Raw genomic sequence first — 47499 nt, 5'->3', positions numbered from 1 at the left:
AAAACCTCATGTCCATCAATCATAAGAACATCAGAGACCTGTATCCACAGAACTATAAGAAACTAATTGAGGCTGGCAAGCTGTAGTTCGTCGGGCGGACACTCTGTACCTGGGTTTTCAACGATTATCTTTCTCCAGAGTTGCCAGCCTTCGTCTATACCTGATCTTAGAAAAACGTCATTTCCATTACCGAAAGCAAGTTCATGCGCTTTTCCACCTGTGTTATCACCCCACCCTCTAAAGCCCAATACTGTATAATATTCTGAACCTCCTTCTGGTATGCCCAAAGTTGAAAGGTTTCTAAAAGAGCGTTTGAAATGTCTGTTGTAGTGAGAGGGAGCGCTGGCAACGCTTCTGATATCCTCAATTTCGATTGCACTCTGCGCCTGAACAGAGGTGAAAAAACCGGAGAACATTAAAATAAGGCAGATGAATTTTAGAATCTCGAATGACTTAGACATGATAAAGAAGTTTAAATATTTACGCTACCGACGAAGTACGTGATTCTTACTGCAATTAGATTGCAGTGTAGTTTCATTTTAGGATAAGCCGAGTGTTAGCAAGTGATATATTTCGATTTGAATAGATAGGAAGAAAAAAAGTTTCACAAGAATGAGACTGCATTCTGGCTGCAGTTTGGAAATATATCTTCGGCAATTAATAATGGCTTCTTATACAGAGGTACCTAAGTAGGGTAATCGAGGAGCGGTTTTAGCATATCAAAAAAAAAATGGAAAAAAGATTAGAAATTATTGTCAGGTCAATACTGGTCTTCGTGCTGCTATTTGGTTTCTCTGCAATCGCGCAGGTTAACCCCGTAGGTCAAAAGCTTGATGAAAGTAAATTACATCTAACTGCCGGGAGTTCCCTTGTCGATGACCAAACTGCCGATGGCGGGAAAGCTGTACTTCGGCCAGCTAATTCGCCAGGGGAAACTGTATGGTTTGGCCCGTACATTAAATATCAAGCCGGCAACTACGTTGTGCAATTTCGAATGAAGGTGTCATCTAATCAATCATCAAATTCTCTCTGCATTCTTGATATTGTAAGTTTCAGTGGTGGGCTCATCTCAAACTCGATTAACTTGAAGCCGACTATGTTCAGAAATCAGCAGGAATGGGAAATTATAAGTATCCCTGTTGTTATTGCGGAGAACGTTGATAATATCGAAATTAGGGGGGTTAACTTTACTCCAGGGATAACAGATCTTTATCTTGATTACATCAATATTGTTCCTGCTGATATACGTGGATTTTACTCTAACGAATTTACAATTACACCGGGAGGCAGTGTAGGTATAGGGACAATTAATCCGACAGCGAAACTTACTGTGGCCGGTAACATTCAGTCCCGGGAAGTCAGGGTCTCGGTTGACGCCGGAGCGGATTATGTTTTTAAAGAAGGATATCCCCTGCAGCCCCTCTCGGAGCTGGAAGCCTTTATAAAACAAAATCAACGTCTTCCCGAGATCGCTTCTGCGATGGAAATGGAAAAGGAGGGGGTGAACCTTAGTGAGATGAATATAAAGTTGCTGAAAAAGATTGAAGAGCTAACGCTTTATATGATTGATATGAAGAAAGAGAATGAGCAACTGAAGGCGCGCGTAACAAAAATTGAGAGTAGAGACGAGCTGTAGCTTAACTGACATACTGCAGTCTGGCTGCAGTGGAGCGTTTTATCTTTGTTCTCAACTAGATTTTTTAGCACTATGAGAATACGGAAATTTCGAAAAGATGCATGGAAGCATATCATGTCCATAATATGCTCGGTCCTTTTGTTCCAGATTGTCTCCGCGCAATCGGTTACAGGTCCGGACGGATATAAAGTGGTCGCTTTAGGTAGTAACAACTCTGGGGACCATACACGTTCTCTGATACTTCTTCATGAAATTTGCCGAGGTCAACCCTTAGCGTTTAACAATACAGTCGGAACAATCACAGCATTTCGAGGAAATCAATTTGCTTTCAATCGAGCGGCTATTGTGCAAGTAAATACATCATCCGCCTATTATGAAGTTTATGGGGCTATTCAGTCTTTGTCTTCAGATGATGTCTGGAAGCTGAAAACTTGCGTTTACAATGGGAAGACATATATAGCGCTTGAGGTACCCTATTCAGGGGCTTATCATAACCATGGATTCCAGTTTGCCGGGTGGGCGAATTCGAGTGGAGAAAGTTTGAAATGCGTTAATTACATGGTGAATAATCAGCCGGTAAATCAAAATCTGATTAGTGATATACAAGACTTTCAGTCAAATATGACGGGAACATATGACGTTGGCCACATGAACATTAGTGGAAAAGTAAGCATTGGGACGGGAGTTGCTGACCCTAATTATCAACTACAAGTCAAGGGGAAAATTAGAACTCAAGAGATTAAAGTGGAAAATCAAAACTGGCCAGATTATGTTTTTGATCCGTCCTACGAGCTTCAAAATCTTAAAGCAACAGAACGATTCATTAAAGAAAACAAGCATCTTCCAGGTATGCCTTCGGCGAAGGAGGTCGCCGTGACTGGGCTTGACGTTGGAGAAATGAATGGCAGACTGTTGCAAAAAATTGAAGAGCTAACATTACACATTATTGAACAGAATAAACGGATTGAGAGGCTGGAGGCCAGTAAGTAAACGTTTTGACCTATCGCTTTGAAACTATATGAAACTCGTAAAAATCAACCTTTCTTTTCTGCTCTCTTTTTAGGGTTACAATCGAAGGCTCCAAACAAATTTCTTTCCCTCGGTCGGAAATGTCGGAGTTGGGACAGGGAGTCCTACGGATAAACTTCATGTTTATACCAGTGCGCAAACGGGTGAAATTCGCATTGGAGGTAGTAACGACAATGGGAATGGACGGATTTTTATCAAAGCAGATTTTAAGAACAATCGTAGCTATATAGATGCTTTTGGAGATAATACCTTTAAGCGGCTTAATATAGAAGCGTCTCCTTTGATCTTAAATGAATCGAGCACAGGTGGTGTTGGAATCGGAACTGCGGATACCCGGGGATATAAGCTTACAGTGGCGGGTGGTGTTATTGCCGAATCCGTAAAAGTGGCTCTTCAAAGTAATTGGCCCGACTACGTGTTCAAGCCGGAACATACCATACTTTCTTTACCAGATGTCGCAAAGTTTGTGAAGGAAAACAACCATCTGCCTGGTGTTCCCTCGGCAGTCGAAGTGCAACTTAAGGGAATTGACCTGGGACAGATGGATGCTAAACTCCTGGAGAAAATAGAGGAGCTGACTTTATACATGATCGAACAGGATAAAAAGTCTTCTGAATTGCGCTCAGCACTGGATGTCCAGAGTCAAATGACGAGGGATCAGAACGAGAAAATTAAAAGGTTGGAGAGCCGATTGAACCAGCTGGGTGCATCTCGAGAAAGCGAAGTAAGCAGACGATGATGGAGCAAATTCCAATTCTACCTCTCTTTTTTGTTCTTGGCATGTTCTGCCTCCAGGTTGGCCAGTCTCGCGCTTTGTGCTTCATGTTTCCGTTCCTATTCAATCATATACATTGATTTAATTAAGCTGTGATAAAATGTTATTCTGAACCGTCTAATTATGCAGTGTTGACTTCGCTGGAAATTTAAAGAGTTTCACTGCAGTGTGGTTGCAGTGAGGGTTTTTAAATTAGCCGTCATCTGGGAGATGTAAAGAGTCCCAGACTCAAAAGATATGAAGTATGTATTTACGTTAATTCTAACTGGGATTTGTTTTTATTCTATGGGTCAGGCTATAACCAATATGCCCGTCAATGCTCCTGCAATAGGAGTTGCTGCATCTTATGATCAATTTACCTACGATAACAAACAAGTTGGGCATTATGGGATAGGGTGGTATATTGATTCTTGGCAACCGGGCGGAGCCTCGGCGTATTTGTCCGGCTATGGGGGCGTTAGGTTCTTCACTATGGGAAGACCTGTTATGTCTTTAAGCTTTGGTGGAAATGTTGGTATTGGAACAGAGGCTCCGTCCGAAAAGCTTCATGTTCTTGGCGGAGTTTACTCGAACTATCTAAGAGTGGATAATTTTTATAGTAATCGAATAAAAAATTTTTTCGGCTCCGCAAATAATCGAAGTGGCTTGGTAATTGAATCCAGTGGAGCTATAAACTATGGAATGACTGGAGCACGGTTGACCAACTTTTCTTTCAGGTGGCTGGCGCGGGATAATGGAGATATTGATTACGGGACCAATACTCATGAATTGATGCGACTGAATAGTTCCGGGAATTTAGGTATCGGCACGGCGAACCCTACGTCTAAATTAACCGTCGCAGGAAATATTGAAGCAAGGGAGGTGAAGGTTGCTGTCAATGCCGGAGCGGATTATGTATTTAGCGATGATTACGATTTAAAGTCATTAACTGAACTTGAATCTTTCGTGAAGTTAAATAAGCACCTCCCTGATATTGCACCGGCGAAACAGATGGAGAAAGATGGTATCAATCTGGCTGAAATGAACATAAGGTTACTTCAGAAGGTTGAGGAATTGACCTTGTATTTGATCGAGCAAAATAAAGTAATACAAGCCCAATCGAAAAATTTAAGGGAGCAAGGAGAGCGCATTGAAAGCCTTGAAAGGAAGTAGACTGTAATTGGCCGGGTAGTTAGTGCTATTTTTTAAAACTTGCTTACTGCAAGCTGGTTGCAGTGTGGTTTAATACATTGGTGGAATATTGTTGATTAAAGTCATAAGGTTACCAACGTGATATGAACAAGCTTCTATTTTTTCTTTTTTTTCTTTTTGTCGCCAGCGGTTTTGCCCAAGAGAATAATTTTCCAACAAACGGTACAATAGGTATGACAGGAGCGGTGGTGCCGAATACGCTGAACTTTCTAACAACCGAATCACCTTCTTGGGTAAAAGTTGGGACGCTTAATTTAGGGCAACACGGAAATAATACCAGTATTAAGTTCTATGGTGGAGATGGATATAATGCTTCGGTTTACCAGCAGGGATATACGGAAGTGCTTATTAGGACAAGTAACGCCAATTCGTTGTCTCCCGGGGGATATCCGCTTTCAGCGGTTGGAACGCGCTTTGGAAGAAGTGCATTTCCTGCCCTTGTACGAATTATCCCTACAACATCGTCCGCTAATGCGAATACTTTTGTTGTTTTCGCTTATCTGTTTAATTACTCCGGAAAGTCCTTTTATACTGTAACATCATCGGAAGGAAGCTGGACGCCCGCAAATTCGATTTCTGGAGACCCTGGACCAGGATACGACGTAACTTTTGAACAAGTTATTCGCGATAATCAATATGTACTGGGTAGTACAGGCATAGGCACAACCGATACACAGGGATATAAGCTGGCAGTACCGGGCTCCGTGATCGCCGAATCGGTAAAGGTAAAGCTTCAAAATACCTGGCCTGACTATGTTTTTGATTGTGGTCATCAACTACTTCCCCTTTCAGAGCTCGAAACTTATGTCTCGAAGAATAAGCATTTACCGGATGTGCCTTCTGCTGACCAGGTTGCAAAGGATGGGATAGATCTGGCTGATATGAATGGTACGTTGCTAAAAAAGATCGAAGAGCTGACCCTTTACATTATTCAACTTAAGAATGATAGTGACAGGCAGCAGGCTGAAATTAATAGACTTAAAAATACAAAACGATGAGAATGTTCCACAAGCTTAGCATACTTATTTGTGCATTAGGGATACCTTTACAATTAGGCGCCCAGACAACCTGGGGAGTACTAAACAGTCGGACGGATGTTCGAACAGACGCATCCTTATCTGGTGCTCAAGGCGCGGTTTCCGGGTTCTTTGAAGCAAGTGAACCTGTAAACTATCCGGCTGGGGCTTCGAGTTGGTGGCACCTGTTAGATGTTCGGCACAGCAATTCGGCAAACAACTTCGCAATGCAGTTTGCAGGTAGCTTTTTCGATCAAAGCTTGTATTTCAGGAAAACAGCAGATAATGGTTCTCGCCCTTGGTCGAGAGTTGTTCTAGAGGCTGAAGGAAAAGTTGGTATTAATACGACAACGCCGTCAGCTAGTCTCGATGTTCAGAGCAAATATGATGAAAGCAATTCCACAGGCTTAAAGATGTTCTATACAGGAACTTGGGGGTCATCGCAGTATGCATCGACATTCCGTTTCCTTGATATTTCTAGTACTGAAGGTGGTAAAATTTTGCAGGCCAATGGCTATGGTGTGGGAGTGGGCGTAGATCCGCCACTGTACGCATCGTCTGACAAGCTATACGTAAATGGAAATGTAGGTATCGGTACGAATAACACACAAGGATATAAATTAGCAGTTGCAGGAAGCATCATTGCCGAATCCATTAAAGTCAAAGTGCAAAGCGCCTGGCCTGATTATGTCTTCAGCCCACAAGCAAATCTTCCATCATTAAAGTATGTAGAAGGTTTTATATCAGAGAATCGACATCTTCCAGAGATTCCGAGTGCCGGTCTGGTTCAAAGTGAGGGTATAGATGTTGGCGAGATGAATATAAAATTACTAAAGAAGATTGAAGAACTGACATTGTATCTGATTAAACAGAACAAGGATATTCAACATCTGAAATCTTCTAATCAAAGGCTGACCGAAGATGTTAAAATGCTGAAGCAGCATGCAAATAGCAAATAGATTCCCGTGTATACTTATTGAACCATATTGAAATGAAGAGGAGATTCTTATTATTTGTTTTTTATATGCCATTTCTCGCAAGCATGGCTCAGACTAATATTTACGAGTCGAATGGGAAGGTAGGAATTGGAACCAGTCAACCGTTGAATATGCTCGATGTTAATGGTAATATTGGTTTGGCGACTGCCCTTATTCCAATGAGCATTAATTCGGAAAATGCAGGAAGCTACGCACCATTGTTGAACTTTAGTTTGAATTTTAGGGAATCAAATCTCAATCCCTCATATGTTGGGGCGGCATTTCGATTAGATTCTCGATCTAACTTTCCGTTGTATCAATGGCTTATACGTCCTCCCGGTCAAGCCTTTGAGCAGGAGGTCGTGGCTATGGCACTCACTCGAGATGGTAATTTAGGTATTGGTACGGGAACACCCCAAGAGCGGTTGTCCGTTAACGGAATGATCAGAGCGAAAGAGGTCAAAATTGAGGTTAGTAACTGGCCTGATTATGTTTTTGAACAAGCATATTCCCTCCCAACTCTCGCCGAATTGAAGGCCTATGTCTATCACAATAAGCGCCTACCAGAGGTTCCTTCTGCTAGCGAGGTTGCTGAGAAAGGAATAGACATTGGAGCGATGAACGCCAGGTTGCTTAAAAAAATTGAAGAGCTGACTTTGTATCTGTTCGAAAAGGATGAGGAAATAAGGCGAAGTAATGAGAGGATAGAAGCAATTGAAAAAAAACTTAACAAGACTAACAGCAATTGAAATGAAACAGGTTTTGCTAATTATTTTAACCTTGTGTTTTTCGGCAACATTTGGGCAGAACTTACCAAACGTACAACCACAAGCTCCAGCGATAGGTGTAAACGCCCTTGGAGATTATTTTTTCCACGATCCCCATCATCCAGGACATTATTCTCTTGGTTGGTACCTTGACTCTTGGAATCCAGGAGGCCTTACTGGATATCTTTCCGGTTTCTCAGGACTTAAGTTTTTCACTTTAGGCAGGTTAGCGATGTCTATACATGCTAATGGGAACGTAGGTATCGGGACAGCCAACCCGGTATCGATGTTATCTGTTGCAGGCGATATAACGGCCCGGGAGATCAAGGTTACGGTTAATGCTGGTGCTGACTATGTATTTGACAAGGATTATCGTCTAAGATCGCTCTCAGAAGTGGAGTCGTTTATCGCCGTTAATAAGCATCTGCCTGAGATTGAGCCAGCCAGCAAGATGGAGAGTGAGGGGATTGGTGTCTCAGAGATGAACATCAAATTACTTCAGAAAATTGAAGAACTGACACTTTATCTGATTGACCAGAAGAAGGACATTGAGCGTTTGAAAGAGTCAAATGCAAAACTTGCACAAGTTATTGAAAAGAGATTATGATTGCAATGAAAAAGTCATTGTTATGCACCCTTATTTTTTGTACTGCATATACATTAAAGGCGCAAGAGACTCTCCAGTCAGTAACAGATCGGGGAGCAACTACATCGAAAGAAATAATGAGTGATGCCGGATTTTTTTTTCGCGATCGGTGGGCTAAAGATAAGGGTTGGGCGCTATACGCAGAAGGTGGTATGGGATATCTATGGACCACAGGATTTGGCAGGTTGATGTCATTTAATTATTCTACTGGATATCTTGGCCTGGGAACATCTAATCCTGGAGAGCTAATGCATATTCGTTCCGCATCTCCCCAGATACAATTAGAAAAAGCCGGGCTACTCAACTGGTTTATTGGAAACAGGTCGGGAAATGACTTCTCTATAGGAACTGATGCGAATGGTCACTATCACGCGCTAAGGATTGATGCCAACGGAACAGTTTCTGTAAGCGGGAAGATACGTGCTCAGGAAATCAAGGTTGAGGGGGCTGGTAACTGGCCTGACTATGTATTTGAACCATCGTATCGTCCTACCGCTCTATCAGATATTGAGAGTTACATCACAACGAATAAACACCTTCCAGACATTCCGTCTGCTAAAGAAGTCGAAGCGTCCGGAGTTAACTTAGGAGAGATGAATGTGATGCTTTTGAAGAAAATCGAAGAGCTGACTCTACATCTGATACAAAAGGAAAAAGAACTGAACAAGGAGAAAGTGATCAATGAGTTGCAATCAGAGCGCCTTGATTCTATGCAGCAGCAGATTGATAAGATCGCAGGGAAATAAAAATATGCGTGTTAAAGAATAAGAGCCTTTCTTATTCTTTTTTTTGTCATGATTCATCAATTTAAAGTGAATCGCAATGCAGAAACAAAATACACCATTGATTGAAAACTTGAACCAACAATAATATGAAATATTTATATACCATTTTACTTACAGGAGTATCTTATTGTGTTATGGGGCAGGCGATTACCAATATGCCTCTTAACGAACCCTCTATAGGATATTTCGCAGCTAATAATCTATTTAACTACGATAGTAAGTCTGTAGCTCATTATGGACTGGGTTGGTATACGGATACTTGGCATACCGGTGGCCCGACAGCGTTTTTATCCGGATGGGGCGGCATCAAGTTTTTTACTGTTGGAAGATCAGTGATGTCCTTAAACGCAAATGGACAAGTTGGAATAGGAACCGAAAATCCTGCAGGGAGGTTACACATTGATGGTCCGTTGGATGGCAGCCTGGCAACAATTCGAATTGGAAGCTCTGTGCCTGGGAACATACATGTGCCTGTTGGATCTTCTACCGGGGGATATGATATTGATTTTCACACTTGGAGAGATGTTCGTCCGGAACTAATTGGAGCGCGTATAAGAGCAGAGCGGATCAATAATCTACAAAACAATAATGCATTGGTGCAGTCTATGGACTTGGCTTTTTACACCAGCGAGGGATGGGAGCAGGAGCAATTGACGGAAAAGCTGCGAATTAAAAGCAACGGAGATATTGGCATTGGCACTTCTGACCCAAAAGGATATAAACTAGCTGTTGCGGGTAGCGTTATAGCGGAGTCTGTTAAAGTGAGTCTTAAATCGGCTTGGCCTGACTATGTTTTCGGACAAGCATACGCTCTGTCCCCACTTTCAGAGTTGAAATCTTACATTACTCTTAATCAACACCTTCCGGAGATACCTTCCGCGCTCGAAGTTGCCAGGGAGGGGATAGATCTCGGAGAAATGAACGGGAAGTTGCTTAAGAAACTGGAAGAACTGACTTTATATCTCATAGAAAAGGACGAGCAAATCAAAGAAAGTAATGAGAAAATGCAGATTATGGAAGAAAAGTTAAACCGGATAATTCTTACCCTTAAATAAGAAACTCGTGTTGGCTGCCCCAAAGCTGGTCTGCTATTGGCCTGAATACGATGGTAGATACCTCAGGATAGGAGCATTACTAAGGATTTATTTGGTTTTCTAGCTGTTTAATTCTTTTATTTTGCTCAATCAAGTAGAGAGTTAACTCTTCAATTTTCTTCACTAACACTTTATTCATTTCGCCAAGTTTAATTCCATTTTTGATGACCTCTTTTTCGGAAGGCATATCTGGAAGATGCTGATTGATGTGGATAAATGACTCCACATCTTCAATGCTTTGAAGAGAATAAGCCGGATTAAAAACATGGTCAGCCCAACCTTTCATATCCACCTTTACTTCTTGGGTATGGATAGCGCCTTTTACGGAAAGCAAAGCGTCGGGTGATGACGTTCCTATACCTACGCGCCCTGCTCCGTCGATTACAATATCATCCCCGTAGTTCCACGTTTCGCCTGTGCCTGTATGCTTATCGAACTTTCTTCTTGTTCCTAAGATCAGTTTACCTGTAGCGTTGTTTGTGTTGGTGTTACCAGCAACGGTGATAATTCTTGCCTGTCCCCACATGTTGGTCCCGTCAGTATCTGCGGGAATAGCGAATTCAAGTGCGGCACCGATCGTGCTGCTTCTACCAGGGGAGTTACCTTGAATAACCATATCCCCAGAAAGTCCGTCAACAGTGTTAATGGAGGAGCCATTTCCAACCAAATGTAATTTAGCACGTGGATCGGTATTGCCAATTCCAAGATTTCCCTTAATGAAACTTTTGCCCCCAACAATTGCTGATAGACCAATATTAGGGTTGGAACTATTATGGACTGAGAAGAGAAATACATCTGCGGTATTGGAGATGCGAGCGGCACTTTCATTGTTCCACCACATGATGCTTGCATCATGCCGTATTCCACCGTTTGCGTCACTCCCTATAACAATGTCAGCAGCATATGGGTATGATGTATTTAATACGTTATTACCAGTGGTAATGATTTGTGTTTGAGAGTACGAATAGGAGCATGCAAATATTCCAATAAGTAAGAGGATGAGATTTCTTCTCATGATCAATGGTGTTTTATAGTTTATGCGAAAGTAAAAATGTACACTGCAGTCTGGTTGCAGTGTACATTTTTACTTTCGTGTAATACCAATACATATTTCATTGAAGTGTATGAAGAAACTATATATAAGCTTGCTTTTTGTCATGACCGCAAGTTTGTGCTATTCGCAGAATACTAATACCTGGCCAGCGAGCGGCAATGTGGGGATTGGAACCACAAATCCACTAGCTCCCTTAGATGTATCAGGTAATATTATCTTAAGGAACTATCAAAATGTACCAGGCGGTGGGGCGTCAATCTTGTTCACACCCTTTGGCGATGATTATACACATGGTCCGAGGATCAGGTCGTACCTGGACTATGCAGCGTATAATGATTCAAAGGCCCGATTAATACTGAGTTCTTATTGGCAAGGTCATAAAGATGAATTAACGATAATGGATGGAAAAGTTGGGATTAATACTCCCTTCCCATCAGCAGCGCTCAACGTAGATCCCAAAGGAGCTGGGGGTATTGTAGTGGGAAACGCAAACACCGCTAATGGAGGCCATACGTCGCTTATTCTCAGTATATCATCTGCACAGGACGGATATGCGTTGATTCAAGGTGTGAAAAGTTCCGGTAGCGCTCACGGCACGGTTTCGATTAATCCAGATGGGGGAAATGTCGGTATCGGTACTTCTTCACCGACGGCCAAATTGTCTGTAAAGGGAAATATACGAGCTCAAGAGATTAAGGTTGATGTTGCCAATTGGCCTGATTATGTTTTTGAGTCGGACTACACATTGAAGTCACTTGCCGACGTGGGGGACTTCATTAAAATGAATAAACACTTGCCAGGGTTGCCATCAGCTCAAGATGTAGAGCAGGAGGGAATAAATCTAGGCGACATGAATGCTCGCCTACTCAAAAAGATAGAGGAGCTAACGCTTCATTTGATTGAGAAGGATAAGGAAATCAAAGTTCTTCAAAAAGAAGGAGCAATCCACCGAAATCAGCAAGAGCAGATTGACCAACTCAAAGAGCAAATGGCTGAGCTGATAAACCGCAAGAGATAATACAATGGATATGAAAAATATTATTTTTTTAGCCGTTGTTCTGCTGATGGCGATTAGTAGCGGAGGTCAGACTCTTCAGACCGTTACACAAGCTGGAAATACGACATCGCTTCCGATTTTGCTTACTGGAGGCGATGTGCTTGGACCTGTAAATCAGATACAGTTTAAAATAAATGCAGGAATCTTGTCGGAAATTGGAGCATATCGTGTAGGTGCGTCAGGTCAATTGACAGACTTGTATTTCTCTACTGGCAGCTCATCTGTGCTATCCGAAAGGTTAAGAATAACACATGCCGGAGATGTCGGTATAGGTACTTCTAATCCGCAACAAAAGCTAGACGTTGGCGGGAATCTGTTGCTTCGTAACCAAGTTCATCAAGCGGGGGCTGGCGCCTGTATTTTCTTTTCATCGTATAAGGCTTCCCATGCAGGCCCGAGAATTAGAAGTTATCTGGACTATGCCGGTGGTTCTGAATCTTCATCCCGGTTGATTTTGAGTTCCTATAATAATGGTTATGAAGATGAGTTGACGCTGATGCAGGGTAAAGTTGGGATAGGTATGCTTAATCCAACCGAAAAGCTTTGGGTTAATGGCAACATACGGGCAAAGGAAATAAAAGTGGAAAATGGTAATTGGCCGGACTATGTATTTGATCCTGGCCATGTTTCAATGCCCCTGCTGTATGTTGAGCAATTTATTCAAAAGAACAAACATTTACCTGAGATACCATCTGCGAAGGAAGTTAGAGAGAATGGAGTAACTCTCGGTGAAATGAATTCTAAGCTTCTCAAGAAGATCGAAGAGATGACGCTTTATATGATTGAGCAACATAAAAGGCTTGACAAGCTTCAGTCAGAAGTTGATGAACTAAGAAAAGGAAACCGAAGTTTTATATTATAGAGTATTCTGCATTTAAAATTAATCACATATAATGAAGTCAACCTTAATCATCTTTGTAACACTATTAACCTTTACGGCGCAGGCTCAAAATATTGATATATTTACAACTACAGTCACATTTCCTTCAAATTATGTAGTGGGAGATTATGTGGAATTTTCGCAAGCATCTCCGGTAGCAGCTGCGGCTTCCGGCTATTACGAAATATCAATTGCGTATACGAGGGGGAATATTGCGGCAGCTGCAACACATATAGCTTCAGCATCTCATGCTAATCCTGACGTTTGGAGGGAAGCGGGCCGAACTAATAATAATGTCTACACGTCCAGTAATGAATTTTACAACTTTACTATAGATGTTAATCCTGCGGTACACAAATTCAGAATAAGGGCGGTTAATACGCTCGGAATAGATACACCCTTGCCTGTAGAAATCAAAATCAGGTCAATTAACTTTTCATCAGGTTTCACTGCCCTCAGTTATCGCGGTAATTCAACCTCTACAACCGGGTATTTGCCAATGACAAATGATTGGGATCTGATAGTCGGTAATCTATGGAATTCTGCTAACGGAGTCCAAGCGATAAGAGCCCTGTCAAACGGTTACGTAGGTATCAATACTAGGAATCCGACTACGCACTTGGATGTTAACGGGAAGATCAGGGCAAAAGAAATAAAAGTTGAAGCAGAGAACTGGCCTGATTATGTTTTTGATTCATCCTATGAACTTCCGAGTCTCGAGCACACAGATCGCTTTATAAAAGCTAATAGACATCTACCTGGAATACCATCTGCGGCAGAAGTTTCAGCTGGTGGAATTGAATTGGGTCAGATGAACAGTAAGCTTCTGCAAAAAATTGAAGAACTGACTTTACATCTTATTGATCAGGCTAAAGAGATTACAGTGCTCAAGAAAATAGTCAACGAACAGTTGAGTAAATAATTATTTAATCAAAGAATAAAATATGAGAAAGTTTTTACAGTGTGCTTTGTTGGTCCTTCTTCCTTATGCTGGATTTTGCCAGACAGGCGTTCCGCAATCATTTGATGTTCAGGGGATAATTAAGGCATATAATAGAGAAAGTTCATGGGCAACATGGGACAATATCCAAATCTGGGCTGACGGAGAGCATAGTTATATTCAGTCAGAAGGCGACGAGTACGGTCTGGTACTCAAATCAGGTCTAGGTGACAAAATCTTGTTGATGAGTAAGGTTGGAGTTGGAACCCTGACACCGCAGGAAGCCTTATCCGTGAACGGGAAGATTCGAGCACATGAGATCAAGGTTGAGGTAGCTAACTGGCCTGATTATGTCTTTGATGCCGCTTACCGTCCTTCTACTTTATCTGAAATTGAGAGCTTTGTCAGAATGAATAAACACCTCCCAGAGGTTCCTTCTGCAAAAGAAGTTGAGAAAAATGGAATAGACCTTGGGAGGATGAATGGGAAGCTTCTGAAAAAAATCGAAGAATTAACACTTCATTTGATAGAAAAGGAAAAACAGCTAAACGTAGAAAAGGCTATTAATCATGACCAAAGCAGACGGCTCGAGATTATAGAGGATCAGGTTGAGGACTTGGTGAATAGAAGTAATGGAATCCACCGACGCTATTAAAACTTGCTGAATAAGGCCAGCAACAGGTGAAATTGGAGGATCAAACACCGTTTTCTGGTAGTCAAAATCTAGATTATAAGAGAATAGCATAAGTATAATCAGAAAATAAAATGAAAAATCTTTTTTTAATTAGTAATCTGTTCGCGTTATTTTTTTCTCTTGGAGCTTATTGCCAAACCAACGAGTTTTATTTTAATGGAGGAGCGGATGTGATCCTTCGACATCCCCCGAGGGGAAGCGGTGGCAGGGCACTGGTGCATGATGAGCATAATCAATTAAGTCTAAATTATGGAGGTGACTTTACAGGCGGAGTAAGGATGGGCGACTGGTTTTGGGTCAAAAATAACGGAGCTTTAGGTATCGGTGTCTTTGAGCCTTCTGAGAAAATTGAGATAGTAAATGGATTTCTTAAGAGCGGAAACGCATCGTTTGGTTTTAATCAGGAGACTAACAGTGGTCCTGCCAATTACATGACACTTGGAACTGACAATCACTCCTCCATATTATTAGGTTCAAACTTATATATTTCTTCCAATAGTCACACACAGTTAAAGATCTCAAAGACTCATTCGTCCATGAGCGGTGCGGGTATTTTGATTCCCGGAAATAGTCAGTCATACCAAGGGAGTATAATTTTTCATACAGCCGTCCCTGCCTCAGTAGAAGCAGGGACGGTTTATTCCAATCCACAGGTTATCATCAACAATCTCGGAAATATGGGTTTAGGCACAATGGATCCTCAAGAAAAACTATCGGTGAACGGTAAGATCAGAGCGAAGGAGATTAAAGTGGAAATGGATAACTGGCCCGATTATGTCTTTTCCCCAGAGTATGTGTTACCAACCTTAACTGATATCAAAGGTTTTATCCAGCAGAATAAACATCTGCCCGGTATCCCATCAGCTGATGAAGTTGCTGATAATGGGATAGATGTAGGGGAAATGAACGCGAGATTGCTGAAAAAGATTGAGGAGTTGACTCTATACTTGATCAACCAAAACGACAGGCTTGATAAACAGCAAAAAGAAATAGATCTTTTGAAAAAAAGAAAGTAGAAATAATAGCGATCATTTCATGTTTGAAATCAATCATAATTACGAGCTTAAACAGTATTCTTTAATCTGGAGAACATTCATCAAATTCTGCTTCGTCTTCGTTACTGCGATATTTTTCTCGACGCTGTTGTGTGCTCAATCAAATACCCTCCCGGCATCGGGCAACTTAGGAATAGGCACCTCACCAACCACAAGTTAAATCACTATCGGTGCTGGGGAGAGCAACAAGTCAATTGAAATCAAGGGCGGTAATTACTTCGGTAGTAATGAAACCTACAAATTCCCTGCGTTGAGTTTTTTCTCCACACTAGATGCTGTAAAATCATCGACTGCTAGTGCAGAGATTGTTTTTACAGATAGGCCAGGTACATTCACATGGGCCGCCAATGTGAGGGCTTCTGATATTCATTTCTATACCGCTCACCAATATATTTCTCAGTTTGGAAATTATCAGGATTTAACAATGGTGATTAAGTCTACTCAGGAAGGAGGCAATGTAGGTATTGGTACTTCGAATCCATCTGAGCGATTATCGGTAAACGGAAGGATCAGGGCCCGAGAAGTCAAGGTCGACAATCAGAACTGGCCTGACTATGTGTTTGATAAGACGTACGAACTTAAATCGCTTAAAGAGATCCAGCAATTCATTAAGGAAAAGAAGCATTTACCTGGAGTCCCCTCTGCAAAGGAAGTGCACGAACAGGGGGTGTCATTGGGTGAGATGAATGCGATTTTACTCCGCAAGATTGAGGAACTAACTCTTCATGTTATTGCTTTGAAGAAAGAGAATGAAAAGATTCAAGAGGAAAATGAAAGACAACAGTTAGCTATTAAACAAATCCTTGAAAAGTGATTTTTCATCCCTGATCTGTATGAATTGATATAAATGATTTTTTCTTTAAGTTTTTCCTGGCGAATATTACCTCAATAAATTTCAGTCATTCTTTATAGAAAGATATTGGAAATAAAATATGAAATGACTCTCGACCTAAACACTTTCATATGTTATCTGAGCTTTTAGACCGTCTGGAAAGACTAGATCACTTGATCAGGCATAAGTCCACTGGTACGCCTAATCAACTTGCTGTGCGATTGAATATTTCAGAAAGAACACTCTATGGCTTTCTTAGTGAAATGCGGGAGCTGGGAGCGCCGATTAAATATTCAAGATCAAAGCAGACTTATTATTATGGCACGAAGGGGCAATTTCAGCTACGTTTCTACGAAAATTAGGAAGATTTTCCACTAGCAATTATCGAGTCATCGTCTGTTCCTATAGATTTAAATTGTTTTCCCTTTTTCCATTCGGCAAACTGTTTCTTGTAGGTTGGGCCAATCGGAATCCGGTTTTTTTCATTATAATTTAAGATCAGAAAATCATTTCCTTCTATAGATGTGATCTTATTTAGGTTGATAATGAAAGATTTATTTACCCTTTCGAAGTCACCAGATAACTCGTTTTCCATGCTTTTGAGAGTCATGTATGACCGATGATGTCTGTTACCGTCTAGATGAATGTCCAGATAATTTTTGACTGATTCGACGTATATGATTTCATCTAACTTAATTAGAACTTCAATTCCGCCGTATAAGCCCTTTGAGTTTGTCTTGATAATTATCGTAATCGGGTAAGTAGGATGATCATCTTTGTTAGGACGTTTGGCTGAAAGCGCTATTCCCGCTTCTTCAAGCATCTGCACTACCTCAGGTTGAACGCCAGCAGGTGATTTAAGTACCTTTTTAGAGTTTTGCACTTCTGCTTCGTGCTTTATACCTGTGGTAAACAGCACTGGCGATATCTGCCTTAATAGGATAATTTCGAAGGGATCAGCATTAACACGTTCAATATCGACGAAGATAAAATCGGGTTTGTTTAAGACGATGTCCTTGAATGCTGTTCTGAAATCTAAAGACGATCCCAAGTAAAAAATTGGGGATAAAGTTGGGATGAAATTGTTAATCAACTGCTTGGTTGAATCATCTCCAAAGATGTAGCATTTAATCATAGGTTAGGTTATAATAAGTTGATAAGGTGAGCATTAAAGCTATACAAAAGTAGAAATTATTGCTCATTATTTCTCGCAAGGTGAAAAAATAAAAATCAATATAAAAACAAATATGCTCTGTTTTTCAGATATCATGATTATCGACTCTTTCGTCCCGCAAACTCCTTGTTTGGTGTAAATAGTTTTAGTAAATGCACTCTCTCCGTTAGATTTAACGCTGTATCATAGAAATTATGAAAAAGGGAAAATTGTTTGAAAAGAGACTTAAAGCATACACACTAACCGAAATTCTAATTGTATTGGTCATTATAGGCATTCTCGTGCTGCTCGCACTACCAAATTTGATGCCATTAATAACAAAAGCCAAAAGTACAGAGGCCAAATTGCAATTAGAGCATATGCATACCTTGGAAAAGAACTTCTTTTTTGAGAAGTCAAAGTACACAACGGACCTGAATGAACTTGGTTTTATACAGGAGAAATTGAGTTCAGACGGTAAAGATGGAAGAGCCAATTACCGAATTGAGATTGTGCAGGCGAGCTCAAACACGTTTGTTGCTCGTGCAACCGCAGTAGCAGACTTTAATGGTAATGGAACGTTTAATGTTTGGGAGATTGATCAGGATAAGAATCTTAAGGAAATAACGCCAGACTAATGTTGACCAAGATAGTACTTATTGTATGGCTGCTACTATTATTTGCACAGGACATGCGCTGGCGTGCGGTTTACTGGTGGATGTATCCTGTGCTTACAATATTATTAATTCTTGACCGATTGTCTGGCGTGGATGCCTTTGCCATTATGGTAGATACGAGCTGGAACTTAGTCTTCCTATCTGTTCAGTTTCTGTTATTATCACTATACTTCCGCATTAAATATAAAACTTGGACTAACCTGACACGTGAACATATTGGGTGGGGAGATATTCTGTTTCTGCTCTGTCTTGGCTGTTATCTTCCTCCAATAAATTATTTGTTTTTTTACATGCTAAGCTTGGGAGTAATATTGCTGTTTTCTCTGTTGGTAATTGCTCTAAAGAGAAGAAGTTTGAACATTCCATTAGCAGGCTTGCAAGCGATGATATTTGCTGTTGTCCTGATGGCGGATCTGCGGGCGAAAGGTTGGGATGTTGGTGAAACGGAGTGGTTTTTTTCTTATTTGGAGAAGTGATGAGTGCTCAAGGGATTATCTTATCGAGCGAGAATTTACATCTGCTAAGCCGGGAACAAGCTTGGCACTACAGGATTCTGCCTTCCTCAGACTCGGAGGATACTTGTGATCTATTTTGTGGACAGGATGCTGATTTGTACCAGCTTTCTGCTGAACTTGAAATCATGCTGGGTAAAAGAATTCATCTGGAGCCGCTAGCAGAGGAAGAAGTTACGCGTCTATTATCAACTTATTATTTCAGAGAGCAAGGAAGGTCTGATAAAAAAGCAGCATCGTTCAGTACCTCAGGTACGGATTTTCTAGACGGCTTAATTAGTGAAGCCAGAGGCCTTAAGAGCAGCGATATTCACGTGGAAGCTTATGAAAATAAGTGCAGAGTTCGGGTAAGAATTGATGGAATGATGGTAGAGCGGTATCTGCTTGAAAAGACCGAGTATCCGGCACTTGTTAATAAGGTGAAGATTATGGCTAACCTTGATATTGCGGAGAAAAGGTTACCTCAGGACGGCCGTATTCATTACCGACATAAAGACGAGGACTTCGATATACGGGTATCTGTTCTGCCTACTCTGCATGGAGAAAAGGTAGTACTTAGACTTTTAAATAATAGCGCCACTGATATAGACTTGAATAGTCTAGGCCTCTCGTCTTTTGATCTTCAAAACTATTTGCAGGGAATAAAGCGACCAAATGGCATTTTGCTCATTAGCGGCCCGACGGGATCGGGAAAGACTACTACATTATATGCGACGCTGAAGCTGCTTAATAAAGAGACAAGGAACATTCTGACTATAGAGGATCCTGTAGAGTATACGCTGGAGGGAATCAATCAAGTGCCTTTGAAGGAGAGTATCGGTTTGACATTTGCCTCTGCTCTCCGTACTTTCCTACGACAGGATCCGGACGTCATCATGGTGGGGGAGATCCGAGATCCCGAAACGGCCAATATGGCGATCCGAGCGGCTTTAACGGGGCATCTTGTTTTGTCGACCATTCATACCAATTCAGCTTGGGGTACTGTATCCAGGCTTATGGATATGGGCATACCGGGGTTTTTAGTTGCGAATACGTTAAATACAACCGTAGCTCAAAGACTTGTACGCATTCTTTGTCCGCTTTGTAAGGAAAAGGTGCCGGTGACGCCGGAAATCTTTCCACGTCAGTTTAAACCGTTTTTTCCGGTTGAGCATCATTATGTGGCAAAGGGATGTCCTGAGTGCTATTATACGGGCTACAGGGGGCGAAAGGCGGTATATGAAGTTGTGCCTGTTGATCAGGAATTGGCCGCGAATATTAAGAATGGAAATATGAATGTAGATGAGTTGTTAAGGGAGCGATGTATCAGAACGCTGGCTGAGAATGCATTTGAATTGTTTGCTGCGGGAGAGACGTCTGTGGATGAAATTTATCCATTGTTATTTAATTATTGAGGAGAATATTTGCATGAGACGCAGGGGAAGAATAATCTGTTTTCAGTTAGTGTTGTTACTGGGCTTTTTGCAAGGGGCTATCGGACAACAACCTCAGGCAGAGGAGCGACTTAGGGTCGTTGATGAACGACTGCGAAGTCTTGCGGTTACATTGCCAGGCTTGAACCAGAAAGTTCAGCTCTCTATGTCCGGGGCATCTGCTCAGGAATTTTTACGTGCGTTGGCCCAATCCAATAATCTGAATATCAACGTTGATCCGCAACTGGATTTTAAAATATATAACAACTTTACCAATGAAACGGCGCTAAACGTACTGTTATTCCTCGCGCGGGAGTATCAGCTGGATATTAATCTGACCGGATCTATTATGTCGGTCAGTAAAGTGTTGCAGCCACGTCCTGTCATTCCTAAACGGGAGATAAAGGCCCGGTATAATGCGTCCGCTAACACCCTGAGTCTCGAACTTAATAGTGATACCCTTGGTAACGTTGCGAGAAAGATAACTCAGTTAAGTGGCAAAAATGTAGTTGTACCGGTGCCGTTACTGAATAACTCTGTTACTGCTTTTTTTTCTGATGCTCCTTTTGATGTTGCGCTAGAAAAACTGGCCTATGCGAATAATCTAAAACTGACCAGAACAGCGGATGATGTATATATTTTTCAGGCTCTGGAGGATAGTGAGCAATTGTTTATCAATGGCGATCGAAATACTGCGGTTCGCAGGGTGCCCCGTCCGATTAATAATATGAATTCCGGTCCTGGAACAGGAGCAGCAGGAGGTTCAGGAGGGCCGTTCGCCATAAACAGCAAGACATCTCCAGCAGGAAAGCTATTGAGTGTAGATGCTACGGGGTCGTCTATCCTTGACCTGGTGAAGGCTTCTTGTCAGGAGGCCGGAATTAACTATTTTATTTACTCAGACATGAAAGGTGCAATCACTATCAAGGTGCAGGATATAACCTTTAATGGATTCATGAGTGCACTGTTACAGGGTACGGATTATACCTATCGAGTTGATAACGGTATTTATCTGATCGGCGAGCGCAAACTCGAGGGACTCAGGACGAACAAAGTGGTTCAGCTTCAGTACCGGTCGGTCGATACCGTTCAGGCTATGATCCCTGCGGAATGGAGAAGGGGAGTTGAAATCAAGGAATTCAGGGAGCAAAACACATTATTACTCTCCGGTTCTTCGCCCCAGATTGCTGAGATTGAGAGCTATATTAAGCAGATCGACCGTTTGGTGCCTATGGTTCTGATTGAAGTTACGTTGATGGATATCCGGAAAGGTAAAACAGTGAGCACCGGTATTAAAGCCGGATTGTCTGACAGTGCGAAAACTGGCGGGACGGTTTTTCCAGGCCTGGACTATACGTTCGGAGCAGCATCTATTAATGATTTTCTCTCACGTTTAAGCAGCAGTACCTCCATTAATTTAGGGAAGGTAACACCTAAGTTCTATGTGACATTGAGTGCTTTGGAAGCCAATAGTAATGCGGAGGTGAGGCAGGTGCCTAAATTATCTACCCTCAACGGGCACACGGCTTCTCTTAGCATAGGCAGTAGCCGGTATTTCAGTACTAAGACACAAAATGTGATTCCTTCCCTAACAAGTCAGACGGTAGTCACGGAACAGTTTACGGAAGTGAATGCAGATCTGAAAATCAATATTCGTCCTATTGTATCCGGCGATGATCAGGTTACCCTCAATATAACGGTAGACATTTCTGATTTCATTGGCAATCCGCCTCTAAATGCACCTCCTCCTAAGTCAACTAGTAAGTTTGAGTCCATTATAAGGGCCCGGAACGAGGATATGATTGTGTTGGGTGGAATGGAGCGGACTGAAAATAGTGATTCAGGCTCGGGTGTGCCGTTTTTGTCCCGGATACCCGTTTTGAAATGGTTGTTCAGCAGTAGAGAGAAGACGACGAACAAGGTCGTTACGGTGATTTTCATTAAGCCGACAATAACCTATTAGTAGATAAATAGCAATAAGACGTGATAAGATCCAGTATTCAAAAGGCACAGTGGCTATCATCCAGTATGGGGGTGGAAATTGCTATGGAGATGGATGGAACGGTGACGTGCACGATGTGCACATTGACGCTGGAAAAGAATTCGCTAACCATCGGAGAAAAGAAAGATTGCAAGGGATCTCTTGACGAGGTGCTCGCCACTATTCCCGTTAGCACTCCTATTGCGTTTAGCTTAACCGGTAAGGGGATTTTAACAAAAAAAATTGAAGCGATTGGTGAGCTGAATGCGCAGCAGCTATCAGAGGTTTTTCCAAACTTTAAATCTGAATCCTTCTATGTGCAACAATTTTCGGGAGATGAAAATGTCTTCATTAGTATTATCCGAAAGGAACAGATCGACGACTTGCTTGAAGCTTTTAAGTTTACAAAGCATAAGGTACTCAGCTTGACATTAGGGCCCTTTGCCGTCAGTCAAGTGCTCTCTCAGATTAATACGTATGGGCAAGAGCTTTGCTTTTCAGGCCACCGAATAAATTATACTGAAGATTTTAAATGGCGCGATTATAAGTCAAGCCCCGGAGCTATGGCGGAATTTCCGATAAAGGTTGAGCAGGAGAAGCTAAGTGAAGAATATCTTATTGCTTACGCAACCGCTTTCCAATTGATTTTATATCCGAGGCTGATTACAATTGAACTTCCCGTTTCTGAGATATCTGATCGATTGGAGGACTTTACACAGAAGCAGCAATTTCGTTTCAGACTCGTCGCGATATTAGGGTTTTTCTTTGTGCTGTTACTAGCCAATTTTATCGTTTTTAGTACCTATCGTGCAGAAAACGAGTCGTTGAATAGGCGCGTAAACCTCCAAAGTAGCAGTGCAGAAAACCTGCAAATGCTTGAAAAAAAGACAGCACAGCAGCAAGAGCGTTTGACGGTGCTAGGTTGGTACCTGGGCCTTCCTTATGGTTGGCTCGCAGATCAGGTGAGCAGTGATATGCCTGCTGCAATAGAACTTACTGAGCTTAGCGTTAGTCCGGTTAAACAAGCGGAAGGTAATGCCGAACGAAAAGAGATATACCAGTCTGGAAAGATTATTATCAAAGGGCTTACCGGTGATCCAATCGCAGTTAACGAGTGGATTTATAAGCTAAAGGGGCGTGAATGGGTACAACAAATACAAATGCAACGGTTTTCACCGGCTGAAGAAGAAGGAATTCAGGAATTTGAAATGTCGTTAAGGTATTAGATGAGAGGTGCGGGAATATCATATAAGGTTCGTAACCGGCTGCTTCTGATAGTTTCGGGGTTGGTCATGTTGCTGAGCTGGCCTCTTGCTTTGAAAAAGACCTGGCAGGAGATTGGTTTGAATAAGGAGTTGAAAGGCAAAGGTGAAGAGGCCTTGCTGAGCTATAATCCAAATCATTTGAGAGAGAAAGAGAAGGTTCTTGGCAGTTTGCTGACGCGCTATACATTGGACTCCGTTCAATGGAGGAATGAATTCTGGATCAAGGTGTCTGGAGCAGCGTCTCGCTCACGGGTTTCGGTTAACTACAATCCGGATTTGGGAAGCTTGACGTCTACTGCGGATTCAGCCTTGATGAACCAGCGGATATCGTTTGAAGGCGACTACAGGAATTTGGTTTTGCTGATGGATACATTGGAGAAGACACAAGGGGTGGGTTTTTTGCGATCAGCTTCTTTTAAAAAGGTAAAAAGCAGGAGTGCTGAAGTAAAGGATAAGTTGTATTTGAACCTGGTGTTTGGGGCTTTAAAAAAGATCAATTAGTATAATATGAAAAATAGAGGTTTTTTGCTCGTCTTAGTTTTTTTCGCCATAACTATTTCTGCAACAGCGCAAACATCCCTGGGAATAAATGAAGCAACGAAAGTTAAGGTGCTTGAATATTACAATCATGCGATTGAGCAGGAGTGGATAAAAATCTTTAGAATCTACAATCACAATCCTGCAATGGGCTTTTGGAAGAAAGGCGGAGTTTCCGGTACTGTATACTTTGTCAGCTATGATGGAGAGGGTGGAAGTTATGTGGATTTCTCGTTTCCTCAACATATTTCTGAACAGCAAAGGCCTGTGCTGCAAATGAGCGGAAACTCTGCAAATAATTTTACGTGGCATGCTCAGAAGTCGTCTGATGGTCCGGGACAGGAATATTATGAGGTTTTCATCAAAACTCCTCCTGCCCACGTAGGATTCACATTCATGTTTAGAGGGGCCGATTACGAAATCTACGGAACGAAGACTGAAGCTCCTCAGAACAATGTTATCTGGTCCTCGACCACGCACCCGCAGTCTATCGCCTTCTACGTAGGTAATGGAAATATAGGTCTTGGTACGTTGGATCCTAGTGAGAAATTATCTGTAAATGGGAATATAAGAGCCCAGGAAATAAAAGTTGAAGCAAGTAACTGGCCAGATTATGTGTTCTCACCCTCTCATGAGAAACTTTCTTTAAAAGACCTTGAAGTTTATATCAATGATAATAGGCATTTGCCTGAAATTCCGTCAGCCAAACAAGTTGAAGATAAAGGGCTGAGCTTGGGTGAAATGAATGGTTTGCTCTTAAAAAAGATTGAAGAACTGACCTTATACCTGATAGAGCAGGAAAAAAGATCAGAGAAGCAGGAAAGCCGTATTAGAGAACTTGAACGACTTATAAAACCTTGATTATGAGATTGGATTTTTTGGTAATTCTGCTGTTTTTATCGTTGATTACGATGAATTCGTTTAGCCAAACTAGGGGAAGTATCACAGTTCACGGTGATATTGATAAATACTACCCGGTCACCTGGCTGGATGGAAATTGGTATAGAAACGAACCGACAACGCTTAAAATTGTACGTCCAGATGTTCACGAAAACAGCTCATGGCGAGGTACACTATTATCTGAATTTATCTTTCACACATCTCAGTGGGGACACCTATCAAACTTCATTAACACGCATATTACTTGCGCTTATGGCGAATTTGTAGCCGGCTGGAGAGATATAACACTTAACAACGACAAACTTCGTATCATAATTTGGCTTAGGGGCGGTGGAACTACTTATCACTATACCGCAGATACAGATGTAAATCCTATTGTTTATGACAATGTCCAGAACCCGCTACCGTATAACGAAGTAAACGAGCCGGCTCATAGTCTGAAGACTAGCATAGACTCTTATGTCAATTCCTTCGGAGAATCTAATACCCTTAATGCCTACTTCAACGGTGAAGGAACAAGTCACTTCAAAGGCAGTCTGGGCATTGGCACTACCGATACCAAGGGTCACAAACTAGCGGTGGCGGGATCCATAGTGGCGGAATCCGTGAAAGTAAACCTGCGAAGTTCCTGGCCTGATTATGTTTTTGATGAGAATTTTGGATTAATGCCGCTGGCCGAAACCGGTGAATTTATCCAGAAACACGGGCATCTGCCTGAGATCCCATCAGCTGCTGAGGTTAAAAAGAACGGTATAGACATTGGTGAAATAAATGTCAAACTCCTGAAAAAGATCGAGGAGTTGACATTGCATCTGATCGCCCTAAGGAAAGAGGTGGATGAATTGAAAGCTAACAAATAAGCAGATGAGCGATTTTGGAATGATATTAAAGATATTGCCTTTTGCGGGTCTATTGTTTCTGGTTTCATGTAAGGACTTTATAGAGCCTTCTATAGAAGATGAGAAGGTCTTCATAAATGCGCCAGCAGATAGCACTCAAACGAGCACCTACCTGCAGACATTCTGGTGGGATGAAGTTGAGGACGCTCTTTCTTACCGGGTACAGATCGTGACCCCCGGGTTTTCGGATGCATCCCGTCTAATTATGGATACGCTGGTAACTAACAATAAATTCATTTATACCTTAGATCCTGGTATTTACGAATGGCGCATCCGGGGTGAGAATGGTAGCAGCAGCACTTTGTACACGACGCAGAGATTGACCGTATATGAGTCGAATATAGGCTCGCAGGTTGTGCAAGTTAGAGCTCCCTCAAACGGACTCCTGACTAACTTGTCGGACACCGAGTTCTCCTGGAATAATCTATATGGAGCTAAAGTCTATCGCTTACAGGTAGATACAAATAATTTCAGAGATGAAAAGGTGTTGTTTTTTGATCAAACAACTACAGCTCTTGATTTAAGAGTTCGTTTTTCAAAAGATAACACCTATCAATGGCGAGTCAGGGCAGAACAGGATTCTGCTGTTTCGAAGTGGTCAACCATTTCTGAGATTCGATATGATAAGACGCCGCCTTCAATTGTTTCTCTAGTCGGTCCCTCAAAAGGTGCATCGGCGGCAAGTCCTGTTTCCTTGCAATGGAAGGCTTTGGAAGATGCAAGCAGCTATCAACTGTACGTGTATAGAAGTGATACGACTACTCTTTACAATCCGTCGTTTCCTATGACGCTTAAGGAAACTAATTATTCCTTCAAGGATGGTACTTTCGGAGAGGTGGTGTACTGGAAAGTTCGCGCAGCAGATGTGGCCGGGAACTGGGGCGCTTTCAGCGAGTTAAGAAGCTTTACTATTCAATAATACATGAAGAATAAGACGATGACAATTGTGCTGATTGTTTCCGTCATGGCGGTTTGGGGGATCGTTTTTTACCGGATTTTTCAAGCGTCTGGTGAAGAGAGTTCGTTTATCACCGCAGCGGGCGCGAAGAAAAGTACCTACGAGTCGTTGGATGAGTACAGGATGAAAGACACACTCGTGTTAGCGTTGAACTACCGAAATCCGTTTTCTGGGAGACAGATGCAAGTGGCAATCCCTCCAGCTGTTCCGGAGGCAACAGATCAACCGGTGACGTCGATGTCAAACTATGCTACTCCAGAGCCAGAAGTGAATTGGAGTGTGATAAAGTACACCGGGTATATTGTGAACCCTGAATTTAAAAGAATTGTAGCTCTTATGACAATTCAGGGTAAGGAGTTTATGCTTACTGAGGGCCAACAAGCAGGGGGCGTGAAGATTTTGAAGAATAACAGAGATTCGGTTAAAGTGTCTTATTTAGGCAAAACGAAGTTTTTAAAAGTGCAATAATATGAGAAGATGGGTTTGTATGATAAGCGTAATGCAGGGCTTATTTTTTAGCGTGGGTGCTCAGGATATTTTGAAGGAACAAACGAGTAAGGTCACGACGGTAGAAGCGGATCGTAGTATAACAGCATATGTTTTGCCTGTAAGGAGAGAACCGACCATCGACTCTGACGTAACTTACTATTGGTTTAAGGCAGGAAAGATATATCATACTCAGGGAGGATATAGTGGGAGGTTGCTAAATGGACATTTTTCCTCATTTTATCTGACTAAGAATTTGAAAGAGGAGGGCGATTTCAAGAAAGGAATTAAGAGTGGACTTTGGCGGAGCTGGCGGGAAAGTGGCATTCTGGAAAAAGCTGCTTATTATCGGAAAGGCCAAGAGAATGGGAGGTTCTTTACGTACGATGATTCAGGTGTTGTGAAGCAGATCGGGCGAATGAAGGGAGGAAAGTTTCATGGTAATGTTAAGACCTATGTTAGCCAGGACAGTGTCACCGATGTGTATTATAGAAATGGTGCTGTGGCGGCAAAAAAGAAGTGGTTGCCTAGAATTGGTTTCGTTAAGCCACCAAAGTTTTTTCTGCAAAGGGGAAAGGATAGTCAGGATCTTAATAGAAACAAATGATGAAGCATTTGCAAAGGTTGAGGAGTTGACCCTTTATATCATATCATACATCTTGAAAGCAAAATGCAAACTTTAGATACCAGAATTACTAGTTTGACTAATAAATAACCTAAACCATTAATATGAACCTTAAATTAACATTTCTGATTCTCAGTTTTTTGCTTATTAAGATGTTCAATCCAGAGTCCTTTGGACAGTGGACTACTACTGCTCAAAATATTCACTTCTCTCATACCGGGAACGTTGGAATAGGCAACAATAATCCATGGGCTAAGCTTCATCTTGTCGGTACGTTCTTAAGTAGCGGGCAAACAGCCAATTTGGATCCTGCCTATACTGGTAATAATCTCAGTTTTTTGGCTAATTCGGGCCAATTGCTGATGGGATGGAATAGAACGGGCGGAGATGGAGAAACGGACTTCATAGCAAACAGAGGTCCGGGTCGGTCTGGAGGTTTTGCATTTTATAATTACTCAAATGATAACCAACTCGCGCAGTTGATGTGGATCAAAGGTGATGGAAACGTAGGCATCGGAACTAGAGAGACGTCTTCCAAACTTACTGTAGCAGGCAACATCGCTGCAAGGGAGGTGAAAGTAACTGTCAATGCAGGTGCTGATTTTGTGTTCCATGATGATTATAACCTTTGGCCACTCCAGGAGCTTGAATCTTTTATCAAAACGAATAATCACTTGCCAGAGATCGCTTCCGCAAAAGAGATGGAGCGCGAAGGGATGAACCTCTCAGAGATGAATATAAAGCTTTTGCAAAAGATTGAGGAACTGACGCTCTATGTGATTGAACAGCAAAAGCAGTTAACAGAACAAGGGAAGCGAATCACGATACTCGAATCCGGACTATAAGACCGATCAGTCCATAAAATAATATTATGAGAGCAATTATATCTACAGCAATTTGTCTATTATCAATAAGCTGCTTTGCGCAAAGCAATATTTTTCCGCAAACAGGATCGGTAGGGATAGGAACAACCGCGCCGAGGGCTATGCTTGACGTTGCTGCGTTTGTTAATGGAGGTTCATTAGGAAGTGTTTTCGCAAGACAAGTGGAAGGTGATCACGAAGGCGCCGGTACGTTTGTTGGTGTGAGAGCTCATGGAACACAGTTCGAAGTTGGCAGTAAGAGTTTTTCCATCGAGCATAGCTTCTATGGACAGGCAAATAGCGCAATAAACTTTCACAGGGGGAATGACAGGGTTGGAGGGGAAATTAGCTTTAGTACATCTTCTAACATAGAACAAATGCGAATAACAGAGAGTGGTAATGTTGGAATTGGAACATCCAATCCAACTTATAAGCTCACCGTCGCGGGGAATATAGCTGTAAGGGAAGTTAAAGTAACGGTTAATGCTGGTGCTGACTTCGTCTTTCATGATAATTACAATCTAAAGCCTCTTCCGGAGCTTGAATCTTTTATCAAAAAGAATAATCACTTACCAGAAATAGCTTCGGCGAAGGAGATGGAGAGCGAGGGAATGAACCTTTCAGAAATGAATATTAAGCTGCTCCAAAAGATAGAAGAGCTGACGCTTTATGTCATTAAGCAGCAAAAAGACATTGAAGAATTGCGAACCGAGCTAAGGTCCAAAAAATAATGCTAAAAGCGTCTGCATTATATCTGGTAGTCGTGATTGCGTTAATTATTGCGGTGTTTTGTGCCTCACTGATTACGGTAGCTGCTTTTTATCGGCAAGAACATCAAAAAAGTTTGCGATACGCGAAGTTGTCGGTTAATCTTGAGTCTGGACGGGCACTTCTATTATCATCGAACTATCAGTTATATGATCAGGAAGACAGATTGGATTTGTTTGAAGAGGAAAATGATAGCGTTCTTTTGCGGAAAGAGCATTGGGGACTTTTTGATTTGGGGACGGTTAGTGCATTTTCACAAAAAGACACGTTAAGCCAATCGTTTTTAATAGGGCTGGATGCGTCCGGAGACAAGTCAGCTATTTATCTCGCTGATGAAGACAGACCCCTTTCTGTGAGTGGAAAGACGCAAATCGTAGGTGTTGCAGAACTTCCTAAAGCTGGGATTAGGCAAGCTTACGTTGACGGCCGAGCCTACGAAGGTAAGGAGCTTGTTAAAGGTGCTTTACGTGAGAGCGGACGCTCCTTACCTAAATTAAACAAAACATTAATCCTCCAGTTGCAGGAGACTTTACAAGATAGCAGTGAAAGCGATCCGATAAGTGCTGATTCTGCTAGCCGTTCATTTTTCCGTAATGTTAAAAAAATCAGGATATCTCCTAAGAATCCGATAGTGGGGGGCTCTTACTCTGGGAAGATCGTGTTACTATGTGATACCGTTTTGACGATTAAAAAAGAGGCAAGGCTGAGTAATGTCCTGGTTTTTGCTCCTGGAATTATAGTTGAAAATGGATTTCGCGGGAGCTGTCAGCTTTTTGCGGTTGATTCAGTTGTAACGAATGGTCCGGTGTCGTTCGATTATCCCTCGGCAATCGGGGTGCTTTCGAAGGGTAAAGGTGGCAATCAACCGAAAATAACACTCGGCGAAGGGAGTATACTTTCTGGTATTCTTTTTACTCATGAAGAAGAGCGCAGTGACCTGCAGACGCAGATCAGCTTGGGGAAGAATAGTAAGGTTATGGGCGAGATATATGCAAGTGGGTTCATCAAATTTGAAAAGCCTGTAATAATAGAGGGAAAGGTATCCTGCAATCGCTTTATCATTCAGACGCCAAGCACGCTCTATGAGAACTACCTGATTGATATTACACTTAACCGACCCAAGCGCAGCCTTTATTATCTTACATCTTCATTGTTCAATTCGACGAGCAAGAATCAACGCGTGTTGACATGGCTAAAATAGCTACTGCAAAAGTTTCCGGATCAACATTGATCGAGGTCGTAATAGCTACGGTTATTATACTGGTGGTTTTTACGTTGGCAATAGGGATATTTACTAAGGTGACACAATCTGGGTATTCTGTTAGCCGGACGTTGGCCCATCAGCAGATGGAGTCTATTATTGACCAAAGCATCCGGAATCAAGACTATGAGGATGAAGTTTTAGAAGCAGACAGTATTAATTATGAGAAAATAGTAGTTCTCTATTCAGGGTACGATGATTTGCTGTTGTTGCAGGTAGAAGCCAGCCAAGGTACAACCAAGATAGGTAAACTGCGGAAAATTGTCAGGAGGGAGGAACAATGAGAGCAGGTTATCGAGTTGCTGCCTACACCATTCTTGAAATGACGATTGCGATGTTACTCGCAGCCATAACAATTGGGATTACCTACACTGCTTTTTCTATGATCGTGCAATCTTATAGGAGGTTTGATAAAGATAATGAAGAGCATGCATCGTTTGTGCTTGTCGACAAGCTACTTCAAAAGGATATACAGGCGGCGGTATTAGTATCCAGCACTTTCGAAGGAATTGACATCAAAGATAGTGAAGGAAGTATCAGGTACATATTTACAGCTGATTATATTCTCAGAGACCAGTATGAGGTAAGCCAGGATACTTTTTACATACCTAATCGTGATTTAAGAGCACTTTTTGAAAACGAAGAAGCAACGACTGAAGGGAGACCGGTCGATCATATTGCTTTTTTCGCAACTCTTAAATCTCAAGAGTTTCCTCTGGTTTATAGTAAGCATTATAGTTCTAGTGAACTAATTCAATTACAACAGTTAATCAAACCTCTCTAGCATATGCCACCAATTGATCTTTCCGGTTACAAAGTTGTAAAGAAGCAAGTGTCCAAAACAAAGCCTGTGAGCTCAGGTCTTTCGGAGCTGCTGAATAGAGATATTTCCTTTGGAAAAGCTAAGGTCAGTGATAGAAAGAAAGAGGCCTTTTATATGGAATTAAGTACGCTGCTTCTTTCTGGGATAGATTTGCGGACCGCTTTGGATCTGATTTTGGTTGATCAAGATAAAGCGAAAGACAAGAGCTTGTTTGAAGGAATTCGGGAGGATGTATTGCAAGGAAAGCCCTTGTCTGGCGCACTTAATACAACTGGAAAGTTTAGTGATTACGAATATTACAGTATTCGGATTGGCGAGGAAACGGGTAGGATGGGTGAGATTCTTACTGATATGGCTAGGTTCTTTAAGAATAAGATCAGTCAGCGGCGCAAGATTATCAGTGCGGTAACTTATCCTTTAATTGTGCTGATGACATCGCTGGGAGCGGTTTTCTTCATGCTCAAGTTTGTCGTTCCGATGTTCGCTGATGTTTTTCAACGCTTTGGTGGAGAGCTTCCCTGGATAACGTCCATTATTATCCGATGCTCAGCTTTTCTGGATCGTTATTTTTTGATGTTCGCTATGGTAGTCGTTGGGTTCGTAGTCTTTCTGGTATTGAGTAAGGAAAAAATTTGGTTTCGTAGAGGGGTTTCTTCACTTGTTCTTAAAGTTCCATTGGTAGGAGACATCGTGAGTAAGATCTACCTTGCCCGATTCGCTAACACGATGCGGTTGCTGGTTAGTACGGACACGCCATTGTTGCGATCGATCGTTTTGGTGAGGCAGATGATCGGGTTTTATCCGATTGAGACGTCACTTGAGGAAGTTGAAAAAGCAATTATGGGAGGTGATTCTTTGCACAACAGTTTGGCTAGGTTTCCCTTTTATCCGGCAAAGTTGGTGCAGTTGATTAAAGTGGGGGAAGAGGTTAACAGGCTGGATTATTTTTTTGGTAAGATATCGGATCAATATACGGAGGAGGTTGAATATAAGACTGGAACGATTAGTAGCCTGCTTGAACCGTTGATTATCATTTTTTTGGGACTGGTGGTTGGTCTGGTGTTGATTGCTATGTATTTGCCGATGTTTCAGATGAGTAATAGTTTTTGAGATGACTTGATCTGAGAGTTCATTCGCACTAAAACGATTTTCATAAAATATTTTCTATTAAAAGCTTCCCTGCAGAATAGTTGCAGGGAAGCTTCTTACTATTGTGGATAAGTAAAAACAAATAATGTTGATCGAAAGATGTGAAAGCACTCGGTTAATAACTAGGATAACACAGAAGTAGTCATGTTTTTATGTTCGTTAGCAAGTCTTTACCCAGGTTGGAGCTCAAAACTTCCCCCATTAGTAGAGGCAGCATCGCTTGCAAAGGATGCGTCAGCAAACGCGTCGGAAAAAGTAGGAAAAGAACTATAACGGAGGAACCACACAATATAAACTAAACAAGAGCTATATGAAAGTATTTTTATACCTGCAGGTCCTGGTTTTTGTCTTTGCTTTTAGCCGTGTTTTGGGGCAGCCGCCTCAGGAGCACGAGGAGCTAAGCAGCTATAGCAGTTCACGCTCTACGGTTACAGCCAGCGGGAGCATCACGTTGTTGCCGGGGTTTACGGTTCCGCTGGGCAGCAGCTTCCATGCCTACATCGTAAGCGGCCCTTCGGTCCTCTGTGTTCCGCTGGCCTCAGCCATGAGTCAAAATCAGAATTACATCGTGACGCTGACTCCTCGCGAGGCTTTTGACGATAGGGCCAACTTGCTGGATAAGAGTACTTGTGAGGTGATGCAGAGTGTGCAGTATTTTGACGGGCTGGGTCGCCCCCTGCAAACGGTTCAGGTAAAGGGCAGCCCGAATGCAGATAAGGATATCGTCGTTCCAGTGGCTTACGATGCCTTTGGGCGTGAGGTGAAAAAATATCTCCCTTATGCCAGCGTCAGTAATAACGGCAGTTATAAGACCAACGCCTTAACCGATCAGCAGGGCTATTACGCAGCTCCGCCATCCGGAGTCACAGCGATCCCGAATCCATTTTTAGAGACACTGTTTGAGTCGTCACCACTGAACCGGGTGCTGGATCAGGGAGCGCCGGGCGCAGCCTGGCAGATCGGTGGGGGGCATACGGTCCGCACCGAATACAGTACCAATAATGCAGATCCGTTCAATAGCGGAAACACGACAGGCAGCCGGCGTGTGGCCTTGTATACGGCGACGGTAGGAGCCAACAACACCCGGGCCTTATCAAGGGCCAATAACAACGCGGTATATGCGGGCAGCCAGCTTTATCTGACCATCATTAGGGACGAGAACTGGCGGCCGGAAGACGGCTGCCTGGGAACCAATGAAGAATATAAAGACAAACAAGGGCAGGTTGTGCTGAAGCGGACATACAACAAGAAAGGAAGTGCAACGGAGATGCTCTCCACCTATTACGTTTACGATGATTACGGCAACCTGAGCTTTGTCTTGCCACCGGCTTCCAATCCTGATGCAAATGCGGCGATCAGCACCGCTACTCTGAACGACCTATGTTATCAGTACCGCTATGACGGACGCAACCAGATGACGGGCAAGAAGGTTCCCGGTAAAGGCTGGGAGCTGATGATCTACAACCCGCTGGACCAGCTGGTGCTGAGCCAGGACGCCGAGCAGCGTGCTAAGTCGCCTCAGGAGTGGAGTTTTACCAAATACAATGCTTTTGGACAGGTCGTGATGACCGGGCTATATACAGATGCCAGCGGTGCGGCCGATGCGGGAGTGTTGCCTAACGACGCGCGCAGAACCGCTCTTCAGACCCAGGTAAGCAATCAACCAAACATCCTATGGGAGAGCCGTCTGGCTACAGCATCCGCAGCAGAAACCGGTTACACCAATATCACCTTTCCGACAACAGTCGCCCTGTATCTGTCGATCAACTATTACGATGACTATGCCTTCCCGGGAGGCAACCCCTATCTAAACAATTACAGCCAGATGTGCAAAGGGCTACTGACCGGCAGCCGTATAAAAGTGCTGAAAGAGGCCATAGCAGCGGGAACGACCGATATGCTCTGGAATATCAATTACTACGATGATAGAGGGCGTGTTGTGCATAGTTACAATCAGCACTATAAGGGAGGGAGTATCGCTGTTGAAAATTACGATGAGACACTCAACAGCTATAACTTCACGGACGAAGTAGTGGTCAGTACCCGGCTACATCGGGCCTCAGGTGCGGCGATGGTGAAGGTGATCACCGAATATGAATACGACCACATGGGGCGAAAGAAGCGGACCTATCAGCAGATCGGGGACAATGCAGGCGACCGTGTGGAGCTGGCGTCACTGCGCTATAACGAAGTGGGGCAACTCAAAGACAAGGCGCTACATAATAACCTGCAGAGTACGTCTTACAGCTACAATCCGCGGGGTTGGCTCAAGACGAGTATCTCCCCGCAGTTTGGCATGACCCTGAAGTACGAAGATGGTGCGAGTCCACAATGGAACGGCAACATCTCGGCGCAGGAATGGAGCGGGGGCAGCTACGCTTACAATTATGATAAGCTCAATAGGTTGGTATCGGGAATAGCAGCAGACGGGCGAAGTGAGAAGAGCATCGATTATGACTTGAACGGCAACATCATGGGTCTTCAGCGGTATACATCTGCCAGTGCCCAAGAAGACGGGCTACGGTACTACTATAACGGCAGTAATCGCTTGCAGTCGGTCTTCGACAGCGTTACCACGTACGCTAGTAACCAGTATCAGCAGCCGGGAACGACTGGTTACAATTATGACCTGAACGGTAACATGACGGCAAGGACCCATTCAGTAAACAGCCAAAATAGTATTAACGAAATAAAATACAATGTGCTGAACCTGCCCCGGCAGGTAACGCTGGGTAACGGAACCGTGATCCAGTATGTCTATGATGCATCCGGAAGGAAGTTACGCAAATTAGTAGGCGCGGCAGCAACTGAATACATCAGTGGTATCCAGTACACGGGCACTACGCTGGACTTCATCCAGACGGAAGAGGGCAGGATAGTAAACAACGGAGGCAGTTATAAATATGAGTACAACCTGAGTGATCATCTGGGGAATGTGCGTTACAGCTTTGACAGCTATAATGCATCGGTCCGGCAGCTGCAGAGAGACGATTATTATCCGTTTGGATTACGTATCGCACGTGTGGCAGGAACGGTAGCAAATAAGTATCTTTACAATGGAAAGGAGATTCAGGATGAGTTAAATCAGTATGATTACGGTTGGCGTTTCTATGATCCTGTAATTGCTCGCTGGAATACCGTAGACCCACTTGCGGACGAGTATGAAGAATATTCTCCTTATAACTACACGCTAAATAATCCTGTAAATGCGATAGACCCCGACGGCCAATGGGTTCAGCCAGCAATCAGGATAGCACAAGCTGTTTTAAGGAATCCGGTAGTCCAAAGAGAGCTATCGAAACTGGCAGTAGCAGCAGGCGCTTATATTGGAGGGCGGGCAGTTATTACACATGCAAGAAATAATATTGCGAATCGTGATGCTACTAATGTAGTTACCAATACCAGTCCAACTAGCCAGGCGGTTACTCCGTCTAAAGCTCAGATAGCCAAGATGAAGGCTAAACTGGAGAGCTCAAGTAGTGATGGTGCTCAAAAGCAAGAAGGTTCAATTTATAAAGTTCCAGGAAGTGCTACTAAAAGCGGCAAACCTTATGTAGGAAGACATAATAAACTTACGCCTCAAGAAACCAGGAAATCCGATGACGGTAGAGACAGGACTCAAGCAGAAGTGATTGATACCTATGACCCAAGTAATCGTGAAGAAGGTCAATACAAAGAGCAAAAAGCGATGGATAATAATGGCGGGGTGGAAAATCTTGATAATAAACGCCGGGAAGTCAGTGAGAAAAGAATGAAGGATTTAGAGAAAAAACAAAATGGAAATTAAGGCTTTAAGTCCTAATAGGATTATAAATTTTTGGGAATGGTTCTCTACTAATTATAAGAATTTCGGAGAGAGCTTTGAAAATGAAGAGCTACTTGGGGAGTTAGATCGACTAATTACTGGTTTAGGGAACTTCGCTTGGGAGCTAGGGCCAGGTATACAAGCGGCTAATATGCTAATTGTATCTCCTGGCGGTCAAATAGAACTGCTGTCTCAGACTAAAGAAATAGTATCCTATGCTCCCAATATTGAAGATTGGGAGTTTCATTATGCAAAACCACAAAAGCAGTGGGATGATTTTATCTTTGATATTTATAGGGATAATGGAGAGAAAGTTGAGATTAATGCATCTTCTTGGAGGTACGCACTGTTAAAATACAACGATGGAATGTTTGGAATAATCATTAAAGCTGACTTAACAGAACTTACTACTGAAGAACAGATAACTGCTGCTGAAATACTTTTAGACGGTGTTTTAGGAGAGGAAAAAAGAATCTTAACTATTGCTGAAATAGAAGTAGTGACAGAGTTTGAAGAGCAGTATGTCAATAAAGGGAATGATATTAAAACCTTAGCAGAACATATTACTAAACTTAATAATCATAATTAGCTAAGACTTAATTTATAGAAGTAAAACGCCTGGTTCTTAAATTAGCCAGGCGTTTTTGTTGTTTAATGTGCGAAAGCTTTTTTAGTTTTATTGTAAGCCAGAGCCATATGACTTCTTAAACTTCCTGGAAGAAAACGGCTGCAACACTACCAGCGAAATACAGGAAAAGCACATCAGGGAATACCTGGGTTACCTGTCCATGCGCCCTAACCTGAAATGGGGAGGCGGTTTGAGCCTGAACTATATCCGGAAACATTGTAATGTGGTCGATGTTTTCCAAGTCGTATTTGCTGATGTTCCCTAACGGTTTCTAAATATGCCATCTGTCACGCAATTAATAAAATTCAAAAGTTTTTAAGGATATAATAAAAATTTGTTTACTGCATTCTGGTTGCAGTGGAGCGCAGTATCTTGGCCCTGATCTTTAGTAAACCGAAGACCTTGATAAAAAGAGTAGTTAACCCCCGTTATTTATTGTTGTTTTATTTAACAACTATCATCCAAGTGTGCGTCGCACAGTTTTTACCTGAATTGCCCGTTGTCGTCGAAGCTTCCCCACAATCAAAAGCATTTACTCGTTATGGGGAATATCCAATGAACGGAAATACGGGATTAGTGGACATTTCAATTCCGCTTTATCAAATTAAAACAAAGAAGCTGAATTTACCGATCTCTATGAGCTTTCATGCCTCCGGTCGTAAAGCAAATGAAACCAATGGTATATTAGGAATGAGGTGGACGCTCAATTGCGGTGGGTTGGTGACAAGAACTATGAAAGGCAGACCAGATGAATGGGATAGACTGACCAACTTCAGTGCAAATCCTGATGAGGCCCCATCGTTCGAAACTCTTTATAATTCATGTACAGAGGGTTACAGATATCAAGATTACAGTCACGCAACTAAATACGACAGCGAGTTTGATATTTTCAACTACTCCCTTCCTAACGGGAAAAGTGGAAAATTTATATTAAAAAAAGAGAATGGAGTGTTAGTGCCTTTTCTTATCCCTTTTGAGCCACTAAGAATTAGGCTAATTCAAGATCTATCTTACCAGGGATATTTCAAAAAAATTGAGATTACAGATACGGATGGAATCAAATATATTTTCGGTGGAGAAAGCGCCACTAGCGATTATGTCGAGTTTAATACGGATAATCCCCATGAAGACATGGTTGGTGGAATCCCTACAGGTTGGTATTTAAATAAGATTATCAGTGAGGATGAGAAGGACGATATCAGCTTTACCTATTTAACTAGGTCATTTTCGGAATATACTTTCAATGAATCAGTTCGGGTCTCCGACCGAATGCGAGACAATAGTCTTTCTGGGGGGCCTGATGCTTTAGATCCGTATTGGACATATTTAGTAGATTATCTTTACGAAATCCCCCGGGAAGAAGCTGGTGGTTTTACCAAGCGTTCCTTTCGAACTCCGGTTATAGCTTCGGTGCGATCAAAAAGTGAAACTATTCTATTTGCGTATAGCGAACGCAGCGTCTATGAAAACAAATGGCTGTTAGATGATATCTCGATAAGTGGAGCTCCTAATCGGAAAATATCGTTTACTTCTTCACTACATCCATTCGAAAAAGATATATTCTACCTTAACAAGGTTTCATTTCGAGAATTAAACCAGACCGGAGCTAGTGGAGAAGTTTATAATTTTAGTTACTACGAACCTGCGATGTCAGGAGAAATTGAGCCAACATCGACTTCTGCAAGAAACAAAGATTGGTGGGGATATAATGTCCGTTATACACAACATACATTGCCATATCAATCTGTAGGTATTCTTCGGCCTAGTTTTGGAAGTAATTTTTCCATCAGCCGAGATATCGGTTATTACGGTGTTTCTCGCGACGAAGATGAGTATGCACGGATGCTTGGCATGCTTAAAACTGTGAAATATCCCACGGGGGGTGAGACTGAGTTTCTATATGAGAATAATAAGTTTGACTATTTTCCAAACTATAACCCTCCGTCTAATACCGCCACTTTAATGGGCCCTGGACTAAGGGTAAAGGAGATAATTTCCAAACCGGTTACAGGAAAGAATCTTCATAAGATATTCCGTTATGGTGAATATGAAGATGGTAGGGGATATGTGAATCAGCATTTAAAGCCGGGTAAGAATGTTGGGCTAGAAGGCACCGTTATGCATTATTGGGATTGGTCATCATACGACGGTCTCGGCCATCATATGGAGCACGCTGGTCATCGAACAAGAGATTACCTATCGGACAGTTATCTAAGCTTTGACTTAGCTGGAAGTCCGGTAGTTTATGATGCAATCACTGAATATCAACAGAACGAAAGTGGAGATATCACAAATAAAATGATTACTACGTATTCGATCGGATACGATGAAGTGCAAGACTTTAATGTGCATGATTACGGTGAGGGATTTTCTTTTGATCGAAAATTTGCTATACCGGGTGCTCCTTGGGAGAAGTCTTTACTTCTGTCAAAAAGCTATTATAAAAAAAACAATGGTATATATAGCCTAATTAAACAGGATATTCATGATTATGAACTTTTTGATATTGATTTTGCATGGGATATGCCGACCTATAGGCATGGTAACGTGGTCATTGCCTATGATAAGGGACCGTATGCGAACCCTAGCTTCAATTACCATAGCAGACTCCAAGTTCAATATGCAAAAGAAAAAGAATATCATGAAAATGTGTGCAGCATTTATGGTTATGGCTTTCGTAAATATACTAGTGGGGCAGCGAAAATACGAGAGATTAAAAGCAAGGAGTATTTTGAAGATATTGTTGAAAAGAAAACTACCTTCTCTTATGATACATCATATCTTTTAACAAAAACAGAAGAATCCATTGATAGCCGAGGCGGGACCTATAAGAAGCACTACAATTATCCTTTTGATCTGATTACTTCAGTAACAGCCGCCATGGTCTCCAGGCATATTTTAGATAAAAAAGTTCAGACGGATACTTATACAGGCGCATTGAAAACCGAGTCCCATCGCGTGAATTATCATGACTGGGGATCTGGAATACTAGCTCCTATATCGGAAGATCTAAAGGTGGGAGGTAATGATTATGAGAGGCGTCTGGAATACGGCGGGTATGACAATCAAGGTAATCTGTTGAGTGTTTCTAAAACTAGAGGTCCGAAGATATGCTACGTTTATAGCTATAGCGGTCAATATCCGGTTGCAAAGATTGAAAATGCCGAGTACAGTAACGTTGTATCGGCTTTAAGTGGCGCGTCTCAAGTTGAGTGGTTTCGTAATTTGGTGAGCCCATCTGCTCAACAGGTTAAGGACTTTCTTGCCCCTTTACATACAGCGTTGCCTAATGCGATGATAACAGTATATACCTATAAGTCTTCAGTAGGAATGACAAGTGAGACGGATGTAAAGGGAAGAACCACCTATTACGATTACGATGGCTTCGGGAGGTTGCAACGGATTCGGAATCATGAAGACCAAGTCATCAAACAGTTTTGCTACAACTATGCGGGGCAGGTCATAAACTGTGTACCTCTACAGCCGTAACGATCTATGCAAAACTTTAAAACGACAACCGATGATGTTGACGGTTACATCCGAACGGTAACGTATGCTGATGAATATATCCGTGTCCACTCGGATGCAGCTACGGGAGCAGAGCAGGTGACTTGACGTGGCATGAGAGCAGACGGGTAACTTGCTGACTATGTGTTCAAGCCGGGGGGTATACGACACTTCTTTACCGGATGGTGAAAAGATGGTGAAAGGGCTCAGAACGAGAAGATAAATGGGCTTAAGAATCGATTGAATCAACTTGAATATCTTTAAAGTGATATAACTGAACGATGATGTTGGTCGTTTAAATTGCCAGCTGATAGAAAAGATTGCTACAGTGGACAACGACTCTAAAGTCGTCCATAAGATACCTTCGGTCACAGGTCGAGGTTTAAAGGTCTTATTAGCGAGAAATATGCTTACTGCATTTTGATTGCAGTGGGTGCTTGTATATTTATTTTTAGGTGGCGTAAGCCTAACATACCCATAGAACAACAAGATGAAAAATCTAATTATATTATTGGTTGTAGTGTTGACATCCAAACTTTCTGCACAAACAAATCAGATACAATCATCTGGGAATGTCGGTATAGGTACGACTTCGCCGACGGATTTACTGGAAGTCAATACAGGAAATTCCCGTAGGGGTATAACGATCAAAGGTGATGGAGAGCAGAATGTTGTAAATGATCTTTTGTTTACAGTCAATACAAGACCTGTTTTTAATTTAAATCAGCCTCATACCTGGCATATCAGCCATCGAAAAGATGGATATTTTTCCAACAACACAGTAGGGGAATCTTCATTGGAGTTTTATGCAGATCGGAGTTCTGATTACCTTGCACCGTTGAGCTTTAAATCAAATGGAGATGTTATTTTGGTATCCAGCAAAGCAGCTATTACTGGGAATGTTGGAATTGGCGTTACCAATCCTGCTGGGAAGTTACACATAGGGGCTCCTCTTGACGGGTCATCATCCATTCGTATAGGATCAGCTTCGGCAGGTAACAAGAATGTCCCACTAGGATCGTCACCAGGGGGATATAACATTGACTTTCATACGTGGCGGGATGTGGTCCCTGATCAAATAGGTGCCCGGATACGTGCTGAACGTGTTAATAATCATCAAAATAATAATGCTTTGGTGCAATCTATGGACCTTGCGTTTTACACCTCGATCGGCGGAATTCAATCTGATTTGACGGAGAAATTGAGAATAAAAAGTGACGGAAGTGTGTGCATCGGTACGCTCGACTCTAGGGGTTCCAAGCTTGCTGTTGCGGGAGGTGTCATTGCTGAATCAATCAAAGTGAAGCTCCAAGGTAATTGGCCGGATTATGTGTTTGAATCAACCTACGAACTTGAAGAGCTCACGGCAATAGAGCGATTTATAAAAATGAACAAGCATCTACCTGGTATACCCTCAGCGAAGGAAGTGTCTGCTAACGGGCTTGATATTGGAGAGATGAATGGCAAGTTGTTACAAAAAATTGAAGAGTTAACATTGCATATTATTGAACAGAGTAAGCGGATTGAGAGGCTGGAGGCCAGAAAGGTTAAGTAAGGGGCAATTGGAAGCATAGACTAAGTCCGGAAGCAGCAAGGACAACGAAATTCGACCGTGTGTTTTTTACCCTTTTCGATAGTTTAAATTCATGGTGATCTCTGATTTTTATGGATTTTTTCAAATTTTTCGTTCACTGCAGTCTGGTTGCAGTGTAGCTCTTTACCTTCGGCTTCCAGGTTATCATGGAATTAAGCTATCGAGGTATGAGCGCATTTTTATCTTCACTGATCATGCTGCTGGCTGCATGTCTGACCATAGCATCAGCACAAGACCGACCGCTGAGCGTCTATAATCCTGCTGAACCCGTTGTAAGTTCCAGTGGGAGCATCACGCTCTTGCCGGGCTTTCATGTGCCGGCAGGATCTAGTTTTCATGCTTTTATCAGCGGGTATAACACGACGCCTTTAGCCCCCGCTTTAAGTCAGAACCAGAACTATATTGTGACCTATACACCCAGGGAGCCTTTTACTTCGGGTGTTGATCTCTCAAGTAAAGCAGTAGGGGAGGTGATGCAGAGCGTGCAGTATTTTGACGGGCTGGGCCGTCCGCTGCAGACGGTACAAACCAAAGGCAGCCCAGGAGCCGACAAAGACATTGTGATCCCTGTCGAATACGACGCGTTTGGCAGGGAGGTAAAGAAATACCTTCCTTATGCTTCTGGCAGTAAGGACGGGAGCTACAAAGCCGATGGCTTGAGTGCCCAGGGGAGCTTCTATCAAAGCCCTCCTGCGGGTGTTCCCACTATCTCCAGCCCATATGCACAGACCGTTTTCGAATCCTCGCCCCTGAACCGGGTGCTGGAACAGGGAGCTCCGGGCAACTCCTGGCAGCCTTACAGCGCTTCGATGGCGGAAAGCGGCCATACCGTAAAGCAGGAATACAGCACCAATACTATGGCAGGCGATCGTTCGGTACGGTTGTTCCGGGCCGATGTCGGAACGGGATACACGCGAACGCTGAGCAGTTCAGGGAACTATGGTGCTTCGCAGCTTTACCTGACCATTACCAAAGACGAGAACTGGAGCATCGGAAAAAGTGGCACCACGGAAGAATATAAGGACAAGGAAGGAAGGGTGGTGCTCAAGCGGGTCTGGGAGAGCGAAAGTGTAAGCCTTTCGACCTACTATGTGTATGATGACTTTGGCAACCTTTCATTCGTACTTCCGCCGGGGTCAGGAGCAGACGGTGCAACACCAGACCAAATAAAGCAGGACCTTTGGTGTTATCAGTACCGTTACGATGAGCGCAACCGCCTGGTCGAGAAGAAAGTTCCGGGTAGAGGTTGGGATTTGATGGTTTATAATCAGCTGGACCAGCTGGTATTGACGCAGGATCCGCTTCAGCGGAACAATCATCAGTGGACGGTAACCAAGTACGACGCCCATGGCCGCCTCATTATAACCGGATTGTGGAACGCGGGTTCCCTCATTCAAAGAGCTACGCTTCAGAGCAGCATCTATGCCGCCTCGCAGTGGGACACCCGTGATCGCACCAACAATACAACGCAGAATCCGACTGGCTATGTCATTACTAGTTATCCGGCCCCAAGCAGTAACCTGGTGCTGAATTATTATGATGACTATACTTTTCCTGGCGCGACGGTGTTTGGTTCGGCAGACCCTAACAGTAGTCTTGGGCAAAGTGACGAAGTTAAAGGACTGCTGACAGGCACGCGTGTGAACGTGTTGCAAACCGGTACCATGCTAGTATCCGCCAACTATTATGACAACAAAGGGAGGGTTATTCAAAGCAAGAGCCAAAACCATTTAGGGGGAACAGATATCGTGAACAATACCTACGGCTTTACCGATGAGCTGCTAACTTCCGTCCGCACCCATACGGTAGGGGGGCAGACCACGACCATAGCCAGCCGTTATACCTATGATCATATGGGGCGTAAGACGGAAACCCGGCAAAGTACCGGTGCAGCCAATGCGGCGGAGGTGCTGTTGAGCAAACTGGACTATAACGCAGTGGGGCAGCTCAAGAGCAAAGCGATAGGAGATGGCCTGCAAACTTTGAATTACGGATATAATGAGCGGGGCTGGATGCGGGCGATGACCACCAGCAGTAATCTTTTCTCCTTAGATCTGAGATACAATACACCGGACTGGGGAACACCGCAGTATAACGGCAACATTTCTCAGATGCAGTACCTGACTACCAAAGTTGCCAGTCCCGGTTCTAAAGCCTTCACATATACCTATGACAAGCTAAACAGGTTAACGATTGCCGCATCGACGCAGGGAGCCCTGGATGAGCAAATGAGCTATGATCAGATGGGTAATATCTCTCAGTTGGTAAGAGGCGGGGCAGGTGGAGGAACCTTAGCGTACCCTGTTTATGAGGGTAATCAACTAAAGACCGTTACGGGCTATAGTCCGCGAAGCTACCAGTATGACGCGAACGGAAATGCCGGAAGCGATGGCATGGGTAAGAATATTAGGTACAACCTGCTGAATCTTCCGCAGAGCGTTACCAGTGGAACGACGACCGTAGCCACCTATACGTATGACGCCAGCGGTAATAAGCTGAAGAATACGGGTACGGACGGTAGCTGGGACTACGTGAACGGCATCGTCTACAAGAACAGCGCTATCGACTTTGTCAGCACGGAAGAAGGCCGGGTTAGGCTTATTGGTGGAGCCTGGAACTATGAGTATAACCTGAAAGATCATCTGGGGAATACCCGTGTTAGTATCGACCGGTACCAGGGTGCCCCTCGGGTAATCCAGGAAGACGAGTATTACTCATTCGGCTTAAGAAAACCCACAGGCGGTTATGACTACTCCAACAACAATCGCTACCTTTATAATGGAAAGGAGATACAGACTGATTTAGCGAACCAGTATGATTACGGCGCTAGGTTCTATGACCCGGTGATTGCCAGGTGGAATGTGGTGGACCCGCTTGTGGAGAAGTATCAACCTATATCCCCATATGTCTATGCTTTAAATAACCCGCTATTGTTCGTTGATGTAGACGGTCGAGATATCTATATTCCTATAACGAAAGGTGACTTTACACAGAAAGCCTTCACTCAATTGCAATCATTGACCTCGGATCGCTTAGCGCTTTTACAAACAGGACAAGTAGTAAAGTATGGCAGCATAGATCCAAATAGTACTAGTATGTTTAATATTCGTTTTGTTGGAGACAATCTTTCACCTGTCAGAAAAGAGTTTGGAACAAAACTTGTAAGTGCAATAATAGATAGCGATTATAAGATAACAATTAAGGATTCGCAGGGAGGAAGTGAACGCTTATCGAAAGGGGACAAAGAGGCTACATTATATCACGATGCTGACACTGATAACAGAGGAATCCAGAACGAAGATGGGACGGGAGGAATGAAGCCTCAAAGTGCTTTGGGGCATGAACTAATTCATGGAAGAAATTATCTAAACGATAAAGATGATCAAACAGTTGTGGAGGTGAAGGATCCTGATACAGGCAAAGTGAGAGGCATGACAAAAGAGGAACTTAATACAAGGAAGGCTGAAAATAATATTCGAGATGAACAATTGGATAAAAGAAGGGCTCAACCGCGGGTGATTAAATAAAGTAAAAATGAAAATGTTTTGTCTGATACTTTGCCTTATGGTCGCAGTACAAGCTTGCAATCAAAAGAATGAAGGCAGAAAGAGATTTATTATAGGTAATAGGATAGATCCAATTTTAAACTCAAATGACTTTCTATTTGATGTATTTATGGAAGCTGAATTTAAAAAAAGTCTTGATACCCTCGAGATTTACAGTTCAATTGAACCACTGTCAATTGCCCTAGTCGAGCATGAGTGTTCGTCATGTTATTCGATGACGAGTCTCAAATATTTATTTATGCAGTACCCTGATTCAGCGAACGTTTATCTCTTCAAATACGACTACCAAAATTCTAGTTGGGTCTTAAAGCGAGACCGTAGTAAAGCGGGCACTTGGAGCATGGAAATTGATTCTATTATAAAGAATCGCAAAGATGAAATAAGTATATTGTCAAATAATAGGTTTGCTGATTTAGTACGATATGGGATTATAGACTTAGATACAGAAAAGATTGATATCAAGATAACCACCGAACCGGATCAAACCTTTTTAAATAGCTTTTTCGAATAATATATTAATGAAATAGCTACAATTGCATCAAAAGTATAATCAACGAGCGGGGCTGGATCAAATCGATGACAGCCGGAACAGCGTTTGATCAGTACCTGCGGTATAACGATCCGGTCAAAGGCGCAACAGCGCAGTGGAACGGAAACATCTCAGAGCAGGAATATACCAGTACCCATACAGGTAACCGCTGGTTTACTTATAGCTACGATAAGCTGAACAGGCTGAAGACGGACGCATATAGCAATGCCAACGAATTGGGAGAAGAGCTGACCTATGATCAGGTGGGCAATATCACGAAGCTGATCCGCGGTGGCACGGGTAACGGAACGTTGAACTACGCCTATACGGGCAACCGGCTGATGAGTGTTTCGGGCTTTAAGACGGGCAGCTATGGCTATGATTACCACGATATTAACCACCAATGAATATGACCATATGGGTCGTTTGATAGAGATAAGGAAAAAGATAAATAGCCAGCCCGAAATAACACAGAGCGATCTATCCTACAATGAGATAGGCCAGCTGAAAACAAAAAGACTGCATACCAGTGAAGAACCGGGGCGGACAACAGTGCCCCAGCATGTCTTCCTAAATGAGGACGATATAGTGCAGAACGGGCAAGCTTTAACGGCAACAGCTACTGAGAGCATTACGCTGAAACCAGGCTTCCATGCACAACCCGGTTCTGTTTTTTCAGCATTTATTACAGCCGGGGTCAGCTTGCAGGAAATACACTATACTTATAACTCCAGAGGTTGGCTAAAAAAACAGAGCTCGGAAGACTTTGATATGGAGCTGAAATACCAGGACGGCAGCATCCCGCAGTACAACGGGAACATATCCAACCAGGTATATAATAATGGCAACGGCCCAAAAACACTTAGCTATAGTTACGACAAACTTAATAGATTACTGATCGGGGAGGTGAGTCCTACGGAGCTGAGTGAGAGGTTGACCTACGATGTAATGGGGAATATTACCAGCCTGAATCGGGATGGAACCGGGGCGAATATTTACACCTACAGGTACGGCAACAGCAACCAGCTGCAGTCGGTAGCCAACGTTACCGCAGTAAACTATGATTATGATGTATCCACCCGACGAACTACAGCTTGCCAGCCTCAATTAGTTTCTTATAGTTCTGTGGATACAGGTCTCTGATGTTCTTATGATTGATGGACATGAGGTTTT

At 42.7% G+C, this 47499-nt stretch carries 44 protein-coding genes; 41 read left to right on the top strand and 3 right to left on the bottom strand.

Annotation, left to right across the window (positions count from 1 at the left end; all coding sequences use genetic code 11):
• Positions 1 to 62: 62 nt before the first annotated feature.
• Entirely contained in the window at positions 63 to 461 is a 399-nt protein-coding gene (locus B0I27_RS17090) for a hypothetical protein (RefSeq protein WP_106295634.1), read from the bottom strand.
• A gap of 269 nt (positions 462 to 730) precedes the next feature.
• On the opposite strand from B0I27_RS17090, the gene B0I27_RS17085 reads away from it, so the two are divergent.
• The 10 genes from B0I27_RS17085 to B0I27_RS17040 all read left to right on the top strand — a co-directional run bounded on the left by B0I27_RS17085 (position 731) and on the right by B0I27_RS17040 (position 9877).
• Positions 731 to 1636 (top strand): hypothetical protein, encoded by a 906-nt coding sequence (locus B0I27_RS17085; RefSeq protein ID WP_106295632.1) that lies wholly within the window; start codon positions 731 to 733, stop codon positions 1634 to 1636.
• A gap of 72 nt (positions 1637 to 1708) precedes the next feature.
• Positions 1709 to 2626 carry a hypothetical protein gene (locus B0I27_RS17080; protein WP_106295630.1) on the top strand — a complete coding sequence of 306 codons (918 nt, stop codon included), beginning with the start codon at positions 1709 to 1711 and terminating at the stop codon, positions 2624 to 2626.
• A 319-nt stretch (positions 2627 to 2945) separates the two neighbouring features.
• A complete protein-coding gene (locus B0I27_RS17075) occupies positions 2946 to 3404 on the top strand; it encodes a hypothetical protein (protein ID WP_106295628.1) in 459 nt (152 codons plus the stop codon).
• 273 nt (positions 3405 to 3677) lie between these two features.
• Entirely contained in the window at positions 3678 to 4592 is a 915-nt protein-coding gene (locus tag B0I27_RS17070) for a hypothetical protein (RefSeq protein ID WP_146133157.1), read from the top strand.
• A gap of 122 nt (positions 4593 to 4714) precedes the next feature.
• Positions 4715 to 5629 carry a hypothetical protein gene (locus tag B0I27_RS17065; RefSeq protein ID WP_106295624.1) on the top strand — a complete coding sequence of 305 codons (915 nt, stop codon included), beginning with the start codon at positions 4715 to 4717 and terminating at the stop codon, positions 5627 to 5629.
• Positions 5630 to 5631: 2 nt separating this feature from the next.
• On the top strand, positions 5632 to 6606 hold the full coding sequence (locus B0I27_RS17060) for a hypothetical protein (protein ID WP_106295622.1): 975 nt from the start codon (positions 5632 to 5634) through the stop codon (positions 6604 to 6606).
• 65 nt (positions 6607 to 6671) lie between these two features.
• Positions 6672 to 7373 carry a hypothetical protein gene (locus B0I27_RS17055; RefSeq protein ID WP_106295620.1) on the top strand — a complete coding sequence of 234 codons (702 nt, stop codon included), beginning with the start codon at positions 6672 to 6674 and terminating at the stop codon, positions 7371 to 7373.
• A gap of 1 nt (position 7374) precedes the next feature.
• Positions 7375 to 7998: a hypothetical protein gene (locus B0I27_RS17050; RefSeq protein WP_106295618.1), complete on the top strand. Its 624-nt coding sequence runs from the start codon at positions 7375 to 7377 to the stop codon at positions 7996 to 7998.
• Entirely contained in the window at positions 7995 to 8783 is a 789-nt protein-coding gene (locus B0I27_RS17045; protein ID WP_106295616.1) for a hypothetical protein, read from the top strand. Before B0I27_RS17050 ends, B0I27_RS17045 begins: the two co-directional genes overlap by 4 nt.
• 125 nt (positions 8784 to 8908) lie before the next feature.
• Complete coding sequence (locus tag B0I27_RS17040; RefSeq protein WP_146133156.1) at positions 8909 to 9877, top strand: hypothetical protein; 969 nt, start codon at positions 8909 to 8911, stop codon at positions 9875 to 9877.
• Positions 9878 to 9956: 79 nt separating this feature from the next.
• On the opposite strand, the gene B0I27_RS17035 is transcribed toward B0I27_RS17040, so the two are convergent.
• A complete protein-coding gene (locus B0I27_RS17035; RefSeq protein WP_106295612.1) occupies positions 9957 to 10931 on the bottom strand; it encodes a hypothetical protein in 975 nt (324 codons plus the stop codon).
• 109 nt (positions 10932 to 11040) lie between these two features.
• On the opposite strand from B0I27_RS17035, the gene B0I27_RS17030 reads away from it, so the two are divergent.
• The 7 genes from B0I27_RS17030 (at position 11041) to B0I27_RS17000 (ending at position 16790) form a co-directional block, all read left to right on the top strand.
• Complete coding sequence (locus tag B0I27_RS17030) at positions 11041 to 11988, top strand: hypothetical protein (RefSeq protein WP_146133155.1); 948 nt, start codon at positions 11041 to 11043, stop codon at positions 11986 to 11988.
• Between the two features lie 10 nt (positions 11989 to 11998).
• Positions 11999 to 12889 (top strand): hypothetical protein, encoded by an 891-nt coding sequence (locus B0I27_RS17025; protein WP_146133154.1) that lies wholly within the window; start codon positions 11999 to 12001, stop codon positions 12887 to 12889.
• Between the two features lie 31 nt (positions 12890 to 12920).
• Entirely contained in the window at positions 12921 to 13829 is a 909-nt protein-coding gene (locus B0I27_RS17020) for a hypothetical protein (protein ID WP_106295606.1), read from the top strand.
• A 22-nt stretch (positions 13830 to 13851) separates the two neighbouring features.
• On the top strand, positions 13852 to 14502 hold the full coding sequence (locus B0I27_RS17015; protein ID WP_106295604.1) for a hypothetical protein: 651 nt from the start codon (positions 13852 to 13854) through the stop codon (positions 14500 to 14502).
• Positions 14503 to 14612: 110 nt separating this feature from the next.
• On the top strand, positions 14613 to 15557 hold the full coding sequence (locus B0I27_RS17010) for a hypothetical protein (RefSeq protein WP_106295602.1): 945 nt from the start codon (positions 14613 to 14615) through the stop codon (positions 15555 to 15557).
• Positions 15558 to 15846: 289 nt separating this feature from the next.
• Positions 15847 to 16410 carry a hypothetical protein gene (locus B0I27_RS17005; RefSeq protein ID WP_146133153.1) on the top strand — a complete coding sequence of 188 codons (564 nt, stop codon included), beginning with the start codon at positions 15847 to 15849 and terminating at the stop codon, positions 16408 to 16410.
• A 149-nt stretch (positions 16411 to 16559) separates the two neighbouring features.
• Positions 16560 to 16790 carry an HTH domain-containing protein gene (locus B0I27_RS17000; protein ID WP_106295598.1) on the top strand — a complete coding sequence of 77 codons (231 nt, stop codon included), beginning with the start codon at positions 16560 to 16562 and terminating at the stop codon, positions 16788 to 16790.
• Here the strand turns inward: B0I27_RS17000 and B0I27_RS16995 are convergent.
• The gene (locus B0I27_RS16995) at positions 16787 to 17563 is read right to left on the bottom strand and encodes a LytR/AlgR family response regulator transcription factor (protein ID WP_106295596.1); all 777 of its coding nucleotides are present in this window, start codon (positions 17561 to 17563) and stop codon (positions 16787 to 16789) included. The two genes, B0I27_RS17000 and B0I27_RS16995, sit on opposite strands and share 4 nt — an antisense overlap.
• Before the next feature lie 233 nt (positions 17564 to 17796).
• Between B0I27_RS16995 and B0I27_RS16990 the strand changes: the two genes are divergently transcribed.
• From B0I27_RS16990 to B0I27_RS16870, 24 genes are all read left to right on the top strand, one after another.
• Positions 17797 to 18219, top strand: a complete 423-nt coding sequence (locus tag B0I27_RS16990) for a prepilin-type N-terminal cleavage/methylation domain-containing protein (RefSeq protein ID WP_106295594.1) — start codon at positions 17797 to 17799, stop codon at positions 18217 to 18219.
• Positions 18219 to 18734, top strand: a complete 516-nt coding sequence (locus B0I27_RS16985) for a hypothetical protein (protein ID WP_106295592.1) — start codon at positions 18219 to 18221, stop codon at positions 18732 to 18734. Before B0I27_RS16990 ends, B0I27_RS16985 begins: the two co-directional genes overlap by 1 nt.
• The gene (locus tag B0I27_RS16980; RefSeq protein WP_106295590.1) at positions 18734 to 20164 is read left to right on the top strand and encodes a GspE/PulE family protein; all 1431 of its coding nucleotides are present in this window, start codon (positions 18734 to 18736) and stop codon (positions 20162 to 20164) included. Before B0I27_RS16985 ends, B0I27_RS16980 begins: the two co-directional genes overlap by 1 nt.
• 13 nt (positions 20165 to 20177) lie before the next feature.
• Positions 20178 to 22145, top strand: a complete 1968-nt coding sequence (locus B0I27_RS16975) for a type II secretion system protein GspD (RefSeq protein WP_106295636.1) — start codon at positions 20178 to 20180, stop codon at positions 22143 to 22145.
• Between the two features lie 20 nt (positions 22146 to 22165).
• On the top strand, positions 22166 to 23389 hold the full coding sequence (locus B0I27_RS16970) for a hypothetical protein (RefSeq protein ID WP_146133152.1): 1224 nt from the start codon (positions 22166 to 22168) through the stop codon (positions 23387 to 23389).
• Positions 23390 to 23929, top strand: a complete 540-nt coding sequence (locus tag B0I27_RS16965) for a hypothetical protein (protein WP_106295586.1) — start codon at positions 23390 to 23392, stop codon at positions 23927 to 23929.
• Positions 23930 to 23935: 6 nt separating this feature from the next.
• Entirely contained in the window at positions 23936 to 24826 is an 891-nt protein-coding gene (locus tag B0I27_RS16960; protein ID WP_106295584.1) for a hypothetical protein, read from the top strand.
• A 2-nt stretch (positions 24827 to 24828) separates the two neighbouring features.
• On the top strand, positions 24829 to 25725 hold the full coding sequence (locus B0I27_RS16955; protein WP_106295582.1) for a hypothetical protein: 897 nt from the start codon (positions 24829 to 24831) through the stop codon (positions 25723 to 25725).
• A 4-nt stretch (positions 25726 to 25729) separates the two neighbouring features.
• The gene (locus B0I27_RS16950; protein WP_106295580.1) at positions 25730 to 26683 is read left to right on the top strand and encodes a fibronectin type III domain-containing protein; all 954 of its coding nucleotides are present in this window, start codon (positions 25730 to 25732) and stop codon (positions 26681 to 26683) included.
• A gap of 3 nt (positions 26684 to 26686) precedes the next feature.
• Positions 26687 to 27190, top strand: coding sequence for a hypothetical protein (locus tag B0I27_RS16945; protein ID WP_106295578.1), 504 nt, complete (start codon positions 26687 to 26689; stop codon positions 27188 to 27190).
• A 1-nt stretch (position 27191) separates the two neighbouring features.
• On the top strand, positions 27192 to 27815 hold the full coding sequence (locus B0I27_RS16940) for a toxin-antitoxin system YwqK family antitoxin (RefSeq protein ID WP_106295576.1): 624 nt from the start codon (positions 27192 to 27194) through the stop codon (positions 27813 to 27815).
• 122 nt (positions 27816 to 27937) lie between these two features.
• Complete coding sequence (locus B0I27_RS16935) at positions 27938 to 28678, top strand: hypothetical protein (protein ID WP_106295574.1); 741 nt, start codon at positions 27938 to 27940, stop codon at positions 28676 to 28678.
• Between the two features lie 26 nt (positions 28679 to 28704).
• The gene (locus B0I27_RS16930; RefSeq protein WP_106295572.1) at positions 28705 to 29427 is read left to right on the top strand and encodes a hypothetical protein; all 723 of its coding nucleotides are present in this window, start codon (positions 28705 to 28707) and stop codon (positions 29425 to 29427) included.
• Positions 29427 to 30665, top strand: a complete 1239-nt coding sequence (locus B0I27_RS16925; protein ID WP_106295570.1) for a hypothetical protein — start codon at positions 29427 to 29429, stop codon at positions 30663 to 30665. Before B0I27_RS16930 ends, B0I27_RS16925 begins: the two co-directional genes overlap by 1 nt.
• Complete coding sequence (locus tag B0I27_RS16920; RefSeq protein ID WP_106295568.1) at positions 30653 to 31009, top strand: type IV pilus modification PilV family protein; 357 nt, start codon at positions 30653 to 30655, stop codon at positions 31007 to 31009. Before B0I27_RS16925 ends, B0I27_RS16920 begins: the two co-directional genes overlap by 13 nt.
• Entirely contained in the window at positions 31006 to 31509 is a 504-nt protein-coding gene (locus B0I27_RS16915) for a PulJ/GspJ family protein (RefSeq protein WP_106295566.1), read from the top strand. Before B0I27_RS16920 ends, B0I27_RS16915 begins: the two co-directional genes overlap by 4 nt.
• A gap of 3 nt (positions 31510 to 31512) precedes the next feature.
• The gene (locus tag B0I27_RS16910) at positions 31513 to 32658 is read left to right on the top strand and encodes a type II secretion system F family protein (protein WP_106295564.1); all 1146 of its coding nucleotides are present in this window, start codon (positions 31513 to 31515) and stop codon (positions 32656 to 32658) included.
• Between the two features lie 349 nt (positions 32659 to 33007).
• A complete protein-coding gene (locus B0I27_RS16905; RefSeq protein WP_106295562.1) occupies positions 33008 to 36484 on the top strand; it encodes a DUF6443 domain-containing protein in 3477 nt (1158 codons plus the stop codon).
• The gene (locus B0I27_RS16900) at positions 36474 to 37091 is read left to right on the top strand and encodes a hypothetical protein (RefSeq protein WP_106295560.1); all 618 of its coding nucleotides are present in this window, start codon (positions 36474 to 36476) and stop codon (positions 37089 to 37091) included. The genes B0I27_RS16905 and B0I27_RS16900 overlap by 11 nt, the downstream gene beginning before the upstream one ends.
• Before the next feature lie 441 nt (positions 37092 to 37532).
• Complete coding sequence (locus B0I27_RS16895) at positions 37533 to 40619, top strand: RHS repeat domain-containing protein (RefSeq protein WP_146133151.1); 3087 nt, start codon at positions 37533 to 37535, stop codon at positions 40617 to 40619.
• A gap of 508 nt (positions 40620 to 41127) precedes the next feature.
• Positions 41128 to 42192 (top strand): hypothetical protein, encoded by a 1065-nt coding sequence (locus B0I27_RS16890; RefSeq protein WP_106295556.1) that lies wholly within the window; start codon positions 41128 to 41130, stop codon positions 42190 to 42192.
• A 206-nt stretch (positions 42193 to 42398) separates the two neighbouring features.
• Positions 42399 to 45758 (top strand): DUF6443 domain-containing protein, encoded by a 3360-nt coding sequence (locus tag B0I27_RS16885; RefSeq protein WP_181276819.1) that lies wholly within the window; start codon positions 42399 to 42401, stop codon positions 45756 to 45758.
• A 615-nt stretch (positions 45759 to 46373) separates the two neighbouring features.
• Entirely contained in the window at positions 46374 to 46733 is a 360-nt protein-coding gene (locus B0I27_RS16875; protein ID WP_106295550.1) for a hypothetical protein, read from the top strand.
• Entirely contained in the window at positions 46699 to 47469 is a 771-nt protein-coding gene (locus B0I27_RS16870) for a 3-coathanger stack domain-containing protein (RefSeq protein ID WP_146133150.1), read from the top strand. Before B0I27_RS16875 ends, B0I27_RS16870 begins: the two co-directional genes overlap by 35 nt.
• The last annotated feature ends 30 nt before the right edge of the window (positions 47470 to 47499 follow it).

Source organism: Arcticibacter pallidicorallinus (assembly GCF_003002875.1).
Lineage (GTDB): Bacteria > Bacteroidota > Bacteroidia > Sphingobacteriales > Sphingobacteriaceae > Arcticibacter > Arcticibacter pallidicorallinus.
The sequence above is the reverse complement of the archived record's forward strand: the minus strand, read 5'-3'. Positions and strand labels throughout refer to the sequence as shown.

What these genes read in the sequence shown, in the direction of transcription:
- B0I27_RS16930 (WP_106295572.1), top strand. Translation starts at nt 28,705, where the DNA reads ATGAGAGCAATTATATCTACAGCAATTTGTCTATTATCAATAAGCTGC.
- B0I27_RS17085 (WP_106295632.1), top strand. Translation starts at nt 731, where the DNA reads ATGGAAAAAAGATTAGAAATTATTGTCAGGTCAATACTGGTCTTCGTG.
- B0I27_RS16975 (WP_106295636.1), top strand. Translation starts at nt 20,178, where the DNA reads ATGAGACGCAGGGGAAGAATAATCTGTTTTCAGTTAGTGTTGTTACTG.
- B0I27_RS16920 (WP_106295568.1), top strand. Translation starts at nt 30,653, where the DNA reads ATGGCTAAAATAGCTACTGCAAAAGTTTCCGGATCAACATTGATCGAG.
- B0I27_RS16955 (WP_106295582.1), top strand. Translation starts at nt 24,829, where the DNA reads ATGAGATTGGATTTTTTGGTAATTCTGCTGTTTTTATCGTTGATTACG.
- B0I27_RS17045 (WP_106295616.1), top strand. Translation starts at nt 7,995, where the DNA reads ATGATTGCAATGAAAAAGTCATTGTTATGCACCCTTATTTTTTGTACT.
- B0I27_RS17080 (WP_106295630.1), top strand. Translation starts at nt 1,709, where the DNA reads ATGAGAATACGGAAATTTCGAAAAGATGCATGGAAGCATATCATGTCC.
- B0I27_RS16995 (WP_106295596.1), bottom strand. Translation starts at nt 17,563, where the DNA reads ATGATTAAATGCTACATCTTTGGAGATGATTCAACCAAGCAGTTGATT.
- B0I27_RS17015 (WP_106295604.1), top strand. Translation starts at nt 13,852, where the DNA reads ATGAGAAAGTTTTTACAGTGTGCTTTGTTGGTCCTTCTTCCTTATGCT.
- B0I27_RS17020 (WP_106295606.1), top strand. Translation starts at nt 12,921, where the DNA reads ATGAAGTCAACCTTAATCATCTTTGTAACACTATTAACCTTTACGGCG.
- B0I27_RS17060 (WP_106295622.1), top strand. Translation starts at nt 5,632, where the DNA reads ATGTTCCACAAGCTTAGCATACTTATTTGTGCATTAGGGATACCTTTA.
- B0I27_RS17055 (WP_106295620.1), top strand. Translation starts at nt 6,672, where the DNA reads ATGCCATTTCTCGCAAGCATGGCTCAGACTAATATTTACGAGTCGAAT.
- B0I27_RS16965 (WP_106295586.1), top strand. Translation starts at nt 23,390, where the DNA reads ATGAGAGGTGCGGGAATATCATATAAGGTTCGTAACCGGCTGCTTCTG.
- B0I27_RS16935 (WP_106295574.1), top strand. Translation starts at nt 27,938, where the DNA reads ATGAACCTTAAATTAACATTTCTGATTCTCAGTTTTTTGCTTATTAAG.
- B0I27_RS16950 (WP_106295580.1), top strand. Translation starts at nt 25,730, where the DNA reads ATGAGCGATTTTGGAATGATATTAAAGATATTGCCTTTTGCGGGTCTA.
- B0I27_RS16990 (WP_106295594.1), top strand. Translation starts at nt 17,797, where the DNA reads ATGAAAAAGGGAAAATTGTTTGAAAAGAGACTTAAAGCATACACACTA.
- B0I27_RS16885 (WP_181276819.1), top strand. Translation starts at nt 42,399, where the DNA reads ATGAGCGCATTTTTATCTTCACTGATCATGCTGCTGGCTGCATGTCTG.
- B0I27_RS16890 (WP_106295556.1), top strand. Translation starts at nt 41,128, where the DNA reads ATGAAAAATCTAATTATATTATTGGTTGTAGTGTTGACATCCAAACTT.
- B0I27_RS17070 (WP_146133157.1), top strand. Translation starts at nt 3,678, where the DNA reads ATGAAGTATGTATTTACGTTAATTCTAACTGGGATTTGTTTTTATTCT.
- B0I27_RS16985 (WP_106295592.1), top strand. Translation starts at nt 18,219, where the DNA reads ATGTTGACCAAGATAGTACTTATTGTATGGCTGCTACTATTATTTGCA.
- B0I27_RS17030 (WP_146133155.1), top strand. Translation starts at nt 11,041, where the DNA reads ATGAAGAAACTATATATAAGCTTGCTTTTTGTCATGACCGCAAGTTTG.
- B0I27_RS16940 (WP_106295576.1), top strand. Translation starts at nt 27,192, where the DNA reads ATGAGAAGATGGGTTTGTATGATAAGCGTAATGCAGGGCTTATTTTTT.
- B0I27_RS16905 (WP_106295562.1), top strand. Translation starts at nt 33,008, where the DNA reads ATGAAAGTATTTTTATACCTGCAGGTCCTGGTTTTTGTCTTTGCTTTT.
- B0I27_RS17025 (WP_146133154.1), top strand. Translation starts at nt 11,999, where the DNA reads ATGAAAAATATTATTTTTTTAGCCGTTGTTCTGCTGATGGCGATTAGT.
- B0I27_RS17040 (WP_146133156.1), top strand. Translation starts at nt 8,909, where the DNA reads ATGAAATATTTATATACCATTTTACTTACAGGAGTATCTTATTGTGTT.
- B0I27_RS17000 (WP_106295598.1), top strand. Translation starts at nt 16,560, where the DNA reads ATGTTATCTGAGCTTTTAGACCGTCTGGAAAGACTAGATCACTTGATC.
- B0I27_RS16945 (WP_106295578.1), top strand. Translation starts at nt 26,687, where the DNA reads ATGAAGAATAAGACGATGACAATTGTGCTGATTGTTTCCGTCATGGCG.
- B0I27_RS16870 (WP_146133150.1), top strand. Translation starts at nt 46,699, where the DNA reads ATGGCTATGATTACCACGATATTAACCACCAATGAATATGACCATATG.
- B0I27_RS17010 (WP_106295602.1), top strand. Translation starts at nt 14,613, where the DNA reads ATGAAAAATCTTTTTTTAATTAGTAATCTGTTCGCGTTATTTTTTTCT.
- B0I27_RS16875 (WP_106295550.1), top strand. Translation starts at nt 46,374, where the DNA reads ATGACAGCCGGAACAGCGTTTGATCAGTACCTGCGGTATAACGATCCG.
- B0I27_RS16925 (WP_106295570.1), top strand. Translation starts at nt 29,427, where the DNA reads ATGCTAAAAGCGTCTGCATTATATCTGGTAGTCGTGATTGCGTTAATT.
- B0I27_RS17065 (WP_106295624.1), top strand. Translation starts at nt 4,715, where the DNA reads ATGAACAAGCTTCTATTTTTTCTTTTTTTTCTTTTTGTCGCCAGCGGT.
- B0I27_RS17035 (WP_106295612.1), bottom strand. Translation starts at nt 10,931, where the DNA reads ATGAGAAGAAATCTCATCCTCTTACTTATTGGAATATTTGCATGCTCC.
- B0I27_RS16910 (WP_106295564.1), top strand. Translation starts at nt 31,513, where the DNA reads ATGCCACCAATTGATCTTTCCGGTTACAAAGTTGTAAAGAAGCAAGTG.
- B0I27_RS16960 (WP_106295584.1), top strand. Translation starts at nt 23,936, where the DNA reads ATGAAAAATAGAGGTTTTTTGCTCGTCTTAGTTTTTTTCGCCATAACT.
- B0I27_RS16980 (WP_106295590.1), top strand. Translation starts at nt 18,734, where the DNA reads ATGAGTGCTCAAGGGATTATCTTATCGAGCGAGAATTTACATCTGCTA.
- B0I27_RS16900 (WP_106295560.1), top strand. Translation starts at nt 36,474, where the DNA reads ATGGAAATTAAGGCTTTAAGTCCTAATAGGATTATAAATTTTTGGGAA.
- B0I27_RS17050 (WP_106295618.1), top strand. Translation starts at nt 7,375, where the DNA reads ATGAAACAGGTTTTGCTAATTATTTTAACCTTGTGTTTTTCGGCAACA.
- B0I27_RS17090 (WP_106295634.1), bottom strand. Translation starts at nt 461, where the DNA reads ATGTCTAAGTCATTCGAGATTCTAAAATTCATCTGCCTTATTTTAATG.
- B0I27_RS16915 (WP_106295566.1), top strand. Translation starts at nt 31,006, where the DNA reads ATGAGAGCAGGTTATCGAGTTGCTGCCTACACCATTCTTGAAATGACG.